Source organism: Rhodopseudomonas sp. NSM (genome assembly GCF_052445935.1).
GTDB lineage: Bacteria > Pseudomonadota > Alphaproteobacteria > Rhizobiales > Xanthobacteraceae > Rhodopseudomonas.
This window is the reverse complement of the sequence record NZ_JBQTCH010000004.1, coordinates 1-55,339: the sequence shown is the minus strand read 5'-3', so window position 1 is coordinate 55,339 and position 55,339 is coordinate 1. Positions and strand designations below refer to the sequence as shown.

The following is a 55,339-nucleotide window of genomic DNA, read 5'->3' as shown; positions in this document are numbered from 1 at the left end:
TCGGCGTCACCATGACCGAAATCATCAAGGCGGAACGCGGCTGATCGAGAGCCCGCGCGCGGCGCGGCAGGACACGGGATTACAGGAGCAAACCATGCGGCTTCTCATCGTTGGTACCCTGAAGGGCCAACTTACCACCGCGACCAAGATCGCGATCGACAACGGCGCGGCGGTCACCCACGCCGACGACAACGAGCAGGCGATGCGGGTGCTGCGCGGCGGCAGGGGCGCCGATCTGCTGCTGGTCGACGTCGCGATCGATATCCGCGACCTGGTGATGCGGCTGGAGGCCGAGCACATTCACGTGCCGATCGTCGCCTGCGGCATCGCCAACGACGCCCGCGCCGCGGTCGCCGCGATTCACGCCGGCGCCAAGGAGTACATCCCGCTGCCGCCGGATCCGGAGCTGATCGCGGCGGTGCTGGCCGCGGTCGCCAACGATTCCCGCGAACTGGTGTATCGCGACGAGTCGATGGCCAAGGTGGTGAAGCTGGCGCAGCAGATCGCCGGCTCGGACGCCTCGGTGATGATCACCGGCGAGAGCGGCACCGGCAAGGAAGTGCTGGCGCGCTACGTCCACACCAGATCGCATCGGGCGAAAAAGCCGTTCATCAGTATCAATTGCGCGGCGATCCCCGAGCATCTGCTGGAATCCGAATTGTTCGGCCACGAGAAGGGTGCCTTCACCGGCGCGGTGGCGCGCCGCATCGGCAAGTTCGAGGAAGCGACCGGCGGCACGCTGCTGCTCGACGAAATCTCCGAGATGGACGTGCGGCTGCAATCGAAGCTGCTGCGCGCGATCCAGGAGCGGGTGATCGACCGCGTCGGCGGCAGCCGCCCGGTGCCGGTCGACATCCGGATCCTCGCCACCTCGAACCGCAATCTGGCGGACGCGGTGCGCGCCGGCACCTTCCGCGAGGATCTGCTGTTCCGGCTCAACGTCGTGAACCTGAAGATTCCGCCGCTGCGCGAGCGGCCGGCCGACATCCTCGAACTCGCCCAGCACTTCGCCCGCAAATATGCCGACGCCAATGGCGTGCCGGTGCGGCCGATCTCGGCCGAGGCGCGGCGCGTGCTGACGACCAACCGCTGGCAGGGCAACGTCCGCGAGTTGGAAAACACCATTCATCGTTCGGTGCTGATGGCGTCGGGCGACGAGATCGGCGCCGATGCGATTCTGACGCCGGAGGGCGACCGGCTCGATCAGAGCAAGACGCCGCCGGCGGTGGCGCACGCCACCTTCGCGGCCGAGCAGGTCACCCGCGCGCTGGTCGGCCGCACCGTCGCCGACGTCGAGCGCGACCTGATCCTGGAAACGCTGAAGCACTGTCTCGGCAACCGCACCCACGCCGCCAACATCCTCGGCATCTCGATTCGCACGCTGCGCAACAAGCTCAACGAATACGCCGACGGCGGCCTGCCGATCCCGGCGGTGGGCAGCGGTGAGACCAGGGCGTTCGCGTCGATGGGGTAAATCACCAGATCGGCGTCATTGCGAGGAGCGAAGCGACGAAGCAATCCAGCTCGGTGCATGAACTCTTCGCCTTCCGCCTTCGGCTCGCAATGAAGAGCTTGGCGACCCTCCTCCGTCATTCCGGGGCGCGAGCGAAGCTCGCGAACCCGGAATCTGCCGCGCAAACCAACGTCGAGATTCCGGGTCCGCTCACGGCGTGAGCGCCCCGGAATGACGGTGCAGAGAGATTCACGAATATTTCGGCGCGTCCGGGTTGCGGAAGATCCTGATCGGCTCGCCGGGGGTGAGCTTCGGCGTCGTCAGCGTCGTATAGGCGTAAAGCGCCAGATACGCACAGGCGATCGCGCCGACGCCGTAGAACAGCCAGGTCGCCACACGTCGCATTTCGCCGACCCTTCATCTGCGACAGATGCCGACTCATCTCATCGCGGAAATCGAGGGCTAGCGAAAATCGATGCTGCGCAGGATGATCCCGGCCGGTTTGCCTTCGAGTTCCGCTGCCTCGAATTTGCGCTCGGCGCGCTGCTCGATGCTGGTGCGCAGCCGCATGAACTGTTCTTCGCGCTGCGCCGGCGACGTCCGCTTTGCGCCGTCGAGAAAATCCATCGCGTCGGAACTGATCGCACAGGGCACCTCGGTGTACCCATCGATCATCGAGAACAGCACCACCGAACGGTCGGTGTCGTAGCCGCGATACTCGCCGCTGGAGAATTTCATTGCGGATAATCCCTGGGTTGGGCCGACACTGCGCCGCCTGTTACGGCAGGTCGGCGCCGGCGTCGGCCTGGCGCGCGTCGCGCACCGCTTCCGGGTCGATCACGACCATTTCGAATGCGTTCTGATGCGGAGGCGCGCAAGGCAAAGTGATCATCGTCGCGACGCGGCGGAACACCGGAAACGACAGGCCCTCGATCAGCTCTTCGTCAGTGACGACATCATAGGTGCCGCCCGGTAGTTCGCGATCGATGCCGCGGAGCCGGAACGGTTGATGAAAGACGATCGATTCGCGGCGCGTTCGCGTGGTCATGGATGGCTTCTTCCTGACCTGCATCACCGACATCGCGGCGCGATCATTGATGATATTGCGCCTTTTCACCCGCAATAGCCACTGAATTCTCGGTCGCTCCGAACGGCCCCGCTCACGACATCTTGCTTTTTCCGGCGTCGACCGCCATTTAGAGACGAGCAGCCGGCGATCACTTCCGATCAAGCCCCACGGCGCGATTGCGGAGAACCAACGTCATGAAACTGCGTGTCGGCTACGAGATGATCTACGACTTTCCCCAGCCGACGCCGATGCTGATCGTGCTGGGAACCCATTTCACCCGCGCGTCCGACGTGATCGTGCCGGACTATCTGACGGTCGATCCCTCGGTGCCGATCACGCCCTATCGCGACATGTTCGGCAATTGGTGCAGCCGCCTCGTTGCGCCCGCGGGCCGGGTGCGGTTCGCCGCGGACGGCATCGTGCGCGATCTCGGCGTGCCCGACCCGGTGGTGCCGTCGGCGATCCAGCACGCCGTCGAGGATCTGCCCGCGGAGACGATCGTCTATCTGCTCGGCAGCCGCTATTGCGAGACCGATCTGTTGTCGGACACCGCCTGGAGAATGTTCGAGACCACCACGCCGGGTTGGCCGCGCGTGCAGGCGATCTGCGATTTCGTCCACAACCACATCAAGTTCGATTATCAGCACGCCCGCGCCACCCGCACCGCTCACGAGGCGTTCGACGAAGGCCGCGGCGTGTGCCGCGACTACGCGCATCTGGCGATCGCGCTGTGCCGCTGCATGAACATTCCGGCGCGTTACTGCACCGGCTATCTCGGCGACGTCGGCACGCCGAAGCCGTGGGCTGCCGGTGATTTCGCCGGCTGGTTCGAGGCCTATCTCGGCGGCCACTGGCACACTTTCGATCCGCGCAACAACGTGCCGCGGCTGGCGCGCGTGCTGATCGCGCAGGGCCGCGACGCCGCCGACGTGCCGATCACCCAGACCTTCGGCCCCAACACGCTGGTCAGCTTCAAGGTCTGGACCGACGAGATCGTCGAGTAGCCCGCGCCGGGTTGCACTGAGCGCGCAAAACGCTAGCTTGCCGGCATCGAGTCGCCGCGAGACCGCATGACCACCTTCACCCCGCATCAGGACGACGCGCTGAAAGCCGTCGGCGCCTGGCTGAAAGCCAAGCCCGGCCGCGGCGGCACGCCGCTGGTGTTCCGGCTGTTCGGCTATGCCGGCACCGGCAAGACCACGCTGGCGCGCGAGATCGCCGAGGGCGTTTCCGGCGAGGTCAAGTTCGCGGCCTTCACCGGCAAGGCCGCGCTGGTGATGCGCAACAAGGGCTGCGACGACGCCCAGACGATCCATTCGCTGATCTATCGCACCAAGGAGAGCGGCGTCGAGCAGCCGAGCTTCGAATTGTGGGACGACGCGCCGGCTTCGAAGGCCAAGCTGATCGTGGTCGACGAATGTTCGATGGTCGACGAGGAACTCGGCCGCGATCTGATGTCGTTCGATTGCCCGCTGCTGGTGCTCGGCGACCCGGCGCAATTGCCGCCGATCCAGGGCGGCGGCTACTTCACCGATTGCGAGCCCGACGTGATGCTGACCGAGGTGCATCGCCAGGCGCAGGACGATCCGATCGTGCGGCTGTCGATGGACGTGCGCGAAGGCCGGCGCCTCGAGATCGGTCGCTACGGCGAGACCGAAGTGGTGCCGCGCGACAGCCTCGACCCCAAGCGGGTGATGGACGCCGACCAGGTGCTGGTCGGCCGCAACAACACAAGGTGCGCCTACAATGCCCGCTTCCGCCAGCGCCTCAACATCGAGGACCCGCTGCCGGTCGGCGGCGACAAGCTGGTGTGCCTGCGCAACAACCGCAAGAAGGCGCTGTTCAACGGCGGGCTGTGGAAGGTGAAATCGCGCGCGCCGTCGAAGTCGAAGATCATCACCATGCGGGTGGTGCCCGACGAGGATTTCGGCGGCCGTCTCACCAAGGTCTCGGTCCGCAACGAGTGCTTCGCCGGCGGCATCGAGGACATCTCCTGGGACCAGCGCAAACCCTATGACGAGTTCGACTACGGCTACGTGCTGACCGTGCACAAGTCGCAGGGCTCGCAATGGGACGACGTCGTGCTGTTCGACGAGAGCTTCGCCTTCCAGGACAGCCGCGCCCGCTGGCTCTACACCGGCATCACCCGCGCCGCGAAGCGGCTGAGCGTGGTGGTGTAGCTCCCAGAATCTCAAAAGCCGTCATTCCGGGGCGCGCCGTCAGGCGCGAACCCGGAATCTGACACGCAGACAACCTCTGGATTCCGGGTTCGCGCTATGCGCGCCCCGGAATGACGGTGCCGGAAAGCTATCCCGCCGGCCGGGCCACGAAGGTCATGCGCCAGGGATTGTGGCCGATATTGACGTCGGCGCGGATCGCCGAGAACCCCGACGCAGTGAGCTTGCCGAGCATCTCGGCTTCGCTGTAGCGCTGCAGGCCGATCCTGGTGCGGAGTTGGCGGTAGTCGGATAGCGCGGTCCGCGCCAGCCCGACCAGGGCATCCCGCAGAAAGCCGTGCCGGGCCGCGAACCGCAGCAGCGCGGTCACGTCGCGGCCCATCCCGACTTCCGGCTGCAGGATGTCGCCGAGCACCAGTCTGCCCGAGCGGCGCAACAGGCGGCGGATCAGCGCCAGTGCATGGTCGAGTGCGGCCGGCGTCATGTATTGCGCCACCGAATTCATCACCACGAGGTCGACCGAGCCGTTCGGCAGCGCCTCCAGATCGTCGAGCGAGCGGACCTTGATGTTGGGGTGGTGAACGAACCGGGCACTCAGCCGCCCGCGGACGCCGGGCGCCGGCTCGGCGAGGATCAGCGTGCCGCATCTCTCGGCGACCTTCGGCGCGGACAGCGCCTCGCCGCAGGAATAATCCAGCACGACCGCGTCCGGGGCGCCGATATAGCCGACGATGTCCGTCGCGATCTCGTCGAAATGCACGTCGCGATGGAGCTTGCTGACATAGATCGTATGCGTCGAGTCGTAATAATCGATCCAGTCGTCCATCGATGCCTCGAAAATCGGCAGGGTTCGGGATCGGCCTTCCGCGGCTGCGGTGCCGATATCCGGCGAGCGGGCGCGCCTCGGATTCGTTCCATCACTGGAACACGGCGGAATTTGGCGCGTTGAAGCAAGGTCTATCGCGTTTCGCGGGGCGGACCAACGAATACGGTCCAAACATCCAAGAAATCGCCGTTGCGATCTGCTTGGATGGGTCCGGATTTAGCCGATCGCCCCAGCCTGACCGATCTTTAGCCCTCCCGGGCACCATCCCACTCGACAGGACAACCGCCGTGACCAAAGCCAAATCCGCTTCCATCGCTCCCGACCTCGACACCCCGACCGACCTGCCGCAGCAGTCCGTCGACAAGATCTCCGCCGCGCTCAACACGCTGCTGGCGGATGCCTTCGCGCTGTATCTCAAGACCAAGAATTTCCACTGGCACATCAGCGGCCGGCATTTCCGCGACTATCACCTGATGCTCGACGAGCAGTCCGACCAGATCTTCGCCACCACCGACGAGTTGGCCGAGCGCGTGCGCAAGGTCGGCGGCGTCACGCTGCGCTCGATCGGCCACATCGCCAAGCTGCAGACCATTCAGGACAACAACGAGGACTATGTCCCCCCGCGCGAGATGCTGCGCGAGCTGATGAACGATAACAAGAAGATGGCGGCTGCGATGCGCAAGGCGCACAAGATCGTCGACGAATGTGACGACGCCGCCAGCGCCGGCCTGCTCGAGAACTTCATCGACGAGACCGAAAGGCGCACCTGGTTCCTGTTCGAAGCCAGCCGCCAGGAAGGCGGCAACGAGGAGTGAGCCGAAGCCGAGTTGTTCATTTCGCAACGACGTCATGGCCGGCTCGTCCCGGCCATGTGCGTCTTTGATGCAGGAGTTGCACTCCCCCCCACGCACAGCGCGCTCCCTCGCCCCGCTCTTGCGGGGAGAGGGTTGGGGTGAGGGGAGGCCGCGAGTCGCTGAGTCATCAGTCGTGGTGAACCTCATTGACGCTCGGCATTGCGGAGACGCCCCCTCACCCGGATCGCTGCCGCGATCCGACCTCTCCCCGCGCGCGGGGAGAGGTGAGGCCGCCCTCTCGGCAAAGCCCAGGCAGCAGAGCTACTTCTTGGACAAGATTTCTTACTTCCGCAGGCGACTTCCTCAGTCGCCTACTTCCCCCACAGCCGCATCAGCGGACCGTCCTTGCCGGCGACCGGATCGGTCTCGGGCAGCGCCACCTGCGGGATGGTGTTCAGCGCGCGACGATAATTGTCCGGCGTCGGCCGCATGATCTGCATCTCGGGGCCGGGCGGATAGGCGCCGACGACCTGGAAATCATGCGAGGCGAACAGCCGCTTGTGGCCGGTGCCGGCGGGCAGAACGGCGACGTCGCCGGGATTCAGCTCGATCGCCTCGCCCTGGTCGCCGCCGAACAGCACCAGCGCATGCCCGCGCGCGACGCCGAGCGCCTCGTGCACCGTCGCATGATAGTGCGCGTAGTCGAAAATGCCGTTGCGCCACATCTGGCCCCAGCCGTTGCGGCCGAAAAGCGCCTCGATCGCCTGCGCAGGATCGTCGCGCGAGAGATCGATCGCGCGCTTGTAGATCAGCAGCGGCATCGGATTGTTCGGGATCAGCCCGTCATCGTCGAAATGATGGGACTGCGGTCTGATCTGGTCGCGGGCGAGCGACATGCGGTCTCCGGCTGTTGTTTGTACGCCGGAAACAACGCTACACGGCCGGGCCGGTTCCTGTCGGCAGATCGAACACGAGGCAGGTGGTGGTGGCGTGCGACAGCAACCGGCCTTTGCCGTCGGTCATCTTCGCCTCCGCGGTCGCGGCGCGGCGGCCGACATTGAACGTGCGGCCTTCGGTGCGGATCATTCCGGTGTCGGCGCTCATGCCGCGGATGAAGCTGATCTTGAATTCCAGCGTGGTGTAGCCCTGGCCCGGCTGCAGCATGCTCTGCACGGCGAGGCCCATCGCCGAATCCAGCAGCGTCGCCGCGTAGCCGCCATGCACCGAGCCGATCGGATTGTAGTGCCGCAACCCCGGCACCGAATGGATCACGACCAGCCCGGGCTCGGCGGTGCAATCGAACGGCGCGATGGTCTGCATGATCGGCGGCTGCGGCAGCCGGCCGTCGAAGATCGAACGGACGAAGTCCAGCCCCGCCATCGACGCCATCGTTTCGACCGGCGTCACGCCGTAGTCGATCGGCTGTTCCACCCCCGCATCCATGCTGTTCTCCCTGATTAGATGATCATCATCATATCAAGGTCGGGCGCCGGTTTCCAGAGGGGAGGAGAGCTCGCCTTCAATCGTGATCGCGCCGTCGGCGCCGCTGATCCGGAACGCGCCTCAGCCGAGCGCCGGCGATCGCACGAATTGCCCGCGCTGGCGCAGCGTCGCCAGCACCGCGTGCAGATCGGGCAGCACCGCCGCGCATTTCTCCCGCGTGTCCTGGTCCGGCTGCAGCAGATCGGGCACCATCAGGGTGATCGCGCCGGCGGTGAACGCCGCCGCCACGCCGACGCTGGAATCCTCCACCGCGACGCAGTTCTGCGGCGCGCTGCCGATCCGTTGCGCGGCGAGCAGATACAGGTCGGGCGCCGGCTTGCCGCGATCGACGTCGTCGCGGGTGAAGATGGTGTCGAACCGCGCGCGGATGCCGGCCAGCGTCAGATGCAGGTCGGCAGTTTTGCGCGACGACGACGTCACCACCGCCACCCTGCAGCGGGCGTCGCGCAGCGTGTCGAGCAACTCCAGCGTGCCGGCCTTCACCGGCAGGCCGTCCGCGAACCGCGCATCGCGCTTGGCGGCGAAGGCGCGATTGATGGCGGCGAGCGGCAGCGCCTCGCCGTAGCGCGCGACCAGCAGCGCCTGGCATTCCGGCCCGGGCAGGCCGATCATGCTGTGGCAGGTGGCGAGTGCATCGGGCAGGCCGCGCTCGGTCAGCACCTCGGTCAGGCTCTCGATATAGACGCGCTCGGTGTCGACCAGCGTGCCGTCCATGTCGAGCAGCACCGCTTCGATCTGCCAGTGGCTCACGATGTCACGCTCACGATGTCCCGCTCGTTTTGGCCAGTTCGCGCATGCACGCCGGGCAGAGGCAATCCACCGCATCCGATGGCATCGGCAAGCTCACCGGCTCCGCCGCACACCAGCAATCGCCGTCCATCGTACACGCGAACTCCGCCCCGCAGCCGGCGCAGATCAGCCGGCGGGGCTGGGGAGGAGAGGAGGACAGCGGCTTCATCCGGGCAGTTTAGCGCGGGGGATGCGGCAGCGTAAGGGCAATCCTCGCTCGCGTGACTTGCCGTTTCGGCCTGCCGCGCGGGCTGGCGTCCAACACCGTGCGGCCGTGCCTCGAACGGGATGAAGACACGCGCCTCGACAAGGCGCCTCGCATATCTCCGCACGAGTGTGAACCGGAAGTGTGAGCGACATCGCTCTTAGCGGGCGCTCACGGCGCTGAAAGGTCCTGCATGGCGCCGTTGCACACTCTCCCAAACCGGCTAGACTGGACGGTATTAGGAACTATTTGCGCGTGTTTTCTGATCCTATATTTCTAGGATGATTGCGATGGCCGCCAAGCCGATTAGCGAACTGTCCTACGATAAGAAACCTCCGCTCGCGGAGCTGCCGCTCTACCCGACGATGACGAGCTGGTTCCGCCCGCAGCTGCTGCTGAAATTGCTGTGGCGGGTGATCGTCGCGGATCTGTTCGGCCAATATGCCGACCGTCGCCTGCTCGAAGCCGCGCTGGATACGCAGGAGGTTGATCTCGCGGGCCGCGACGACCTGTCAGATCACATGGTGCCGGACGGCGACGGCGCGGTGTGGATCGATTTCGTCGCCGATCTGGGCGACGGTTTCGACGCCACCTTCGCGATCGCCTCGCTGCTGGCGCGGCCGCATCTGCAGCTCGGCGATCTGCAATTGCCGCGCGGCTCCGTGCTGGTGATGGGCGGCGACGAGGTCTATCCCACCGCGACGCGCGAGGAATACAACGCCAAGACCAAGGCGCCGTACCACTTCGCTGCGCCGAAGCCGGATTCCAAGCTGAAAGTCCATCGGCCGAAGCTTCTAGCGATCCCCGGCAACCACGACTGGTACGACGGTCTCGTCAATTTTCTCGCCTTCTTCTGCCGCGAGAAGGCGACGTCGTTCGGCGTCTGGCAGACAGTGCAGCGCCGCAGCTATTTCGGCATGAAGCTGACCGACAACGTTTGGATCTGGGGGATCGACATCGCCCTGGTCTCCGATATGGACCAGCCGCAGGCGGACTATTTCGTCAGCATCGCCAAAGCGATGCCGCAGAACGCCAACGTCATTCTGTGCAGCGCCGAGCCAGGCTGGTACGGCGCCGAAGACAAAACCGCCTCGTACCGGACCCTGAGCTATGCCGCGTGGATCGCCCAGAACGCCGGAAAATCGATCAAAATTCCGGTGGTCCTTTCCGGCGACACCCACCATTACAGCCGCTATTCCAGCGCTTACGGAACGCAATACATCACCTCGGGCGGTGGCGGCGCGTTTCTGCACGGCACCCACCAGTTGCACGACGTCATCGAGGCGAACTGGTTGAAATATGATGAGATTAAGCTGAAGCTCGAGGCGTGCTATCCGGACAAGGACGAAAGCAAGCGGCTGTTGCGCGGCGATCTGAAGTTCCCGCTACTCAATTCCGGCTTTTCATTCTTCATCGGCTGCGTCTATGCGGTGCTGGGTTTCACACTCAGCATGCTGTGGCGCGGTGATGTCGTCGTCATCGAGGCCCTGATCCTGATCGGCGGGTTCACGGCCTATGTGCGTTATCAGGAGAAGCACAATCCGACTTGGGCGATCTGGGGCTGGTCATTGCTCCATGCCGCCTGCCAGTACGCGGCGATGGTAGGCCTGACCTGGCTGTTCGCCACCTATGCCCCGTTCTCGCCTTGGCACAGCGTAGCGCCGTGGTGGGCGTGGCTGAGCGTGGTGGTCGTCCTAATGAGCGTCGTCGGCGGCGCGGTCGCCGGTTTTCTCTACGGCCTCAATCTGCTGCTCACCTGCCGCTACGCAGATTTTAACCACAACGATGCATTCAGCGCGATGCGGCTGGATTGCTACCGCAACTTCCTCCGCATCCGGCTGCTCGGCGATCAGGTCACGGTCTATCCGATCGGGCTTGACCGGGTGCCGACACGCGCCGACTGGATCGACAACCCGCAATCCGCGATCGATCCGATGGTGCCGTATTTCATCGCGCAGCACGGCCTCGATCCGCACTTGATCGAGTCGCCGATTGTCATCGGCGGATTTGATACGTCGTCCGCCGCCACCGTCAAGCAGCCGACGTAATGGTAACCTCCGCGAGGCGCGCCGATAGAGCATGGGTGTCGTGGGCGGGTAGAAGTGAGGTGAACCGATGGGCGATGAAGACATTCGTGCTGATCAAATAGATCTGAAACGCGAGCAACTGGAACTGGACCGCTATCGGGCTAGGTTGGATTTTTGGAAGTTCGTGCTGGGAAGTGTTTTCGTGGCGATTGCAATTGCGGCCATTCCGCCGGGCTTTCAACTTGCCACCGCGTTCCTTGAAGCCGTGAGGCTCGACAAGGAGCGCATGGCCAAGCAGCAGGAGTTTCGCGACAATTACGTGAAGGACTTTTTGAGCAATGCCCTCGATCAGGATATCGAATTGCGTATCCGCCTGGCAAAGTATTTTTCCTACGTGGCGGGCGACACAGCTCAGCAGGGGTGGTCAAAATACCATGCGGAGCTCCAGAGCCAGAGAAACGAGATTCGGCAGCAAATCAACCAATTGGAGGAGAAATGGCTTGCCGCGGTGAAGGCCAAGCCGCTGCATGATGAAGAGATAGAGCGTCTCGAACGAAACCTGAGGTGGCTCTACAAGGAGGTTGGCTATCACGAGAGGGATCGAAGTGTCATCGCCAATCCCCGCGCCGCGGTCGTGACATTGCCGTCTCCGCCAAACAAAGACGTCACTGCGACGAACTACCAAGTATTCGTTCAGTTTGCAGGGGTCATTGCTCGAGACGACGTTAGGTCTATGATGCGCAGACTAAGGGAGAGCGGGTGGAATGTGCAGGGTGTCGAGCAGGGTGGGGAAAGGACGGCGGCGGCGGCGAACGTTCAAGAAATTCGGTACCACGACAAAGCCGATGAGGTGGCCGCAAATCAGCTTGCGCAAGCAGTGCAGCTGTTCAGCTTGACCACTCGGCCTATTATCCCCCGGCTCAACCCGTTGGTCTCTACCGGATCACTTGAGATTTGGATCAGCCGATAGAGTGCTGGGGATGCCGATTGCCGTCATCGCCCCTTCGTAATTGCGTCGATCTCCGCCATCTCCTCGGCGGAAAGCTGCCAGCTCGCGGCCTTGACGTTCTGCTCGATCTGTTCCGGCGTGGTGGCGCCGGCGATGACGCTGGAGACTTGCGGGCGGCAGGCGAGCCAGGAGAAGGCGAGGTCGAGCAGCGTGTGGCCGCGCTGTTCCGCGAAGGCCTTGAGCTGGTCGACGATGTCGATATTGCGGTCGGTGAAATAGCGGTCGCGGATCGCCGGCATCTTGGCGAAACGGGTGTCGGACGCGATCGCAGCGCCGCGCTGATACTTGCCGGTCAGCAGGCCGCTTGCCAGCGGGAAGAACGGCAGCAGGCCGAGATTGTACGACTGCGCCGCCGGCAGCAGATCCTTCTCGATGTCGCGCACCACGAGGCTGTATTCGTCCTGGCACGACACGAAGCGATGGGTGCCGAGCGCGCGGGCGACGTATTCGGCCTCGGCGATGCGCCACGCCGGGAAGTTCGAGTTGCCGATATAACGCACCTTGCCGGCGCGGATCAGGTCGTCGAGCGCGCGCAGCGTCTCGTCGATCGGCGTCAGCTCGTCGTAATCGTGCTGCTGATACAGGTCGATCCAGTCGGTCTTCAGCCGCGTCAGGCTGGCCTCGACGGCGGCGACGATGTAGCGCCGAGATGCGCCCTGCCTGGTGCCGTCGGCCGCCATCGGCTTGGCGAATTTGGTCGCCAGCACGATGTCCTTGCGGCGGTCGCCGAGCACATTGCCGAGCACGGTCTCGGAGCCGCCCTGGCCGGCATAGATGTCGGCGGTGTCGAACAGCGTGACGCCGAGATCGATCGCCTTGTGGATCACCTTGCGCGAGGTGTCGGGATCGGTGCGCTGGCCGAAATTGTTGCAGCCGAGGCCGACGACGGAGACGCGCAGCCCGCTGCCGCCGAGATTACGAAGTTGCATGATGGGTCCTGTGCGAAACGCCGAAGCGCGCATTGTGCCGCGCGCGCCGCGCGGCGGCAAGGCGGCCGGGCTCACATCGGCGATGCTGCGTCAGGCCGGCTCGGGCTGGGCTTCCGGCCGCGCGACGGGCGCAGCAGTCGGACGCGGCGCGATCGGATCGCGGATGCCGGCGCGGCGTGCGGCCTCGCACATCCGCCGCACCGATTGCTCGGCGTCGCGCGTGATCGCCTTGCGATCGGTCGCCGAGGCCGCGATCGGCTCGCCCCAGCTCACGGTGACGTCGATTGCGCCGCTCGAAAGCAGGCCGATGAAATGCGGGATCAGATCGGCGTCGCCGTACCACGCCACGCGCTCGCGCAATTCGCGGCCGATCGGCAGGCCGCCGAACCCCGTATAGGTCACCGCCATCGGCTGCACGCCGATCGCGGCCCGCGCCTCGTCGGCGAGCGCATGATGCACCGCGCCGACCAGCGCGGAGCGGAACGGCAGCACGCGGCTGCCGTCGCTCGAGGTGCCCTCTGCGAACAACACCACGGCGTCGCCATCGGCGAGCCGCGCGCCGATCTCGGCGGTGGCTTCGCCGGTGCGATGCCGCGCCTGGCGGTCGATGAAGATGGTGCGCTGGAGCTTCGCCAGAAAGCCGAACAGCGGCCAGCCCGCGACTTCGCTTTTTGCGACGAATGTCACCGGCGCCAGCGCCGAGATCACGCAAATGTCGAGCCAGGAGACGTGGTTGGCCAGAATCAGCACCGGACCGTGGCCGTCGCGACGGCCGACTTCGCGGATCCGGACGCCGATCAGCCTGCACAAGATCCGGTGATACAACCGCGGGATGGTGCGCTGGATGCGCCACCCGTTGCGGAGCGCCAGAAGTTGCAGCGGCAGCAGCGCCAGCGTCAGCGGCACCACGCAGGCAATCACAACAGCGACTCGGATCATGGCAATATCACCCGTTCAAAAAAGGTGCGGCCCCGGTCAGACGCGGCGACTGACAGGGACCGCTGGGACGCTGATCGGCGACGGGGGGCCTCGATCAAACGCGAGGGCAAACTATCGGTACATTGTTACATAGAGGTGACGTATCAAGGACAAACGCGAGTCTTCGCCGACGTCATCTGCTGCGCCCGGCGTCGCTCGTGCCACCCCGTACGGTCACGCGTCATCGCGTTTGCGTGATGTCGCGGGAACCGCTCCCTGGTCATGCTGTTACCACTTGGTTTTTCGAAAGGCTCTCCATGCCCCCAAGCTTCATCTCGCCTTATCTGCTGCCGATCCTGCTGCTGATCGGCTCCAACATCTTCATGACCTTCGCCTGGTACGGGCATCTCAAGCACAAGACCGTCGCGCTGCCATTGGTGATCATGGTGAGCTGGGGCATCGCGCTGTTCGAATACTGGCTGGCGGTGCCGGCCAATCGCTGGGGCAGCGCGGTGTATTCGGCGGCCCAGCTCAAGACCATGCAGGAGGTGATCACGCTGGTGGTATTCGCCGGCTTCTCGGCGTTGTATCTCAAGGAGCCGCTGTCGTGGAATCATGCGCTCGGCTTCGCCTTCATCGCGCTCGGCGCTTACTTCATCTTCCACAAATGGAGTTGAGATAGTTCGTCCGTCCACCGCCCGGCGGCGCTGGCAGATCGCGCCCGGTTTGCGGTCGGCTTCGGAGTTGCTGCGCTGCGTGGTGGCTCTGCGACATTATCACCGCGATCCCGCGGCTTTGGACGTTGACGAGCCGGTTTGCGACGTGGTCTGATACCGGCAAAACAACAGACTGAGGGAGAAGCGCGTGCCAAGCTCGATCAACACATCGAATCGACGCAGCATTTTGAAGGGCGCGCTTGCCGCCGCCGCGGCTCCGGCGTTGATCGGGCAGGCGCTCGCGCAGGAGAAGGTCACCTGGAAGGTCCAGGCGCACTGGCCGAAAGCGTCAGGGTCGTTCAACGACAGTCTCGGCGTGCTCGCCAAGCAGCTCGCGGAGCGCACCGACGGTCGCTTCACGATGGAGCTGTTCGGCGCCGGCGAGATCGCCAAGGACCGCGAAATCTACAATGTCGTTCGGCGCGGTGTCGTGCCGATGGGAACGATCTCTCCCGCCTATATTCTCGGCGAAGCCCAGGCGATGGGGCTGCTCTACGGCGTGCCCGGGACGCTGCGTGAGAGCTGGGAGATGATGCATCTGACCAAGAACCTCGGCATCGAGAAAATGGTCAACGAGGAATTGCGCCCCAAGGGCGTGTTGATCCTGGCCGAGAAGGCCTATCCAACCGAACTCGTCCTGAAGCGAAAGATCGGCTCGGCCGCCGATCTCGGATCGCTGAAGGTCCGTTCGGCCGGCACGATGCTGGAATATCTCGCCGCCGCGGGAGCATCACCCCAACAGGTCGCCGGTCCGGAGATCTATCAGGCGATCTCGACCGGCGTGGTGGATGGTGCGCATTGGGGCGCCGCGGTCGGAGCGCTGTCGATGAAGTTCTGGGAGGTGGCGCCGTTCCACATGAAGCCGGCGCTCGGCTTCAACAACGACGCCTACATCATCAACACGGCCGCGCTGGACAAGTTACCCGCCGACCTTCGGCTGCAACTGCTGTCACTGATCGAGGAGCGCTACTTTCTCCGTTCGGTGGAATATATGCATCAGGAAGCCGTCGCGCTGAACACCGGCAAGGCCAAGATGAACGTCGAGGTCGTGCGATTTTCCGACGACGTGGTCAGTCGATTCACCGAGGCCTCGAAGACGATCTTGCAGAAGGAAACAGCAAAGGGCGCGATTGCGGCGAAGGGTGGCGATGCCATGACGAAGCTGATGTCCGACCTCGGCTACGTTTGAGGCCGGCTCTGCTGTCGCGCCGATGAGGCCAGCCAACCATATCGCCGAAGCGGCTTTTATGCCGGGTTCCGGCGTCCTTGCGTCCGGTTCGACTCGGCGGATCGTCTCCGCCGGTCGGGCCGTTCGGCTGCGTGGAGCGTGGAAGTGACGGAATGCTGAAGCTCGCCTGGGCGATCACCCGCCTGAACGTCTGGGTCGCCCGAATCGCCGCGTGGCTGATCGTCCCGATCTTTGTGCTGCTGATGGCCGACGTGATCATGCGCTACCTGGTCGGCAGCGCCGCGATCTGGACTGCCGAATTCGCGCAACTGATTTTCGGCGTCTATGCGGTGGTCGCCGGCGGTTACCTGCTCTCGGAGCGGGCGCATGTCAGCGTCGACATTTTCTACGGCAAGTTCTCCCGGGTGCAGAAGGCGAAAGTCGATCTCGCGACCTCGGTGCTGTTCTTCCTGTTCGTCGGCGTGCTGATCTGGCAGAGCGCCGACATGGCGTGGGAGTCCGTGGCCAAGATGGAGTCCAGCTACAGCATCTGGAATCCGTACATCTGGCCGGTCAAGCTCGCCATTCCCATCGCCGGCATTCTGCTGCTGCTGCAGGGCCTGGTGCGCGTCGCCTCCGACATCCGCACCGCGGCCGGCTACGAGAACGACCCCGAAACGTTCGGCAAGCAGGCCGGCGACGATCCCTCTCACTGAACGGACGTTCTCGTGTCTGTCGAACTCCTGACCCTGCTGTTCTTCGGTTCGTTGCTGTTCTTCCTGTTCATCGGCACGCCGCTGGCGTTCACGCTCGGCGGCATCTCCGTCGTGTTCCTGTATTTCACCATGGGGCCGGTCGGCTTCTACATCGTCGCGTCCAAATTCTGGGATTCGATGACCAGCTTCACGCTGATCGCGATCCCGATGTACGTCTACATGGCGATGCTGCTCGAGAAATCGGGCGTGGCGCAGGATCTGTACCGGATGATGCATGTCTGGTTCGGCGCGATGCGCGGCGGGCTGGCGATCGGCACCGTGCTGATCTGCGCGATCTTCGCGGCGATGAGCGGGATCAGCGGCGCCGCGGTCGTCACCATGGGCGCCATCGCATTGCCGCGGATGCTGGAGCGCGGCTACGACAAGCGGCTCGCGCTCGGCGCGATCAATGCCGGAGGCGGCTGGGGCGTGCTGATCCCGCCGTCGATCCTGATGGTGCTCTACGCGCTCCTGACCGAAGTGTCGGTCGGCCGTCTGTTCGCATCCGGCATCGGTCCGGGAATTCTGCTCGTCGTGCTGGTGACGATCTACATCACCGTCCGCGCCTGGCTGCAGCCGTCGCTGGCGCCGGCGCTGCCGGTCGAGGAACGCGGCGACTGGGGGCTGAAATTCGCCTCGCTGAAGGCCGTGGTGCTGCCGCTGCTGATCGTGGTGTTGGTGCTCGGCGCGATCTTCGGCGGTTTTGCGACGCCGACCGAAGCTGCGGCGCTCGGCGTGCTCGGTGCGCTGGTGGCCTCCGCGGTGCATCGCAAGCTGTCGCTGGAGGTGCTGACCGACGCCGCGATGCAGACGCTGCGCCTCACCGCGCTGATCATGTGGATTCTGTTCGCCGCGCACGCGTTCTCGACGGCCTACACCACGCTCGGCGCCAACGAACTGATGAACCATATGATGACGCTGATTCCGGGCGGCGAATGGGGCGCGCTGGCCTTCATCCTGCTCGTGCTGCTGCTGCTCGGCATGGTGCTGGATCCCGTCGGCATCATGCTGATCACGCTGCCGGTGTTCATCCCCGTGGTGCAGCTCTACGGCTGGGACCCGGTGTGGTTCGGCGTCGTCTTCATCATCATGATGGAGATCGGCTACATGACGCCTCCGTTCGGCTTCAACCTGTTCTACCTCAAGGCGGTGGCGCCGCCCGAGGTCAGCATGGCCGACATCTACTGGTCAGTCGTGCCCTATGTGCTGGTGACGCTCTTCGGCGTGCTGATCCTGATCATCTTCCCGCAGATCGCGCTGTTCTTCCCGAACCTGTTCTTCGGCGTTGCGCGGTAGCGGCGAAGCCGCCCGCTCAATCGCCGGCCGGCGTCACGCGCAGGATGCGGCCGGCGACGTTGTCGGTCAGCAGCCACAGCGCGCCGTCGGGCCCCTGGCGGACGTCGCGGATGCGCTCGTTCAGCGCCTGCAGCAGGCGTTCCTCGCCGGTGACCTTGTCGCCGGCGAGCGACAGCCGCACCAGCATCTTGCCGGACAGCGCCCCGGTGAACAGGCTGCCGGCCCATTTCGGAAACAGCTTGGCACTGTAGAACGCCATGCCGGAGGGCGCGATCGACGGCACCCAATATTTGACCGGCTGCTCCATGCCGGGCTTCGCGGTCGCCTCGTGGATCTTGGCGCCGCTGTAGTCGATGCCGAAGCCGATCACCGGCCAGCCGTAATTCTTGCCGGGCTGGATGACGTTGACCTCGTCGCCACCGCGCGGGCCGTGCTCGATCTCCCACAATGCGCCGTTGGCCGGGTTGAAGGCGAGCGACTGCGCGTTGCGGTGGCCGTAGCTCCAGATCTCCGGCTTGGCGCCGGCGCGGCCGACGAACGGGTTGTCGGCCGGCACGCTGCCGTCGGCCGCGATGCGGATGATCTTGCCGAGGTGGTTGCCGAGACTCTGCGCCTGGTCGCGAAAACTGAAATGATCGCCGAGCGTGACGAACAGATGCCCGTCTGCGCCTTGCGCGATCCGGCAGCCATAGTGATTGCCCGACGACAGCGGGCCGTCCTGGCGGAAGATCACGGTCACGCCGTCAAGTCGCGGCGCGTCGCCGTCGATCAGCGCCGCGCGTGCGACCGCGGTGCGGCCTCCGCTCCGACCTGTCTGACCGGCGCGCTCGGCGTAGCAGAAATAGATCGTCCGGTTGGCGGCGAAATTCGCGTCGGTGATGACGTCGAGCAGGCCGCCCTGACCGGCCGACCAGACCTCGGGCACGCCCTGCAGCGGCGGCGACAGCGCGCCCTGCGCGGACACCAGCCGCATCCGTCCCGGCCGCTCGGTCACCAGCACGCGGCCCCCGGGCAGGAACGCCAGTGCCCACGGACTCTCGAGATTCTGCGCGAAGGTCTTCACCGCCAGAGGGCCCGCGGACGAACCGAAGGAGGTCGGCTGGCCGCTGCTCTTGGTTGCGATCAGGAACGAGGCGATGATCACCGTCGCCGCGGTCAGTGTGCCGGAAACCCAGACCAGGAGCGTCTTCATCGCAAGGCCTCCAAGCTTCTGCCGGAGCAAAATGCCGTCAACGGCGGCGCGGCCGTGTCGGCGGAGCGTTCGATCGATATGGGAGTTCAGTTCGCAAACGGCATCGCCATGCTCGATTGGGTCGATGCGACCGCGAGCGTCAGGATGACGCTGAGCAAAATCAATGCGACTGCCAGCGATGCCGCGACACCGCGGATCAGCCGGGTTGAACCATCCGGCGTGTGCCGCTGGAAGAAGCCGGCCTCATGGCCGGGCGACCAAGTCATGACCAATTCCTCGCATGCGCCGGCGAATCGCGGGCGCGAGCGGAATATCCCTGCAATCGCAGGCATTTATGGGGCGTTCAAAGGCCGATCGTGGCGGAATGACGGCAAAATCGGCACAAAAGTACCAGCTTTCAGGCCTCGGCGGCGAAATCGACGTGGTCGTGCGGCGCCGAATCCGGGGTCCAGTCCATGGTGATGAAGCCCGGCGTCTGCTCGACCCGTCGCAGCCAGGCATTGACCGCCGGGAAGGTCGAAAGGTCGAAATCGCACTGGTCGGCAACGTGGGTGTAGCCGTACAGCGCGATGTCGGCGATGGTGAGTTGACCCGCGGCGACGAAGTCGTGGGTCCTGAGGTGGTTTTCCATCACCTGCAGCGCGGCGTAGCCGCGCTCCAGCCAGTCCTCGAGTGCGTGGGTCTGGAGGTCGCGGCCGCCCTTCACCAGGCAAAGCCAGAAGTAAGCCGATCCGATATTCGGCTCCAGCGCGTGCTGCTCGAAGAACATCCATTGCAGCGCTTCCGCGCGGTCCATCCGCGTATCCGGCGCCAGCGAGGTGCCGACGGCGAGATACCACAGGATCGCGTTGGATTCGGCCAGATAGCGGCCTTGCGCGACTTCCAGCAGCGGCACCTGTCCGCTCGGATTCTTGGCGAGGAATTCCGGCGTGCGACTCTCGCCGCGCAGGATATCGACTTCGATCGCGCGATAGGGCGCACCCAGAAACGCCAGCGCAAGCCGCGCCTTGTAGCTGTTGCCGGATCGCTGCATCGAATAGAGCTTGTACATCGCGGTCGTTTCGCTCGCCTGTGGTCCGGGCATCTGCCGACCCGAACGCGGCTAAACAATGATGCCGACCGGCAGGCGTCGCAAGCCCCAAGCAATGGAAAGGGTCGAAATCCTTCGCCGCAGTGCAACCGCGCAGAAAAATGATCTGCAATTGAAGCGACCTCGCGCGATTGCGATCGCCGCCATTCTGCGGATCGCCATGCAGCATCGGCGCGCGTGCGGCTGCCGCGCGCATGACTCGCAACAGAACAGCACGGCTGGTCCTCGCGCCGCCGCTCAGCTCGGCAATCCTCCGTTCCGGCGGTCGCGCGGCTCCGCCCGGCGAGCCGTCGCGGCGGAGATTTGATCCGAAAAGCCGCGCCGTTCTCAGCAATGATCTTGCGATGCAGCGTGCCGGCGCTTAGTGTGGGGCATCCCCGTCACAAACCGAAGAGTCGCGCCTTCCGCCGGCTCACGACGGCTGCAAGGAGAAGACGATGTCGTTCCTGTCCGCCTCGCTCGATCGTGTGAAGCCGTCCGCGACAATCGCGGTCACGGACAAGGCACGTGAGCTGAAAGCCGCGGGCCGCAACGTCATCGGGCTCGGCTCCGGCGAGCCGGATTTCGACACCCCGGCCAACATCAAGCTGGCGGCGATCCACGCCATCGAGGCGGGCAAGACCAAGTACACCGCGGTCGACGGCATTCCCGAGCTGAAGCAGGCGATCATCGACAAGTTTCAGCGCGAGAACGGCCTGACCTACAAGCCGAACCAGATCATCGTCGGCACCGGCGGCAAGCAGGTGCTGTACAACGCGCTGATGGCGACCATCAATCCCGGCGACGAGGTGATCATCCCGGCGCCGTACTGGGTCAGCTATCCGGAGATGGTGGCGCTCGCCGGCGGCGAGTCGGTGCCGGTGGTGTGTCCGGCGGAGTCCGGCTTCAAGCTGCAGCCCGCGGCGCTGGAAGCGGCGATCACGCCGAAGACCAAGTGGATCATCCTCAATTCGCCGTCGAACCCGACCGGCGCCGCCTACACCCGCGAGGAGCTGAAGGCGCTGACCGACGTGCTGCTCAAGCATCCGCACGTCTGGGTGATGACCGACGACATGTACGAGCACCTCGTCTACGACGATTTCGACTTCACCACGCCGGCGCAGATCGAGCCGCTTCTGTTCGATCGCACGCTGACGGTGAACGGCGTGTCGAAATCCTATTGCATGACCGGATGGCGGATCGGCTATGCGGGCGGCCCCGCCGAGCTGATCAAGGCGATGGCGACGATCCAGTCGCAGTCGACCTCGAACCCGTCGTCGATCGCGCAATGGGCGGCGGTGGAAGCGCTCAACGGCCCGCAGGAATTCATCGCCGCCCACAACAAGGTGTTCAAGGAACGCCGCGATCTCGTGGTGTCGATGCTGAATCAGGCGACCGGTATCGATTGCCCGCGGCCTGAAGGCGCGTTCTACGTCTATCCGTCCTGTGCCGGCACCATCGGCAAAACCGCACCGTCGGGCAAGACGATCGAGACCGATCAGGATTTCGTCACCGAGTTGCTCGAAGCCGAGGGCGTCGCGGTCGTGCAGGGCTCGGCGTTCGGGCTCGGCCCGGCGTTCCGGATTTCCTATGCGACGAAAACCTCGGACCTCGAAGACGCCTGCAAGCGGATCCAGCGCTTCTGCGGGAATCTGCGCTGAGGGCCCGGCCGGCCGTTCATTAAAGATCGGCAAGGTTGGCTAGATTTATTTCAACGTCGTGGAAGCGCCTTTTTTTGGACAAGACGCTTCCTTCTTGTCGCCTCCGCAATCCCAATCCTGAAATGCGGAGTTTTTTTCAATGTCCATCTCTAGACTGTTCGGTGTCACTGCGGTCGCACTGGTTGCTTCATTCGCGACCGCGAGCGCGCAGGAGCGGCTGCAGGTCGGCGTGCTCGAATGCGCCGGTGGCCCGAACGTCGGCTACGTCGTCGGCTCGACCACCGAACTCGAATGCGTGTTCAAGAGCGGCGGCCGCCGCCCCGAGCCCTATGTCGCCCGCCTGCAGCGCATCGGGCTCGATCTCGGCTTCACCCAGAACACCGGAATCGCCTGGGCGGTCTATGCGCCGACCCGTCGGCTCGGCCGCGGAGATCTGTCGGGCAGCTATGGCGGCGTCGGCGCCAACGCGTCGTTCGGCGTCGGCATGGGCGGCAACCTGCTGGTCGGCGGTTCGGCGAATTCGTACGCGCTGCAGCCGCTCAGCCTGCAGGGCCAGACCGGTCTGAACGCCACGGCCGGCATCGTCGACGTCCAGCTCCGCCCGGCCGATCTGCCGCCGCAGCGGAAGTACCGCAAGCACAAGCGTCACCATCGCAGCCACCGCTGATCGCGTCAGCGCATCGTCGTCGTGACGGAAGGGCCCGCGTTGCGGGCCCTTTGTTTTGGCGCCTTCGGTCTGCGGCGACGCCGCGGGTGTCATTGAAGATTCGTCGATGCTGTGACTAGATGGCGAGGCCGTTCGGTTGCGTTGCGTGCGGGGCTGCTCCGCGCCGGTGGCATGACGCCCATCCACATCACGACATCTGAATCAAATCGTCTGTATCATCGCCCTGTCTGCATCACATCGTTGAAACGGAGACTTCTCATGCGCCGCTTTTCGCTTCTGCTCGGTATCGCCGCTTCGCTGGCCATCAGCGCTGCCCATGCGCAGGATGGGCGCGTGCGCATCGGCGTGCTGGAATGTCGCGGCGGCGCCAGCACCGGCTTCATCGTCGGTTCGGTGACCAATCTCGGCTGCGTGTTGCGCGCCGAAGGCCGCCCCGACACGCCCTATGTCGCCGTCATCCGCAAGGTCGGCCTCGATCTTGGTATCACTCAGGAGACCGCGCTCGCCTGGGGTGTGTTCGCGCCGGTCGAGCGCTTCGGCCCCGGCGATCTCGCCGGCAACTACGCCGGCGCGCAGGGTTCCGCATCGGTCGGCGTCGGCCTCGGCGCCAATGTCCTGGTCGGCGGTTCGGCCAATTCGATCGCGCTGCAGCCGCTCAGCCTGCAGGGCCAGACCGGCCTCAACGTGGCGGTCGGCCTGCAGGAGCTGGAGCTGCGGCCCGGCCGCTAACTAACCGCGCGCTGCGGCGCAATGCGCGCCTCGCAGCATTGAATTGCGCTGTCCTTGATCCTGCTCAAGGGCACCCTGCAAGCTTCGTAATTTTTCGCGCTTGCCAAGCGGCGAGGCTGCTGAAAGCATTGCCTCGCCGACCCAATCACGGGCCGAGCTCCAGAGAAGGAGGCGGCGATGGGACAAGATCCCCGCGGTCCCCGGTGCATCGCACTGGTGGGCCCATTCCAAAGCGGAAAAACCACACTGCTCGAAGCGATCCTCGCGCGCACCGGCGCCGTGCCACGCACAGGGTCCGTCGACGCAGGCACCTCGTACGGCGACTCCAGTCCCGAGGCGCGCCAGCACAAGATGGGGCTGAGCCTCACCGCCGTCACCACCCAGTTCATGGGCGAGACCTACACCTTCCTCGATTGTCCCGGCTCGGTCGAATTCGCGCACGACATGCGCGCCGCGCTGCCCGCCGTCGATGCCGCCGTCGTGGTGTGCGAAGCCGACGAGCGCAAGCTGCCGCAGCTGCAGCTGATCCTGCGCGAGCTCGAAGACCTCGGGATTCCGCGCTTCCTGTTTCTCAACAAGATCGATCGCGCCAGCAAGCGCATTCGCGAAGTGCTCGACAGCCTGCAGCCGGCCTCGCGGATTCCGCTGGTGCTGCGCCAGATCCCGATCTGGAACGGCGAACTGATCGCCGGCTATGTCGATCTCGCGCTGGAGCGCGCCTTCGTCTATCGCGAACACAAGCCCTCCGAAGTGATCGCGCTGGAAGGCGGCGATCTCGCCCGCGAGAAGGAAGCCCGCTTCTCGATGCTCGAGAAGCTCGCCGATCACGACGACGCGCTGATGGAGCAGTTGCTCGAAGACATTCCGCCGCCGCGCGACGCGGTGTTCGACGATCTCGCGCGCGAATTGCGCGAAGGCGTGATCTGCCCGGTGCTGCTCGGCTCGGCGCTGCGCGAGAACGGCGTGATGCGGCTGCTGAAGGCGCTGCGCCACGAAGCCCCGGACGTCACCGAGACCGCGTCGCGGCTCGGCGTCGCCGCGTCCAAGGAGGCGGTCGGCTACGTGCTGAAGACCACGCATCTGCAGCATGGCGGCAAGCTGTCGCTGGCGCGGGTGTTCGCCGGCACGCTGGCCGACGGCGACACCGTGCACGCATCGTCGGGCGAAGCCGCACGGGTGTCGGGCATCCACACCGCCAATGGCGGGCCGGACAGCAAGCGCTCGTCGGCGGTGGCCGGCGACGTCGTCGCGCTCGGCAAGCTCGATGCGATCAGGACCGGCGACACCTTCGGCAACGGCAAGGCCGCGCCGTCGGCGCTGATCGAAATCACCGCTGCGCCGCCGGTGCTGGCGATGGCGCTCTCAGCCGGCGACCGCAAGGACGACGTCAAGCTCGGCCAGTCGCTGCAAAGGTTGTCCGAGGAAGATCCGTCGCTCACCGTGATCCACGATCCGCAGACCCACGACATCGTGCTGTGGGGCCAGGGCGAGATGCATCTGCGCGTCGCGCTGGAGCGGCTGCATGATCGCTACGGCGTCAGCGTGAAGTCGCATCCGCCGGCGATCGGCTATCGCGAGACCATCCGCAAGGCGGTCACGCAGCGCGGCCGACACAAGAAGCAGTCCGGCGGCCACGGCCAGTTCGGCGACGTGGTGCTGGAGGTGAAGCCGCTGCCGCGCGGCGAGGGCTTCGCCTTCGCCGAGACCGTGGTCGGCGGCGCGGTGCCTCGCAACTACATCGGCGCGGTCGAGGAGGGCGCGGCCGACGGTCTGCGCGCGGGCCCGCTCGGCTTCCCGGTGGTCGACGTCCATGTGACGCTGACCGACGGATCGTATCACAGCGTCGATTCCTCGGATCAGGCGTTCCGCACTGCGGCGCGGATCGGCGTCACCGAGGCGTTGCCGCAGTGCCAGCCGGTGCTGCTGGAGCCGATCCACAGCGTCGAGATCGTCTGCCCGACCGACGCCACCGCCAAGGTCAACGCCATTCTGTCCGGGCGCCGCGGCCAGATTCTCGGCTTCGACACCCGCGAGGGCTGGCCGGGCTGGGACGTGGTGCGCGCCACCATGCCGGAAGCCGAGATCGGCGATCTGATCGTCGAACTGCGCTCCGCCACCGCCGGCGCGGGCAGTTTCACCCGCAGCTTCGACCACATGGCCGAAGTTAGCGGCCGCACCGCCGACCAGATCATCGCGGCGCACCGGCAAGTCGCGGCGTAATCTAGGAAAGCGTTTGCTAACCTCTCCCCGCAATGCGGGGAGAGGTCGGAAATCGCGCATAGCGCGAATTCCGGGTGAGGGGCATGGCTGCACCGCCTCATCCGCGGCCACTCGGGCCGTGCTGATTCTGCCGCGCACCGATTTCCCTGTCGCTGGGCGCGAAAGCCGTGCCAGGCCCTCACCCCGACCCTCTCCCCGCAATAGGGCGGGGGAGAGGGAGCGTCGCGGCCGCTTGCCCTCCCATCGCGCGTTCACAGCCGAGCGAGATGATGTTCCAAGCATCATTGAAGCCGTTTTATATTTGCGGTAGCCGATAGGGCGGACCTCAAACCGGAATGCTCGCTTGATCACCTCGTCCCAGATGCGCGCGGCGCGCGCGCTGCTCGGCATCGACCAGCGCACGCTGGCGAAGCTCGCCGGCGTCTCGGTGCCGACCATCCAGCGGATGGAGGCCAGCGACGGTAACGTCCGCGGCATCGTCGAGTCGCTGACGCGGGTGGTCGATGCGTTGAACCGCGCCGGCGTCGAACTGATCGGCGAAAACGCCCGCAGCGACGACGGCGGACGTGGGGTGCGGCTGAAGCAGGCGACGCCGCAGCAGAGCGAGAGGGGCGAGCCGTGACGCATCCGGTGCCGAAGGGCGATACTCACATCGCGGCCTGCCTGATCGGCTGGCCGGCGGCGCATTCGCGCTCGCCGCTGATCCATCACTACTGGCTGCGCAAGCTCGGCATCCCCGGCGGCTATTCGATCGAATCGGTGCCGCCGGAAGGCTTCGCCGAATTCGTGCTGAACCTGAGACAGCACGGCTACAGCGGCGCCAATGTCACGATCCCGCACAAGGAGCGCGCGCTGCAATTGACGCAGCCGGACGATCGCGCCCGCGCGGTCGGCGCGGCCAACACGCTGTACTACGACGGCGACGTGCTGCGCTCGACCAACACCGACGTCGAGGGCTTCATCGCCAATCTCGACGCCAGCGCGCCCGGCTGGGACCACGCACCGCATGCCGTTGTGCTCGGTGCCGGCGGCTCGTCGCGTGCGGTGCTGTTCGGCCTGCTGGAGCGCGGCATCGCGCGCATCGCGCTGGCCAACCGCTCGATCGAACGCGCGCGGGCACTGGCCGATCTGTTCGGCGAGCGCGTGGTGCCGATCGCCTGGACCGATGCGCCGGCGGCGCTGCCGGGCGCCGGGCTTCTGGTCAACACCACCTCGCTCGGCATGAAGGGGCAGCCCTCGCTCGATCTCGATCTCGAACCGTTGCCGGCGGATGCTACGGTCGCCGATCTGGTCTACGTGCCGCTCGAAACCGAGCTGCTGGCCGAGGCCCGCGGCCGCGGCCTGCGCACCGCCGACGGCCTCGGCATGCTGCTGCATCAGGCGGTGCGTGGGTTCGAATTGTGGTTCGGCGCGCGGCCGCACGTCACTGCCGAGCTGCGCGAACTCGTCGAGGCGGATCTGCTCGCGCATACGTGAAGGTAATAGACCGGCGTTCCCGACGTAGTCCCTGGTGGGGCCAATTGGAGAACGTGCCGATGTCGTCATTGTCCATGTCGCTATGCCGCCAGCTCGCTGGAGTTGCGCTGATCGCCTTTTCGCTCACCGCCGCCCATGCGCAGCAGTCACCAACGCCCACCAAGGTTCGCGGCGAGATCGAGAGTGTCTCCGGCGATAGTCTCGCGGTGAAGTCGCGCAGCGGCCAGGACGTCAAGCTGCAGCTTGCGCCCGACATCAAGGTCGCCGGCATCGCGCCGACCAAGCTGAGCGAGGTCAAGCCCGGCGCATTCATCGGCGCCACCACCGTGCCGGGTCCCAACGGCGCGCACAACGCGGTCGAGATCCACGTCTTCCCCGAGGCGATGCGCGGCACCGGCGAGGGCTCGCGCGCATGGGATCTCGGGCCGAACAGCACCATGACCAACGCCACCGTCGATCAGTCGGTCACAAGTAACGACGGCAGCACGGTGCGGGTGAAGTACAAAGGCGGCGAGAAGGTCATCACCGTGACGCCGAAAACCCAGGTCGTGACCTACGGCCCGGCCGACAGATCCGACCTCAAGCCCGGCGCCCAGATCATCGCCTTCGGCAAGACGCTGCCCGACGGCTCGTTCCAGACCAGCCGCATCGCGGTCGGCCGCGACGGCATCACGCCGCCGATGTAGAACGCTTTCAACACGCACACCGTCATGGTGAGGAGGCGCGAAGCGCCGTCTCGAACCATGCGCCGCCGGCCCTGCGTCGCCTCTGGATTGCTTCGCTTCGCTCGCAATGACGGGGATAGGGCGGTGATTTGGCGGCCTGCATTTCCGGTCAGGCCCTCAGGTCGAGATGAAACGCTCTAATTGTCCCTGCGCCCCGGTCGCGGCCGGTAGCGCGGCAGCGACCAGCCGCGCTGGAGCGCTGCGGCCCGCACGAGGAAGCCGATCGCAAATCCCACGCCCGTGCTGATTTCGCGCGAGGCTCCGGTCATCATCAGGACGACGAATGCGGACGCGCCGACCAGCGCCGCCGAAACATAGATCTCGCGCCTGAGGATCACCGGGATCTCGCCGCCGAGCAGATCGCGGATGATGCCGCCGAACGTGGCCGTCACCACGCCCATGGCGACGGCCACGATTCCGTTGGCGCCGGCCAGCGCCGCCGTCTCGGCGCCGGTGACGGCGAACAGCGCGAGACCGACCGCGTCCAGCCAGAGCAGCGCCTTGTAGCGGGAACGAGGAATGTGGGCGGTGAAGAACACCACGGCGGAGACCGCCACGCAGGTCACCAGATAGGCCGGCTCCTGCACCCAGAACACCGGCAGACCGAGCAGCACGTCGCGCAACGTACCGCCGCCGATGCCCGTCGCCGTGCCGAGCAGCGCGAAGCCGACGATGTCCATCTCCTTGCGCGACGCCACCAGCGCCCCCGAGACCGTGAAGGCGACCACGCCGAGCCAGTCCAGCATCGTCGTGACCGTCTCGAACATCAGGAGCTCTCCTCGGCAACGTCTGTCGAGCCATTCTTCGTCATGGCCGGGCTTGTCCCGGACATCCACGTCTTTCTCGCGACGTCCGCTCAAGGCGTGGATGGCCGGGACGAGGCCGGCCATGACGTTGCGACAATCTAGCGGCCCTCGAAGCGGGCCTCGCGCTTCTCCATGAAGGCCGCGATGCCTTCCTTCATGTCCTGCGTCTTGAACAGCGGCAGCAGTTGCAAATACACGTGATGGACGTGGTCGGGGAAGGTCTCGTTGAGGCCGATCCGCATCATCCGCTTGGCGGCCTGCACCGCCAGCGGCGCGTTGCCGGCGATCTCCTTGGCCACCGCGCGGGCGCGGCCCATCAGTTCGGCATCGGGCACCACTTCGTTGGCGAGGCCCCAGTCGAGGCTTTCGCGCGCGGAGAGCGTGCGGCCGGTGAAGATCAACTCCGCCGCCTTCGCCCAGCCGATCATCCGCGGCAGAAACCATGTCCCACCCGACTCCGGGACGACGCCGCGCTTAACGAACGCCGCGGCGAGCTTGGCCGACTCCGCCATGATGCGGATGTCGCAGCCGAGCGCGGTGTCCATGCCGTAGCCGGCGGCGCCGCCGTTCACCGCGCAGATCGTCGGCTTGTCCATCGCCTGCAGCACGGTCGGCGGGGTGCTGCGCAGATCCAGCGTGGTCGGCGACGACGCCGAACTGAGCCCTTCGTCGCCGCGCTCCTTGCGCAGATCGAGCCCGGCGCAGAACGCGCGGCCATTGCCGGTGAGGATTACGCAGCGCACCTCGGCGTCTTCATTGGCCTTGATCAGCAACGCGGCCAGCGTGTTCAGCATCGGCCCGGAGATGGTGTTCATCCGCTCCGGTGCGTTCAGCGTGATGGTGGCGATGTGATCCTCGACGGCATAGAGCACTTCGCTCGTCGCGGCGTGCGGCGCGCCTTGGGTCTCGGTCATGATGTCCTCCTTGTTGTTTGTTGTTAGTTATCTGCCGCCTCGTCATTGCGAGGAGGCACCCGGATCGGCGCTCCGCGCCGTCCGGGCACAGGCTCCGCGACGAAGCAATCCAGCTCCGTGCACGGAACTCTGGATTGCTTCGCCTTCGGCTCGCAATGACGAATGGCGAGCGCTGTGTTTGCTGCCGACTATTCCGCCAGCACCTTCTCGTCGATCTGGTTGATCGAATTGACGCCGCACAGGCCCATGGTGGTCGACAGCTCCTTGCCGATGATGTCGATCGCCTTGGCGACGCCGGGTCCGCCGAACGCGCCGAGGCCGTAGATGTAGGCGCGGCCGATCATGCAGCTGCGCGCGCCGAGCGCCAGCGCCCGCATCACGTCCTGGCCGGAGCGGATGCCGCCGTCGAACATCACTTCGATATGCGAGCCGACGGTGTGGACGATCTCCGGCAGCACCTCGATCGACGACGGCGCGCCGTCGAGCTGGCGGCCGCCATGGTTCGACACCACCAGCGCCTCGGCGCCGACCTTCACGGCCTCGCGGGCGTCCTCGACGTCGAGGATGCCCTTGATGATCAGCTTGCCCGGCCAGATCGAACGGATCCAGTCGATGTCCTTCCAGTTCAGCGAGGCGTCGAATTGCGACGCCACCCAGGCCGACACCGATTCCAGATCCTTCGAGCCGGGCAGATGCCCGGCGATGTTGCCGAAATTGCGCTGCTTGGCGCCGAGGATGCCCTTCACCCAGCCGGGCTTGGTGGCGATGTCGAGCAGGTTCTTCGGCCGGAAGATCTCCGGCGGCACCGTCATGCCGTTCTTGATGTCCTGATGCCGCTGGCCGATCACCTGCAGGTCGACGGTCAGCACCAGCGCGCTGCATTTGGCCGCGATCGCGCGCTCGATCAGCGCCTTGACGAAGCCGCGGTCCTTCATGACGTAGAGCTGAAACCAGAACGGCTTGTCGACATTCGCCGCGACGTCCTCGATCGAGCAGATCGACATCGTCGACAGCGTGTAGGGGATGCCGGCGGCCTGGGCCGCGCGGCAGGCGTGGATCTCGCCGTCGCCATATTGCATGCCGGTGGAGCCGACCGGCGCCAGGATCAGCGGCATCGCCGACTTTTCGCCGATGATGGTTGTGGAGAGATCGCGCTTCGAAATGTCGACCAGGATGCGCTGCCGGAATTTGATCCGCTTCAGGTCGTCGACATTGGCACGGAGTGTTTCCTCGGCATAGGAGCCGTGGTCGACATAGTCGAAGAACATCTTCGGCACCCGCCGCCTGTGAATCTGGCGGAGGTCCTCGATGCAGGTGATGTATTTCATGAACGTTGCCGCCCCTGGTCGGTTTTGCGCGTCGCGTCCTCTAGCACGCCGGCGCGGCCTGCAACATGGCTCGGGACGCGGTGGCGGCCCGCCCGGGGAACAGCGCTGGTTCCCGCGCGTTCTTCGCAGGACACCCACAGAATGGAGCAGGAGCACATCATGGCCGCCACCAAGACCGTCGAGAAAACAGTCGAGACGACTGTCGAAGAGAAGACCGCCGGCACCCCGGTGAAGCATTCCAGGGAAGAGAAGAGCGAGCGCGACGACGAGCTGAACGAGGCGCTGGAGGAGTCGTTTCCGGGTTCCGACCCGCTCAGCGTGACCCAGCCGGCGCCGTCCGAGCCGGACGGCGACAGCAAGCGCAAGCGCTGACGCAGCCCTCCGGGCTGTGCCCGTTTGGCGCTTAAACGTACGTTATCAACAAGTTGCGCCGCTGGCTCCCGTCGGCGGCGCGTAATCTTTCTTTATATTTTTTGAAGGGCCCCCCATTAGAATGGCCGTATAAGCGGTTTGGCCATGGCGGCGCGGACCGGATTTCTGGTCGGCAACACGCCCGATCGTGGCGCAGGCGGGGGAAATTCTCATGAGCCGCAGATATTTCGGAACCGACGGCATCCGTGGCCGTGCCAACGGTCTGATCACGCCGGAACTGGCGTTGAAGGTCGGGCAGGCTGCCGGGCTGGTGTTTCAGCGCGGCGATCATCGCCACCGGGTGGTGATCGGCAAGGATACACGGCTGTCCGGCTATATGATCGAAAACGCGATGGTGGCCGGCTTCACCTCGGTCGGCATGGACGTGCTGCTGGTCGGCCCGATGCCGACGCCGGCGGTGGCGATGCTGACCAAATCGATGCGCGCCGATCTCGGCGTGATGATTTCCGCGTCGCACAATATGTTCGAGGACAACGGCATCAAGCTGTTCGGTCCGCTCGGCTTCAAGCTCTCGGACGACGTCGAGAAGCAGATCGAGCAACTGCTCGACGAGCCGATGGACAAGAAGCTGTCGGAGAGCGCCAGCCTCGGCCGCGCCCGCCGCATCGACGGCGTCCACGACCGCTACATCGAATTCGCCAAGCGCACGCTGCCGCGCGACCTCTCGCTCGACGGGCTGCGCGTCGTGGTCGATTGCGCCAATGGCGCCGCCTACAAGGTGGTGCCCGAGGCGCTGTGGGAACTCGGCGCCGACGTGATCTCGATCGGGGTCGAGCCGGACGGCTTCAACATCAACAAGGAATGCGGCTCGACCTCGCCGGAAGCGCTGTGCCGCAAAGTCCGCGAGATGCGCGCCGACATCGGCATCGCGCTCGACGGCGACGCCGACCGCGTCATCATGGTCGATGAGCGCGGCCACGTCATCGACGGCGATCAGTTGCTGGCGGTGATCGCGCAGAGCTGGAAGGAAGACGGCCGGCTCGCCAAGCCGGGTATCGTCGCCACCGTGATGTCCAATCTCGGCCTCGAGCGCTTCCTCGCCGCCGAGGGCATCGAACTGATCCGGACCTCGGTCGGCGACCGCTACGTGCTCGAGGCGATGCTGCGGGACGGCTACAATGTCGGCGGCGAAGCGTCGGGCCACATCATCCTGTCGGACTACGCGACCACCGGCGACGGCTTCGTTGCTGCACTGCAGGTGCTCGCCGTGGTGCAGAAGCTGGGTCGCCCGGTGTCGGAGGTCTGTCACCGCTTCGACCCGCTGCCGCAGATCCTCAAGAACGTCCGCTATCGCGCCGGCAGGCCGCTCGACGACGCCCATGTTCAGGCGGCGATCAGCGACGCCGAGAAGCGGCTCAACGGCCATGGCCGGCTGCTGATCCGCCCCTCCGGCACCGAGCCGGTGATCCGGGTGATGGGCGAGGGCGAGGATCGCATCATGGTCGAGGAAGTGGTCGATACCATCGTCGACGCTCTCGGCAATGCCTCGGCCGCAGCCGCGTAGTGATTGCAGTGCGGGACGCGTAGTCCGGCGCATCGGGCCGCAACGCAGCCATCGCGAATTGCGGCTTCCGCCGGCGTCCCCGGCGCTCTAGTTTCATCGCGGCCGGCACGATTGCCGGCCGTCTTTCGTTGTCGGCGGCCCGGCTCGTGTCCCTGGCGCCGCGAACATCCCGGGAAACACCACCGTGAACAAGCCTGTTGCCGTCGATGTGGATGTGGCCGCGCCGGTCACGACGCCGGATCTGGCGTTGCCCGAGACCACCGCGCCCGCGCCGCCGCCCGCCGGGCCGGCCTATGTGGTGCTCGGCGGCATCAGCTTCTCGCATTTCCTCAACGACACCATGCAGTCGCTGATTCCGTCGGTGTATCCGATCCTGAAGGCGAACTACGCGCTCGATTTCGGCCAGATCGGACTGATCACGCTGGCGTTCCAGTTCACCGCCTCGCTGCTGCAGCCGGTGGTCGGCCACATGACCGACAAGAAGGCGCAGCCGTTCTCGCTGGCGATCGGCATGGGCTCGACCTTTTTCGGCCTGCTGCTGCTCAGCGTGGCGCACTCCTACACGGTGATCCTGATCGCCGCGGCGATGATCGGGCTCGGCTCGGCGGTGTTTCACCCGGAATCGGCGCGGATCGCGCGGCTCGCCTCCGGCGGGCGCTACGGCATGGCGCAATCGGTGTTCCAGGTCGGCGGCAATGTCGGCACCGCGCTCGGTCCGGTGCTGGCGGCGCTGATCGTGGTGCCGTTCGGGCAGGGCTCGATCGGCTGGTTCTCGTCGATCGCCTTCGTCGCCATCATCGTGCTGTGGCGGATCGGCCTGTGGTACAAGCCGCAGGTCGCCGCCAAGAAGAAAATGGTGGTGAAGGCGCACCCCGATGCGCCCGGCCGGCGACGGGTGATGGTCGCACTCGTCGTGCTGGTGGCGCTGCTGTTCTCCAAGCAGCTCTATATGTCGAGCCTGTCGAGCTACTACACCTTCTATCTGATCGAGAAGTTCCAGGTCTCGACCCAGACCGCGCAGATGTTCCTGTTCATCTTCCTCGCCGCCACCGCGGCCGGGGTGTTCTTCGGCGGCCCGCTCGGCGACCGCTTCGGCCGCCGCTACGTGATCTGGTTCTCGATTCTGGGCACGCTGCCGTTCACGCTGGCGCTTCCCTATGTCGGGCTCACCGGCAGCGCGGTGCTCACCGTGTTCATCGGCTTCATCCTGGCGTCGGCGACGCCGGCGATCATCGTGTTCGCGCAGGAACTGATGCCGCACCGCTTCGGCATGATCTCGGGGCTGTTCTTCGGCTTCGCCTTCGGCATCGGCGGCCTCGGCGCCGCGGCGCTGGGCGAGGTCGCCGATCTGCGCGGCATCGATTTCGTCTATCAGGTCTGCTCGTTCCTGCCGGCGCTCGGCCTGCTCGCGGTGCTGCTGCCGAAGATGCCGCGCCACGCCCATTGATGCGCGGCGCGGCGCGCCGGCCATCGCCTCTCCCCGCGCGCGGGGAGAGGTCGACGCGCATCGCAAGATGCGCGGCGGGTGAGGGGGCGCCTCATCGCTACTGAGCCCAGCGACTCGTTGCTTGCCCCTCACCCCAACCCTCTCCCCGCGAAGAGCGGGGCGAGGGAGCCCGCCTCGTTTGGCTGTTCCGCTTTCGGCTCGAACCGCGCGCGAAGAGAAGCGCAGCCTTCGCCTCTCCGCGGTGGCCCGGCCGCAGGCCGGTCATCGTCAAGGATTTGTTAGTGAGTATGACCGCGCGAGCCTGTCGCGCGGCGGACGCTTAGTTCCAAAAGCGATCGTCGTCACCAATTATCAACCTTAAGAATTAGGGTTAAGTCCGGCTTAAGGATTTGCTGGCATCGTCGGTCCATAGGTTTCCGGGTGTGGGGCCTCAGTAATTATCATTGGACCAGAGGACGAAGCCAATGCGTAGCGTGAAGATGATTTTGGCCGCCGGAGCGGCTTCGATGGTTTGCTCGGCGGCCGTGGCGGCGGACATGCCGATCGCGCCGCCGCCGGCCTATGCGCCGCCGCCGGTCGAAGATTTCGGCGGCTGGTACCTGCGCGGCGACATCGGCTTCAGCAATCAGCAGGTCAAGGATCTGCGCTACGGGCGCGAATCGGCCTATTCGCAGCTGACCTCGTTCGATCAGCAGACGTCGTTCGACGCGGCGGGCATCTACGGCGTCGGCGTCGGCTATCAGTTCAACAACTGGTTCCGTGCCGACCTGGTCGGCCAGTACCGCGGCAATTCCAACTTCAAGGGCACCGATCGCTTCACCGGAACCGCCAGCGGCGTTCCGTACAGCGGCATCGACAATTACGGCGCCAGCAAATCCGAATGGCTGGTGATGGCCAACGGCTATGTCGACCTCGGCACCTGGTGGTGCGTCACGCCGTTCATCGGCGCCGGCGTCGGCGCCGCGCGGGTGACGATGGCGAACTTCACCGACACCGGGGTCAACAACATCCCGTTCTCGACGGTGAGCTACGCCAGCGCGCCGACCGCGTCGAAGTGGAATCTGGCCTGGGCGCTGCACACCGGTCTGGCCTACAAGGTCAATCCCAACCTGACCCTCGAACTGGCCTACAGCTACCTCAATCTCGGCGACGGCTACACCGGCGCGCTCGCGACTTTCGACGGCCTGACCACGAACAACAGCTTCAAGTTCAAGGATATCACCTCGCACGACGTCAAGGTCGGCGTGCGCTGGAATCTCGACGCCGCCCCGACCTACTACGCGCCGCCGCCGCTGATGCGGAAGGGCTGATCGCCCGGGTTGAAGTAGTTCCTATCCGAAGAGGCCTGAACGGCGCGGGAGATTCCCGCGCCGTTTTGTTTTGCGGATCGGCCGCCGCGACAACGATTGATTAAGGTTAACAGCGGATGATCGTCGCGTGATTTGGGGTTCAAGGAGCGTGGTGATGCGTCGAGTTCTGATTGCGGCGATTGCGATGACGGCGGCGGCGCAGGGCGCCCTGGCAGCCGACATGCCGGAGTTCGGCCCCCTGCGCGGCGCGATGGTCGACACGCCCCGCGGCGTGGTCAACTGGCAGGGGTTCTATGTCGGCGGTCAGGCCGGATACGGCACCTCCGACATGGATTTCACCAATGCGACACAGGGCGTTGCGTCCAGCCTGCTTGTGAACACCGCAGTCGAGAGTGTTCTTGGGGTGTCGTCGTGGCCGGTGCTCGGCAAGTCTTCGTCACATGGCCAGGGTTGGGGCGGCTTCGCGGGCTATAACGCGCAATGGGACGATGTCGTGCTCGGCATCGAAGCCAACTACATGCACGGTAGTTTCGGCGGCTCGATGTCCGGATCGATGGCCCGGCAGATCGCCTCCAACGGAGTGAACTACGGCGCGATCTACGGCGCCAACGCCAGCATCAACGTCCACGATGTCGGGTCGGCGCGGCTCCGCGCCGGCTGGGCGGTCGGCAGTTTTCTGCCCTACGCGTTCGGCGGCGTGGCGCTCGGGCAGGCGGATATCGTCCAATCGGCTACAATCATCGGTACGGATGCCGGTGGCACGTGGGTGCTCAGCGGAAGCAAGGTCCAGAACGGCCATTTCATCTACGGCTATTCCGGCGGCCTCGGCGTCGACATGATGCTGTATCGCGGCTTGTTCGTGCGCGCTGAGTGGGAGTACCAGAAGTTCGCCGCGCCGATCAACACCTCGGTCTCTACCGTTCGCGCCGGCGTCGGCTACAAATTCTGATCGCGCCCTGATTGACGAGACGGCCGGCCGCTGGTCGACTGCGCCCGCGACGGGGGCGCAGCAGACGATGAGAATCTACGGTGATCTCAATTCCGGCAATTGCCTGAAGGTGAAGTGGGTCTGCGACGCGTTGTCGTTGCCCTTTCAATGGGTCGCCGTCGATACGCTGAAGGGCGAGACCCGAACGGCGGAGTTCCTCGCGCTCAATCCGGCCGGGCAGGTCCCTGTCGTGGTGCTCGACGACGGCCGGCCGCTGGCGCAATCCAACGCCATCATCCGCTATCTCGCGCGCGACAGCGATCTCATGCCGCGCGACCCCTATCTCGCCGCAAGGATGGACGAGTGGCTGTTCTGGGAGCAGTACAGCCACGAGCCGTATATCGCGGTCTGCCGCTATCAGATGTTGTATCTCGGCAAGCCGGCCTTCGCGCGCGACCCGGCCAAGGTGGAGCGCGGCCATGCCGCGCTCGCGCTGATGGATCGCCATCTCGCCGGATCGCCGTTTCTGGTCGGCGATAAGTGCTCGCTCGCCGACGTCGCGCTGCTGGCCTATACGCGCCTCGCCCCCGAGGGTGGTTTCGCGCTCGGTGACTATCCCGCGGTGCAACGGTGGATCGCCGCGAGCGAGTTCGCGCTCGGTCTCGCGCCGGCGGGCGATGCGGCGCCGTCGTGAGCCCGGCGACGCTGCGATCACCATCCGCCCGTGCGACGGGACGATGCGGGTGCAATCACGGCGATACTTGCCGTGATGATCTCCGCCAGGGTCGCGAGCGGATCATGAGCGGCCTCTCCGAAACCCGCGACGCGGCGTTGCCGAGCCGCTGCACGCCGCGGGCTGCGCAGGCCGCCGGATGGGCATCCGAAGCCGGATTTGTCCGTAATCTCCCTGAGCCCGGACATCCTTGACTTTCGCCGGCAAACGACTATCCCCAGCGGCGGGACACCTCCCCCCAACGGGAGGCTAGCTATCTGGAAGGATAGAACATGACGACGAAGCCCGCATCGCGGCCCGCTACCCCCAATTTCTCCTCCGGCCCCTGCGCCAAGCGCCCCGGATGGACCCCCGAAAATCTCAAGGACGCTCCGCTCGGCCGCTCGCATCGCGCGAAGGTCGGCAAGGCCAAGCTCAAGCTCGCGATCGATCTGACGCGCGACGTGCTCGAAGTGCCGGCGGACTACAAGATCGGCATCGTGCCGGCATCCGACACCGGTGCCGTCGAGATGGCGCTGTGGTCGCTGCTCGGGCCGCGTCCGGTCACCACGATCGCCTGGGAATCGTTCGGCGACGGCTGGGTCGGCGACGTCACCAAGGAGCTCAAGCTCCCGAACGTCACCAAGCTCAAGGCCGGCTACGGCGAAATTCCCGACCTGTCGAAGGTCGATTGCAACACCGATGTCGTCTTCACCTGGAACGGCACCACCTCGGGCGTCCGCGTCCCGAACGCCGACTGGATCGCGGCCGACCGTGAAGGCCTGACGATCTGCGACGCCACCTCTGCCGCCTTCGCGCAGCCGCTGGATTGGGCCAAGCTCGATGTCGTCACCTTCTCCTGGCAGAAGGCGCTCGGCGGCGAAGCCGCCCACGGCATGCTGATCCTCTCGCCGCGCGCCGTCGCCCGGCTCGAGAGCTACACGCCGCCGTGGCCGATGCCGAAGATCTTCCGCCTCGCCAAGGGCGGCAAGCTGATCGAGGGCATCTTCCAGGGCGAGACCATCAATACCCCGTCGATGCTGTGCGTCGAGGACTACATCGACGCGCTGAACTGGTCGAAGTCGGTCGGCGGCCTCAAGGGCCTGATCGCCCGCGCCGACGCCAACACCAAGGCGATCAGCGACTGGGCGGCGAAGACCCCGTGGGTCGACTTCCTCGCCGCCGATCCGGCGATCCGCTCCAACACCTCGGTCTGCCTCAAGGTGGTCGATCCCGCGATCACCGCTCTGTCGCCCGAGGTCCAGGCGGATTTCGCCAAGAAGCTGGTCGCAGTCGTCGAGAAAGAAGGCGCCGGCTACGATCTCGGCGCTTATCGCGATGCCCCTCCCGGCCTGCGGATCTGGTGCGGCGCCACGGTGGAAGCCGCCGACGTCGCGACGCTGACGCAGTGGCTCGACTACGCGTTCGAGACCACCAAGGCCGGCCTCGCCAAGGCGGCCTGATGCTTCTCTAACCTCTCCCCGCAATGCGGGGAGAGGTCGGATCGCTCTTGCGATCCGGGTGAGGGGCCAGGCACTGCGCTCAACTTCACTGCGCTCAACTCACCGTTTGCATATGCGGGGACTCAGTAGCCCCTCACCCCAGCCCTCTCCCCGCAAGAGCGGGGCGAGGGAGCAGGCCGCATTCGTTGATTCGCACCGAACTACACCCGTTTCCAATTCAGCAGGATCACACCCCATGACCGCACCCAAAGTCCTCATTTCCGATGCCCTGTCGGAAGCCGCCGTGCAGATCTTCAAGGATCGCGGCATCGACGTCGATTTCCAGCCGGCTCTCGGCAAGGACAAAGAGAAGCTCGCCGAGATCATCGGCAATTACGACGGCCTGGCGATCCGCTCGGCCACCAAGGCGACCGCGAAGATCCTCGAAAAGGCGACCCGGCTGAAGGTGATCGGCCGCGCCGGCATCGGCGTCGACAACGTCGAGATTCCGGCCGCGACCGCCAAGGGCGTGATCGTGATGAACACGCCGTTCGGCAATTCGATCACCACCGCCGAGCACGCCATCACCATGATGCTGGCGCTGGCCCGCGAGATCCCGGCGGCCGACGCCTCGACCCAGGCCGGCAAGTGGGAGAAGAACCGCTTCATGGGCGTCGAGATCACCGCCAAGACGCTCGGCGTGATCGGCTGCGGCAACATCGGCTCGATCGCCGCCGACCGCGCCCTCGGCCTGAAGATGAAGGTGATCGCGTTCGATCCGTTCCTGTCGCCGGAGCGCGCCAAGGACATCGGCGTCGAGAAGGTCGAGCTCGAGGAGCTGTTCAAGCGTGCCGATTTCATCACGCTGCACACCCCGCTCACCGACAAGACCAGGAACATCATCGACGCGGCTGCGATCGCCAAGATGAAGAAGGGCGTCCGCATCATCAACTGCGCCCGCGGCGGTCTGGTCGACGAGCAGGCGCTCGCCGAGGCGCTGAAGTCCGGCCAGGTCGCCGGCGCCGCCTTCGACGTGTTCTCCGAGGAGCCGGCGACCAGCAACGTGCTGTTCGGCCTGCCCAACGTGATCTGCACCCCGCATCTCGGCGCCTCGACGACCGAGGCGCAGGAGAACGTCGCGCTGCAGGTCGCCGAGCAGATGAGCGACTACCTGCTCAACGGCGCGATCACCAACGCCGTCAATTTCCCGTCGATCACCGCGGAAGAGGCGCCGAAGCTGAAGCCGTTCATCGAACTGGCCGAAAAGCTCGGCTCGTTCGCCGGCCAGCTCACCGAGACCGGCATCACCAAGGTCACCATCACCTACGAGGGTGAGGTCGCCGAGATGAAGATCAAGGCGCTGACCTCGGCGGTGCTGAGCGGCCTGCTGCGGCCGATGCTGGGCGACATCAACGTCGTCTCCGCGCCGGTGATCGCCAAGGAGCGCGGCATGGTGGTGGACGAGGTCGTCCGCGCCGCCGAGAGCGACTACGAGAGCCTGATCACCCTGACCGTCACCACGGAGCGGCAGGAGCGCTCGGTGTCCGGCACCGTCTATGCCGACGGCAAGCCGCGGCTGGTCGACATCAAGGGCATCCGGGTCGACGCCGAGTTCGGCAAGTCGATGATCTACGTCACCAACGAGGACAAGCCGGGCTTCATCGGCAAGTTCGCGAGCCTGCTCGGCGACGCCAAGATCAACATCGCCACCTTCAACCTCGGCCGTCACAGCCAGGGCGGCGACGCCATCGCGCTGGTCGAGATCGATGGCCCGGCGCCCGCCGATGTGATCGCCAAGGTGCAGGCGCTGCCGCAGGTGAAGCAGGCCAAGGCGCTGGCATTCTAAGAGGCGCTGGCCATCTGAGAGGCGCTGGCGGTCCAGGACTTTCGCCGCATCGATCGGTTACACACGACGAAATCCCTCCCTCGCGGGAGGGATTTCTGTTTGGGACAGGTGTGGGGGAATCCACGATCTGTCCAAAGTAACAAAATGCAAATTTTCTTCTGATACCGTCCCGCAACCTCAACCGTGCGCCCGCGCGGTGAGCCTGGTGTGTGGAGACGATCCGTGAAATTCAGCAACCTTCGTATTACGCCCAAGATCGGCATCCTGGTCGGTGTCGCTCTGCTCGGCCTGTGCGCGGCCGGTGCCTATGCCGGCGTGATGATGCGCAAGGAATTGCTCGACGCGCGGATCGAACAGGCGAAGTCGATCGCCGAATCGGCGCGCAGCATGGCGATCGGGCTGCAGAAGCAGATCGATGCCGGCGAACTCACCCGCGATGCCGCGCTCGCTGAATTCACCCGCCGGGCCAACACTCTCACCTACGACAACGGCAACGGCTATCTGTTCGCCTACACCAATGACGGTGTGACTCTGGCGTCGCCGGACAAGAAGGCGCTCGGCACCAATCGGCTCGAGACGCCGACCGGCGATCGCTATCTGGTTCGCGAACTGCGTGACGGCGTCAAGGCCAAGGGCGACGTGCTGCTCACTTACGAATTCCGCAAGCCGGGCTCGGAGGAGCTGATCCGCAAGATCTCCTATGCGGTCGCGATCCCCGGCTGGAACGCCTTCGTCGGCACCGGCGCCTATGTCGACGACATCGACGCCAAGGTGAAGCCGGTGGTCTGGATGCTGGGTCTGGGCATCCTGTGCATCGGCGCGATTTCGTCGCTGATCGCCTGGCTGATCGGCCGCAGCATCACCAAGCCGCTCGGCGAACTCGGCGCGCGGATGAAGTCGCTCGCCTCCGGTGAACTCGAGGCGCCGATCCCCGGGATCGCGCGCGGCGACGAGGTCGGCGAGATGGCGACCACCGTTCAGGTGTTCAAGGACAATGCGCTGCGGATTCGCGGGCTCGAACAGCAGGAGGCCGAAGTCAAGCAGCGCGCCGCGGCCGAACGCGCGGCGCTGATGCAGCAGATCGCCGACGATTTCGAGCGCAGTGTCAACGGCGTGGTGCGCAGCGTGGCGGGCGCGACCGCCGAGCTGCAGACGACGGCGCAGTCGATGACGACGACCGCCTCGGACGCCAGCTCGCGCGCCGCCGCGGTCGGCTCCGCCTCGGATACGGCGTCGAGCATGGTCGGCACCGTCGCGTCGGCGTCGGAAGAGCTGTCGGCGTCGGTGGCCGAAATCTCCCGCCAGGTGCAGCAGTCGCGCGAGATCGCCAACAAGGCGGTCGGCGACGCCGAGCGCACCAACGAGACCGTCAAGCTGCTGTCGATCGGCGCCGAGAAGATCGGCGAGGTGGTGCAGCTGATTCATTCGATCGCCTCGCAGACCAATCTCCTGGCGCTGAATGCCACCATCGAGGCGGCGCGCGCCGGCGAATCCGGCCGCGGATTCGCGGTGGTCGCCTCCGAGGTGAAGGCGCTGGCGAGCCAGACGGCGAAGGCCACCGAGGAGATTTCGTCCCAGGTCTCGGCGATGCAATCCTCGACCGCCACCGCGGTGGAGTCGATCAATCACATCACCTCGACGATCGGCGAGATGAACAATATCACCATGGCGATCTCCTCCGCGGTGGAGCAGCAGGGCTCGGCGACGCGCGAGATCGCCCGCAATATCCAGTCGGTCGCGGCCGGCTCGAGCGAGATCACCGAGCACATCGGCGGCGTCAATGCGGCGGCGTCGGCCACCGGAAGCGCCGCTGCGCAGGTGCTGTCACACGCCCGCGGCCTCGACGGCCAGTCCGGCGCGCTGCAATCCGCGGTCGACGATTTCCTCCACAAGATCCGCGCGGCTTGACGCCGCCAAGCGTGCGCTCAGGCGATCGCGCACGACTCTCGGGAAGCTTCAGTGCGCCGCGACACCGCGGCGCATTTTTGCTTCGTGCGGAGGGTCCGGGGCGGTGCCGGTTGGTTTGAACCTCCCGCCCTTCCTCCGCGACTACCTTTTGCTGGGGGCGTGCGCCCGCGCGGTGAAACGAGAACCGACCGCATGCCCATTTTGTTGCAAGGCACCGTCGCCTTCGAACCCGAATTCGTCGGCAATCTGGCGCTGTTGACCCGCACGCTGATCGCGCGCGGGCTCGATCCCGATTGCTATGTGATTGCCAAGGATATTTCCAAGGATGTTGACAGGGATCTGGACAAGGATCTGGACAAGGATCTCGCGCTCGCCCCGGCGCTGCGGTTCGTCGGCCTGGTTGCCTATGACTACGCGGTGGACACCGGCGGGACGCGGTTCGTCGTGACGGAAGTCGGCGATGCGCGCTTCCTCGAAGCGTTCCTGCGCCACATCGGCGATCCCGACGGGGCCGCGCCGGCGCTGATCCAGGGCGGCATGTTCTCGCGACTGACGCGATGGATGTCGCCGCAGATCTGAGCGTCGCAGATCCGAACGCCGCGGGCGCCACGCGGCAGTGAAGCTCTCTTCTCGCAAGAGAGGGGGCCTTTCGTCGGACCTGTCCGGCGAAAGGCGGGGGAGGGGTTGCGTCCCAGGAGTCGCAACCCCTCGCCCGACGTCGTTGGCGACTTACTTCGCCTTCAGAAAATCGGCGACTTCCAGCAGCACGAATTCGTTGTCGTCGGCCTTGTTGGGATCGCGGCTCGACGAGAACGGCAGGTTGTTGTCGTTGCCGACGATGATGTGGCGGTCGTCGACCTTGTCGACGTTCTCGATGGTGAAGAACGGGAACGCCAGCGCGCCGTCGGTCAGGGGCTTCTTCGCCTTCTTGTCCGGATCGCGGATCTTCAGCAGCTCGATATAGCCGACCTTGCGCACCGGCATGCCGGCGTTGGCGTCGGTCAGCTCGATCTTCACGATCCGCTTGAATTTCGGCAGGTCCGGGAAGCAGTCGGTGCCGCGGGTGCCGGCGGCGCAGGCCTTGTCGGGCGTGCCTTCGCCGTCGTCGCGCTCGATGATCAGGCCGTGGGTGGCGTCGATCATGTTGAAGTCGCCGATGGCGTGGCCGTTCTGCTCGAACACGTAGTACCAGAACCGGCCGGTGAATTTTTCGGCGGCGACGTCGAATTCGAGAATTCGCGCGGCTTCCTTGCCGTCGACCTTCTCGATGTCCTTCTTGGCGGGATCGAACAGCGCGCCTTCGAACAGCGGATACAGATACTTGCCGTCCTTCGACGCCGCGAAGCCTTCAAAGCCCTTGGTGCGGCGCAGGTTGACATTGGTGTAACCGCCGACGATCGCGCCCGGCGACTGCACCGCCCAATGGTCCGGCGAGCGCACCGGCTTGCCGTCCGCCATGGTCTCGAACACCGCCAGCACCTTGCCGGTCATATCGGCCTTGATGATGTAGGGGCCGAACTCCTCGCCGATCCAGAAATGGTCGCCGATGACCTGAAAGCCCTCGGTGTCGAAATCGGCGCCGGTCAGATAGCGCTTGTCGGTGCTCTCGTGGAGAATCCGGAACGGGATCTTCTTGTCGGGATCGTGCAGGAACACGGTCTCCTGCCGCTCGATCTTGCCGCTGGTCCAGTCGATCTTGTGGCGGTTCAGATACAGCATCGAGTCGGCGGAATTGTAGCGCGAGCCGGAGCCGTTGTCGGTCAGCACCCAGAAGCTGCCATCGGGCATGGTCTTGATGCCGGAATGGCCCTGCAGCGGCTGGCCCTTGAACGGCAGCGACACGCCGGTCGGGCGCTCCTTGGATTTGCCCATCACGGTGCCGACGGCGTCGACCCGCTTGCCGGTGGTGTACTTGCCGGCGTTTTTCAGATCGGCGGGCGCATCCGCCGGCGCGTCGATGAACGATTCCGCGGGCAGCACGGCGTGACCCGCCAGCGTGGCCGTGAACTCGCCTTCTGATTGCGCCAGCGCGGCGGACGACGCCAGCGCCAGAATCGTGACGGAACCAAGCATCAGTTTTCGCATGGCGAGCCTCCTGTGTTTGAGCCGGACTTGTGGCGGGTCCGGATCACAGGCCGCTGACGGTTCGATGAAACCGCGGTGACGGTCGATGCGGCGAACCGCCGGCGAGCGGGCCGTTGCTCGCAAAGTGTGATGTTACGCCGTCATCGCCGCGCGGCGATGAACACGCCGGCGACCACCATCGCGTAGCCCGCGAGGTGAAACAGTTCCGGCTTCTCGCCGAGCAGCACGATCGCCATCACCGAGCCGAACACCGGCATCAGATGCAGGAACGGCGCGGAGCGGTTCGGCCCGATCAGCGCGACGCCGCGGTTGAAGCACAGATAGGCCAGCGCCGACGGGAAGATCACCACATAGGCCAGCGCCGACGCGGTGAGCCAGTCGGCGCTCGGTCGGACGCCGGCGGCATACTCGGCCAGCGCGAACGGCAGCAGCAACAGCGCGCCGCCGCCGGTGGTGACCACGAGCAGCGACAGCGGATGCGTCACCGGCCGCTTCGGCATCATCGCCGAATACAGCCCGAAGGCGCACAGCGCGCCCGCGACCATCAGGTCGCCGCGGTTGAGGTCGATCCCGGCCAAAGCCAGCAGGTCGCCGCGCAGGATGATGGTGAGCACGCCGAGCAGCGACAGCGCGATGCCGATCGTCTGCATCCAGGTCAGCCGCACCCCGAACAGCAGCAGCGACCACAGCGCCACGAACAGCGGCCCCGACGATTGCATCAGCAGCGCGTTCAGCGCCTGGGTGAATTGCAGGCCCCAATAGGCCAGTGCGTTGTTGATCGCAAAGCCGGTCGCCGACAGCACGATCATCAGGACCCAATGCGCCCGCAGCCTGCGCCAGTCGCGCCGCAGATGCGGCCAGGCGAACGGCAGCAGCAGCAGCATCGCGCCGACCCAGCGCACGCACGACAACGTCACCGGCGGCACGTGCCCGGCGACGGCGCGCGCCAGCACGATGTTGCCCGCCCAGAACAGCGAGGTCAGGCTGAGCAGCAGGTGAGGCTGGTTGGCGAGCCAGCCGAAGGCCGTGCGGAAGAAAGAGATCAAGCGGAGCGATCTGTTCGAGTGAGGCGCAGCCATGCCCGAAAAACGCAGCCCGGCAAAGAGCCGCGGCGGAATGCAGGGCATGCATGGGCACCCGGCGCGCGCATGAGCCGCTCTCGCCCGTCATTCCGGGGCGCGCGCAGCGCGAACCCGGAATCCCGCGCTGTTCATCGTCCGGCCGCGCGGACCGCCGTCAGATTCCGGGTTCGCGAGCTTCGCTGGCGCCCCGGAATGACGGGGCGCGGCGCTATTTCTGCGGGCCCGACAGCCGGATGTCGCGTTCGGCGCGGAACACGTTGCTGTAGAGGCTGGCGATCCATTGCTGGCCGCCGGCGGTGGCGTTGAGGTAGCGGATCGCGGTCTGGACGTGCGGCGCGACGCTGTTCCAGTAGAACTGCGGATACAGATTGATCAGGTCGGCCGGCGAGCCGTAGCCAAGCTGGCGGTTCAGGCCGGCTTCCTCGAACTCGTAGTACAGCGCATTGGCCTTGCGGATATAGGCCGGGTCTCCGAGCTGGCCGATCAGATCGGCGGCGCGCAGCAGCGCCGCATCTTCCCCGCATTGTTCGCCGTCGGCCGGCATCTGCGGCGGGAATCGCGTGCCCTCGATCGCGCAGGCGATCCGCCCGGCGTCGAGTTCTGCGATGCCGCCGATCCGCTGCATCACGAACAGCTTCGAGCGGTCGACATGCCACGGCAGCATCGAGGCGTCCGAGGCGCCGCGCGGCAGCGTCGTCTTGCGGCCGCCGGCGTCGATCACATAGCCGTCCTCGCCGTCGTCTTCGAACAGGCCGCGGACATAACCGATGTCGTGGGTGAGGCAGCCGATGATCAGATGCGCGTAGTCCTGCGCCGGCACATGCGTATACAGCGCGCGGCCGCGCAGGATGTGGTGGCCGGCCAGCGTCACCAGCATGGTGTGCTCGACATTGTGATACAGCGCGTCGCTGTTGCCGATGCACTCCAGTGTCATCCGCGCCACCGACGGAACGATCTCGGCGAGATGCGCCTCGGACGCGCCGTAGCGCTTGCGCATGTACTTGCCGAGGAAGCCGCCGAGCGCGTCGGCGGCGAGTTCCGGAACCGTCATCATGATTGTCGCCCACTGCAGCCGGCGTATTGTTTCACGATCGCTGCGGGCCGGCAATCGCGGCGATGCCGCAGTCGGGTGCAGCGTCAGAAATCGCTACCGCCTCGCCGCCGATCGCGGCATGGTTGCCGGCAACACGCTTGTCGGCGACAAGGGCCGGCAGCCGGAAGACGGCAAGGGAGCGACAATGGGAATCGAGCAATTGAACGTCGAGGGTCTGAAGGAACTGGATCGCGAGGACCGCGGGCCGGTGGTGATGGTCAATCTGATGCGGTTCAACGAGAGTGCGCCGGACGGCAGCGGCTCCGGCTGGGACGCCTATCTGCGCTACAGCGTACTGACCGTGCCGATGATCAAGGCGCGCGGCGGCACGCTGCTGTGGACCGGCAACGCCAAAGCGGTCGCGTTCGGCCGCGACGACGGCCGACATTGGGACTATCTGGCGTTGGTGTATTATCCGTCGATCGAGGCGTTCCTCGAGATGATGAATTCACCCGAATACGAACTCCAGTGCGATCCGCTCCGCCGCGCCGCCTGCGCCGATCATCTGATCATCTGCACCCGCGAAGCCTACAGCAAGTTCGGCATCGCCGCGCCGCGACAGGAAAATCTGTAATCGCGTTCGCGCGGCCTCACGCCGCCGCCGTCTTCCGCGCCGCGATGATCACGCCGGTCAGCACCAGCGCGTAGCCGACGGTGTGATAGAGATGCGGCCGTTCGCCGAGGAACAGGATCGCCATCGCCGAGCCGAACACAGGGATCAGATGGAAGAACGGCGCCGAGCGGTTGGCGCCGATCAGCCTGACGCCGCGATTGTAGCAGAGATAAGCGAGGATCGACGGGAAGATCACCACATAGGCCAGCGACGCCACATTGGCGAGGTCGATCGCCGGCGCCGGCCGCGCCGTCAGCTCCCAGACCAGCAGCGGGATCAGGAACAGCGCGCCGCACCCGAAGCTGAAGGCGAGGAACGACAGCGCGTGCATCGGCGGCCGCCGCTGCGTCAGCGCGGTGTAGAGGCCGAACACCGCCAGCGCGCCGAAGAACATCAGGTCGCCGCGGTTGAGATCGATCGCCGCCAGTTGCGCGATGTCGCCGTGCAGGATGATCACCACGACGCCGAGCATCGACGTCATGATGCCGAGCGCCTGCATCAGCGTCAGCCGGATGCCCAGCACGATCAGCGCCCAGATCGCGACGAACAGCGGCGCGGTCGATTGCAGCAGCAGGACGTTGATCGCCGTGGTGTATTGCAGCGCGGTATATTGCAGCGTGTTGAAGATCGAGATCCCGGCGATCGACAGCACGATCATCAGCCCGAGATGCCGGCGGATCACGCCCCAGTCCGCGATCAGATGCCGGGCCGCGAACGGCAGCACGATCGCGAACGCGCAGGCCCAGCGCAGGAACGACAGCGTGACCGGCGGAAAATGCCCGGCGGCTGCGCGGCCGACGATGGAGTTGCCGGCCCAGAACAGCGAGGTCAGGCTGAGCAGAAGATAAGGCTGGTCGGCGAGGCGTGCGAAGGGGTGGGGAGCGCGGGTCACATCTGTCTGCTTTGCTTAAAGGGGAGGCGACTTGTGCCCAAAATTTCCCCCGCCGCAAGTCCGCCCGCCGGATGGATGCCATGCGGGCGTCGTGTTCCCCGCTGCGTTGCGCCGGCGCCCGGCGCAGCCGCGCTGCAGCAACCGCCGTGCGATCAGGCCTGCTCGGTCTTCTTCAGCTTGCCGATGCCGAGGATGTCGAGCATCGCCTTCTCGTAGAAGGTGTCGCTCTCGCCGCGGCTCATCTTGCGCAGAAAGTACTTCTCGAACGCGATCTTGGCGTTGTGCACCCAGGCGCCGGACGACGACCAGTTGACGTTGCGCGGCGGCAGTTGCGGCTGCGCCACGAAGGCGACGCCGGAATCGCCGAAATCGGCGAGGCAGACCGCATTCCAGGTCGCCTGATGGGTCGGCTCCTGGCCGTCGAGCAACTGACGGATATTGTGCGCGGTCGCCGTCACCATGGATTCGATCATGAAGCCGGTCTTCGGCACGCCGCACGCCACCGGGGTCGGCCCCATCGGCGGGATCGCGACGCAGACGCCGATCCCGAACACGTTGCGATATTTCGGATTGCGCTGATGCTCGTCGATCAGCACGAAGCCGCGCGGATTCACCAGCCCGTCGATGCCGCGCAGCGGCGCGATGCCGCGGAAGCCGGGGATCAGCATCGAATAGCCGAACGGCAGCTCCGTCGTCTTCTTCACCGAGCCGTCGTCGGCGATCTCTTCCACCGTCATCTTGCCGGGTTCGACCCTGGCGACGCGGGTATTGGTCATGAACTTGATGTGATGCTGGCGCATCTCGCTTTCGAGCAGCGTCTTGGTGTCGCCGACGCCGTCGAGGCCGAGATGGCCGATATAGGGCTCCGGCGTGATGAAGGTCATCGGCACCCGGTCGCGGATCTTGCGGCGGCGCAGCTCGGTGTCGAGGATGAAGGTGTATTCGTAGGCCGGGCCGAAGCAGGACGCGCCCTGCACCGCGCCGGTGACGATCGGCCCGGGGTTCTTGCAGAACTGTTCGAATTTCTCGGATGCCTCGATGGCGTGATCGACGTGGCAGACCGACGAGGTGTAGCCGTCGGGGCCGAGCCCCTCGATCTCGTCGAAGGCGAGTTCGGGGCCGGTGGCGATCACCAGGAAATCGTAGTCGACGACGCTGCCGTCGGCGAGCTCGACGCGGTTGTTGTCGGGATCGACCTTGGTGGCCGGCACCGGCCGGTAGTCGATGCCACGGCGCTGGAACACAGGCGCGAGATCGACCTCGATCGCGTCGCGCGTCCGCCATTTCACCGCGACCCACGGGTTCGACGGCACGAAGTGGTAGATCGGATCCCTGGTGACGACGGTGATGGTGTCGTCGCGGCCGAGCAGGTCCTTCATCTCGTAGGCCATCACGACGCCGCCGAGGCCGGCGCCCAGAATCAGAACATGTGCCATCGAACCGTCTCCTTCCGGCCGCCGGCAGCGGGATGCCGAGGCGATGTGGTTTCCTCAGGTCCGGCGCGTTGTCGCCGATGCTTGTCGCGCGACGTCGCCGGTCGCGCGTAATATCTTCATACATTCGTATATTCGAATTATGTCAGATATTGCCGAGGCTGCAACCGTTATTTCGATGCGCGCCGGGTGTGCGCTGCAGCAACGGGCCCCCTGCATCCGGGCGAATCTCTACGCCGCGGTGATCTCGGGGCTGTTGTCGAGCACGGCGAGGGTGGTGTCGCCGATCTGGCGCAGATCGCTGGTGAAGCGCGCCGCCAGCGCCTGCATCGGGGCGTTGGACTTCAGGCACTGCATCTCGATCCGCAGCACGCCGCGCCGGCGCGCGTCGTCGATCATCGCCGCCATCAGCAGCCCGCCGATGCCCCGGCAGCGCCAGTCGTTCTCGACGCTGAAGGCGGCTTCGGCGCCGTGCTGCGCGCGGTCGGTTTCGAGCAGTTCGCAGGCGCCACGCACCTCGTCGTCCTCGACATAGCCGACCACCGCGCGGCCGTCGGACAACGCCGCGCCGGCATGGAACAGCACGTGGAAGTCGGAGACCTCCTCGAAGAACCGCATCCGCCGCGCCGCCGGATCGAGCCGCACAAGGTGATTGCAGTAGCGGTCGGTGTCGGCAGGTGCGAGTGCGCGAACCTGCCCGCGCGGGGCGACCGTTGCCATCATGATGAGGTCCTCTGGCGAAGCAGCGGGAATCATAGACCCCGGGCGACGCGATGCAAACCGGGTAACGCGGTCGCGGCCGAAAACGCCGCAAGTGACAAGTAGCAATTTACCGGCGGATACGCGGTCGCAGTGTCAGTCCGCCGCGATCGGTTTCGCCACCGCACCGAGCGCCTTCACCGCCTCGCGCGGATCGATCTCGATCTGCAGTCCGCGCTGGCCGCCATTGAGATACACGGTGACTTCAGTGAGCGCCGCTTCGTCGATCGCCACCGGCACGCGCTTCTTCTGGCCGAACGGCGAGATGCCGCCGACATGATAGCCGGTCAGCCGCTCGGCGTCGGCGGGCTTCATCATCCTGGCGCTCTTGCCGCCGAGCGCGCTGGCGAGCTTCTTCATGCTGACCTCGCGATCGGAGGCGATCACCGCGCAGACCGGTCTGCCGTCGAGTTCGGCCATCAGCGATTTCAGCATCCGCCGCGGCTCGACGCCGAGCGCGGCGGCGGCCGCGAGCCCGATCGAGTCGGCGTCGGGATCGTAGTCGTAACTATGCAGCCTGAACGCGACGCCGAGCTTCTCCAGCGTCTGCGTCGCGCGGGTGGATTTGGACATGATGGGGCTCGGACGACTAACAGCAGGGGCGCCGGAGAAAGTCCGCGCGCGCCCGCCTATTTTGTCATTGCGAGCGCAGCGAAGCAATCCAGCGCCGCGTGCAGGCCCCGCGCCCGTCATTCCGGGGCACGCGCGGTAGCGCGTGAACCCGGAATCTCGATGTGCAGGGCACGGCAGCCGAGACACCATCGCGAGATTCCGGGTTCGCTCGCTGGCGCGAGCGCCCCGGAATGACGTGCCTGTGGTTACAACGCGCGCGGCGGGCGGACGCCTGCTACTCCACATCCCATTCCGGCGAGAACGCCGGTTTGACGAAGCGCTGGTCCTTCGGGAGCTTGGCGATCAGCGCGCGATCGTCCTGGTCGAGCCTGATCTTCAGCGCGTCCAGATTGCTGCGCTGGCTGGCCTCGCTGCGCGCCTTGGGAATCGCCATCACGCAGTCCTGCTCGAGCAGCCAGGCCAGCGCGATCTGGGCGGCGGTGGCGTCGTGCTTGTCGGCGATTTGCTGCAGCTCCGGCATGGCGGCGAGCCGGCCCTGCGCCAGCGGCGCATAGGCGGTCAGCGGCACGCTTTTGCCCTGCATAAAGGGCAGCAGCGTCTTCTGGCCCAGCAGCACGTGATACTCGACCTGGTTGCAGGCGATCGGCGCCTTGATCTCCTCGATCGCCTGTTTCAGCAATGCGACCGGGAAATTGCAGACCCCGATGGCGCGGGCGCCGCCCTCGTCCCTGATCCGCATCAGCGTTTCCAGCGCGCTCGCGAGGTTCATGTCGGGCGCCGGCCAATGGATCAGATAGAAGTCGACATAGTCGGTCTTCAGCCTGGTGAGGCTGGTCTCGAACGCCTTGCGGATGGCGTCGGGGGCGAGGTTCTGCCACCACACTTTGGTGGTGAGGTGGATCTGGTCGCGCGGCACGTCGGTGTCTTCGAGCGCGTCGCCGACGGCGTCCTCGTTGGCGTACATCTCCGCGGTGTCGATGTGGCGATAGCCCATCGCCAGCGCGCTCAGCACTGCCTCGTGGCAGTCCTTGCCCTGCAGCTTGAAGGTGCCGAGCCCGAGCCGGGGCACGTTCAGGCCCTGCGTCTGGATTGTCTGCATGTTGATTCCTGCAATTTGCCTTGGGAACCGCACGTCGTGCCGTTCAGATGGCGGCGGAGGGGGAAAGTCAAGGCGGTGGGCGGGCGGACTTCCCCGGCGGCCCGCGTCGTCCCGGCGGTCGCAAGGCGTCGTCCGGGCCTGGACCTAGGATTTCTACGAGCTGCGACGCAGTCGGGTTCCATGTTAATCACAGCTGCGCGTATTCGTTCCGAATGCTCGTCAATTGATCGTAGAAGTTGAATTAGTTCCCGTATTCGCGTTATTCCGGAACCGTGATTGTTCGCTGCTTCTCCGGCAGCGCCTGCACGTTCCTGTTTTGTTTTGTTTCTGAGTCAATGGATTTCTCCGGCGGTCGCACAATTCGCACCGCCGATGTCGCTGCAAGAATTGCAGGAGCGGCCATTGGTTTACGGCGACCGAAAGCAGCCACGCGTCCATTTCGAGAAAGCAATCACCACCGTCCTGATCGGGATCGACGGGACCTGGCGCCGGGAATGCGCGATCGCCGATATCTCGGCGAGCGGCGCCAGGCTCATCCTGAAAAGCTCGCTGGCTGGGCTGAATTTCAGGGAGTTCTTTCTCGTGCTGACCCCCTCGGGCTCGGTCTACCGGCGCTGCGAACTGATCAGAGTCGATGGCCTGACGATCGGCGTGCGCTTTGTCGGCGCTGAGAAGTCCGCCGGCCCACGGCGCTCGCCGCCGGGCGGCGGCTGAACGCGCCGTCGGGGCAGGTGTCTGATGCCGGTTCACGTCATTGCTGAAACTCCCCAGAAGATATCGACGATGCGCCTTATGCTGCCGCCGCAGATCGATGCCAGCTTCGCGCTGCTCGGCGAGCCTGTTGACCTCGCATTGCTGCCGGACGCTCTCATTGTTGCCGTCGACATCCGGGTGGTCCGCAATATCTCCGCGCTGAAGGACGTCATGCGCAGGCTCGGCGCCGTTCGCAAACGCATCTTCCTGATCGACGGCGTGTCGCATCTGCTGTCCGCGCAGGCCTACGCGCTGGGGGCGACGCGCGTGCTTCACAATCCGGTTTCTGCGCGGCAGCTCGCCGGCCACCTCGTCGATCAGGTCGTGCTGAGCGCGTCGTCGAACTCGGCCGTAAGCGACGCGACGCGCAGCGCAGCGGACGGCGCGGCCGCGATCGCGTCGATGTTCGTCGCCGCGGCGAGTGGCGGTCCGGTCGACATGGGAATCGTCGACACCGCAAGCCGGATCGCGGACAGCGTGATCGATCACGGGCTGACGAACTGGCTGACGATCGTGCGCCGGCATCACGAAGGCACCTTCCAGCATTGCCTGCTGGTGACCGGCGTCGTGGTGGATTTCGGGCAGTGTCTCGGGGTCTCGAGCGCGGATATCCGACGGCTGTCGATCGCGGCGATGTTTCACGACATCGGCAAGGCCAGCATCCCGCGCGAGGTGCTCGACAAGCCCGGCAAGCTCGACCCGGAAGAGCGCACGCTGATCGAGACGCATGCCGCCGCCGGACATCAGATCCTGCAGAAGACGCCGGGCGTGTCTCCCGAAGTCCTCGACGCCGTCCGCCATCACCACGAATATCTCGACGGCAGCGGCTACCCCGATGGCCTGTCTGGCGCGGGCGTCTCGGATCTGGTCCGGCTGCTGACGATCTCCGACATCTTCACGGCCCTGATCGAGGACCGCCGTTACAAGCCGCCGATGGCGCGCGACGAGGCCTACGACGTGCTGCTGAAAATGCGCGGCAAGCTCGAGGCGCCGCTGGTCGCCGCGTTCCGCCAGGTTGCCTTCGGCCACTGAGGCTGTCCGCGTTTCAACATCATGCTTCGGCGCGGGTCTCGCCCGCCGGACGACCCGTCGCTCCATGGTCGCCGAATTTCCGGGTATTTCAATGATTTGGAGCGGGCCACGGAGCGGTGGAAACGGCCCGTATCGCTTGCGTCGCAAGCCCGAGTCCGTTATCCGGTTGATCGCCTCGCATGCGAGCGGCCACGGCCGTGTTTTGGCTTGGCGCTCAGGACGATCCGCCCAGCCGCCGACAGGCGCTCGACGATCGTGCTTCATCCGGTGAGTTGCATAGGAACTGCTCGAAAATGGCCAATGTCGTCGTGGTCGGCGCCCAGTGGGGCGACGAGGGGAAGGGCAAGATCGTCGATTGGCTGTCGGAGCAGGCGGACATCGTCGCCCGCTTCCAGGGCGGGCACAATGCCGGCCATACGCTGGTGATCAACGGCGAGACCTACAAGCTGGCGCTGCTGCCGTCCGGCGTGCTGCGGCCGTCGAAGCTCGCCGTGATCGGCAATGGCGTGGTGTTCGATCCGCAGGCGTTTCTCGACGAGGTCGAGCGGCTGACCAGGCAGGGCGTCGCGATCTCGCCGGAGAATCTGCGCGTCGCCGAGAACGTCACGCTGATCCTGCCGCTGCATCGCGAACTCGATGCGCTGCGCGAGAACGCCAGCAAGGCGACCTCGATCGGCACCACCCAGCGCGGCATCGGCCCGGCCTATGAAGACAAGGTCGGCCGCCGCGCGATCCGGCTGATGGACCTCGCCGACATCGACACGCTGCCGCACAAGATCGAGCGGCTGCTGACGCATCACAACGCGCTGCGCCGCGGTCTCGGCCTCGCCGAATTCGAGGCGGACACGATCCTGAAAGAGCTGACCGCGCTGGCGCCGAAGCTGCTGCCCTACGCCGAGACGGTGTGGCGGCTGCTCGACATCAAGCGCCGCGAAGGCAAGCGCATCCTGTTCGAGGGCGCCCAGGGCGCGCTGCTCGACGTCGACCACGGCACCTATCCCTACGTCACCTCGTCGAACACGGTGGCGGCGCAGGCCGCGACCGGCACCGGCATGGGGCCGGGTTCGGTCGGCTACGTGCTCGGCATCTGCAAGGCGTACACCACGCGGGTCGGTCAGGGGCCGTTCCCGACCGAGCTGACCAACGAGATCGGCGAAGAGATCGGCCGTCGCGGCAAGGAATTCGGCGTCAACACCGGGCGCAAGCGGCGCTGCGGCTGGTTCGACGCGGTGCTGGTGCGGCAGACGGTGCGGACCTGCGGCATTCACGGCCTGGCGCTGACCAAGCTCGACATTCTCGATGGCTTCGAACAGATCGAGGTCTGCGTCGGCTACCGGCTCGACGGCAAGGAGATCGATCATCTGCCAGCCGGCGAGGGCGCGCAGGCGCGCGTCGAGCCGATCTGGGAGACCATCGAGGGCTGGAAGGAACCGACCGCCAATGCCCGGTCGTGGGCCGATCTGCCGGCGCAGGCGATCAAATATGTTCGCCGCATCGAGGAGCTGGTCGGCTGCCCGGTGGCGCTGTTGTCCACCAGTCCCGAACGCGAGGACACGATTCTGGTACAGAATCCCTTCGAGGCTTAATAGGATGTTACCGAAAGGCATCGAAACTTGAGTCAAGATGGCTGATTACTATCCGCTGATCGCACGCGCCATATCCGGCCTGGACCCCAGTGCTCCGGGCGAGCAGCGCCGTGCGATCTACGAGCGGGCGCGCTCGGCCCTGATCACGCAGCTGCGCGGCGTGCAGCCGCCGCTGACCGAATCCGAAATCACCCGCGAGCGGCTGGCGCTCGAGGAGGCGGTGCGCAAGGTCGAGTCCGAGGCCGCGCAGCGCGCCCGCGACGCCGCCCGCGCCGAACTGAAGACCCGCCGTCCCGCCGGCGAGGCCGCGCGCCCCGGCGATTCGCTGCGGGCGTCGAGCCGTCCGGCGCCCCGCCCCGGCGATCCGCCGCCGCAGGTCAGCCGCGCGC

56 protein-coding genes and 1 pseudogene (1 of these 57 cut by a window edge) are annotated in these 55,339 nt (G+C 65.7%); 34 read left to right on the top strand and 23 right to left on the bottom strand.

What is annotated here, in order from left to right:
* Window positions 1-44, top strand: partial view of a flagellar motor switch protein FliN gene (gene fliN, locus ACTZWT_RS12235; protein WP_444769961.1) — the final stretch only. 307 nt of this gene lie to the left of the window's left edge; the window shows 44 of its 351 coding nt (coding positions 308-351); its start codon lies beyond the left edge, outside the window; the stop codon is at window positions 42-44.
* A 50-nt stretch (window positions 45-94) separates the two neighbouring features.
* A complete protein-coding gene (flbD, locus tag ACTZWT_RS12230) occupies window positions 95-1,474 on the top strand; it encodes a sigma-54-dependent transcriptional regulator FlbD (protein WP_444769960.1) in 1,380 nt (459 codons plus the stop codon).
* 228 nt (window positions 1,475-1,702) lie between these two features.
* On the opposite strand, the gene ACTZWT_RS12225 is transcribed toward flbD, so the two are convergent.
* The 3 genes from ACTZWT_RS12225 to ACTZWT_RS12215 are packed head-to-tail and all read right to left on the bottom strand — an operon-like array spanning window position 1,703 to window position 2,501.
* Window positions 1,703-1,858 carry a hypothetical protein gene (locus ACTZWT_RS12225; RefSeq protein ID WP_444769959.1) on the bottom strand — a complete coding sequence of 52 codons (156 nt, stop codon included), beginning with the start codon at window positions 1,856-1,858 and terminating at the stop codon, window positions 1,703-1,705.
* Between the two features lie 57 nt (window positions 1,859-1,915).
* Window positions 1,916-2,191 (bottom strand): DUF1488 domain-containing protein, encoded by a 276-nt coding sequence (locus ACTZWT_RS12220; protein ID WP_444769958.1) that lies wholly within the window; start codon window positions 2,189-2,191, stop codon window positions 1,916-1,918.
* 40 nt (window positions 2,192-2,231) lie between these two features.
* Window positions 2,232-2,501, bottom strand: coding sequence for a hypothetical protein (locus ACTZWT_RS12215; protein ID WP_444770293.1), 270 nt, complete (start codon window positions 2,499-2,501; stop codon window positions 2,232-2,234).
* A 215-nt stretch (window positions 2,502-2,716) separates the two neighbouring features.
* Here ACTZWT_RS12215 and ACTZWT_RS12210 point away from each other — a divergent pair, with 215 nt between their 5' ends.
* Window positions 2,717-3,526: a transglutaminase-like domain-containing protein gene (locus tag ACTZWT_RS12210; protein WP_444769957.1), complete on the top strand. Its 810-nt coding sequence runs from the start codon at window positions 2,717-2,719 to the stop codon at window positions 3,524-3,526.
* Between the two features lie 66 nt (window positions 3,527-3,592).
* Window positions 3,593-4,702 (top strand): ATP-dependent DNA helicase, encoded by a 1,110-nt coding sequence (locus tag ACTZWT_RS12205; RefSeq protein ID WP_444769956.1) that lies wholly within the window; start codon window positions 3,593-3,595, stop codon window positions 4,700-4,702.
* Between the two features lie 127 nt (window positions 4,703-4,829).
* Here the strand turns inward: ACTZWT_RS12205 and ACTZWT_RS12200 are convergent, their stop codons facing one another.
* Window positions 4,830-5,525, bottom strand: coding sequence for a class I SAM-dependent methyltransferase (locus tag ACTZWT_RS12200; RefSeq protein ID WP_444769955.1), 696 nt, complete (start codon window positions 5,523-5,525; stop codon window positions 4,830-4,832).
* Window positions 5,526-5,812: 287 nt separating this feature from the next.
* Between ACTZWT_RS12200 and ACTZWT_RS12195 the strand changes: the two genes are divergently transcribed.
* Window positions 5,813-6,340, top strand: coding sequence for a Dps family protein (locus ACTZWT_RS12195; protein WP_444769954.1), 528 nt, complete (start codon window positions 5,813-5,815; stop codon window positions 6,338-6,340).
* Window positions 6,341-6,690: 350 nt separating this feature from the next.
* Here ACTZWT_RS12195 and ACTZWT_RS12190 read toward each other — a convergent pair whose 3' ends face one another.
* The 3 genes from ACTZWT_RS12190 to ACTZWT_RS12180 all read right to left on the bottom strand — a co-directional run bounded on the left by ACTZWT_RS12190 (window position 6,691) and on the right by ACTZWT_RS12180 (window position 8,572).
* Window positions 6,691-7,215 carry a hypothetical protein gene (locus ACTZWT_RS12190; protein ID WP_444769953.1) on the bottom strand — a complete coding sequence of 175 codons (525 nt, stop codon included), beginning with the start codon at window positions 7,213-7,215 and terminating at the stop codon, window positions 6,691-6,693.
* A 37-nt stretch (window positions 7,216-7,252) separates the two neighbouring features.
* Complete coding sequence (locus tag ACTZWT_RS12185) at window positions 7,253-7,762, bottom strand: PaaI family thioesterase (protein WP_444769952.1); 510 nt, start codon at window positions 7,760-7,762, stop codon at window positions 7,253-7,255.
* Between the two features lie 120 nt (window positions 7,763-7,882).
* Complete coding sequence (locus ACTZWT_RS12180; protein ID WP_444769951.1) at window positions 7,883-8,572, bottom strand: HAD family hydrolase; 690 nt, start codon at window positions 8,570-8,572, stop codon at window positions 7,883-7,885.
* A gap of 534 nt (window positions 8,573-9,106) precedes the next feature.
* On the opposite strand from ACTZWT_RS12180, the gene ACTZWT_RS12175 reads away from it, so the two are divergent.
* Together ACTZWT_RS12175 and ACTZWT_RS12170 are read left to right on the top strand one after the other, a co-directional pair.
* On the top strand, window positions 9,107-10,864 hold the full coding sequence (locus ACTZWT_RS12175; RefSeq protein ID WP_444769950.1) for a metallophosphoesterase: 1,758 nt from the start codon (window positions 9,107-9,109) through the stop codon (window positions 10,862-10,864).
* A gap of 67 nt (window positions 10,865-10,931) precedes the next feature.
* On the top strand, window positions 10,932-11,813 hold the full coding sequence (locus ACTZWT_RS12170; RefSeq protein WP_444769949.1) for a hypothetical protein: 882 nt from the start codon (window positions 10,932-10,934) through the stop codon (window positions 11,811-11,813).
* Between the two features lie 23 nt (window positions 11,814-11,836).
* Here the strand turns inward: ACTZWT_RS12170 and ACTZWT_RS12165 are convergent, their stop codons facing one another.
* Entirely contained in the window at window positions 11,837-12,781 is a 945-nt protein-coding gene (locus ACTZWT_RS12165; RefSeq protein WP_444769948.1) for an aldo/keto reductase, read from the bottom strand.
* A gap of 90 nt (window positions 12,782-12,871) precedes the next feature.
* Window positions 12,872-13,720, bottom strand: a complete 849-nt coding sequence (gene olsA, locus ACTZWT_RS12160; protein WP_444769947.1) for a lyso-ornithine lipid O-acyltransferase — start codon at window positions 13,718-13,720, stop codon at window positions 12,872-12,874.
* Between the two features lie 296 nt (window positions 13,721-14,016).
* Between olsA and ACTZWT_RS12155 the strand changes: the two genes are divergently transcribed.
* From ACTZWT_RS12155 to ACTZWT_RS12140, 4 genes are all read left to right on the top strand, one after another.
* Window positions 14,017-14,376 (top strand): DMT family protein, encoded by a 360-nt coding sequence (locus tag ACTZWT_RS12155; RefSeq protein WP_444769946.1) that lies wholly within the window; start codon window positions 14,017-14,019, stop codon window positions 14,374-14,376.
* Window positions 14,377-14,563: 187 nt separating this feature from the next.
* Window positions 14,564-15,604 carry a TRAP transporter substrate-binding protein DctP gene (dctP, locus tag ACTZWT_RS12150; RefSeq protein ID WP_444769945.1) on the top strand — a complete coding sequence of 347 codons (1,041 nt, stop codon included), beginning with the start codon at window positions 14,564-14,566 and terminating at the stop codon, window positions 15,602-15,604.
* A gap of 152 nt (window positions 15,605-15,756) precedes the next feature.
* Window positions 15,757-16,299, top strand: coding sequence for a TRAP transporter small permease subunit (locus tag ACTZWT_RS12145; RefSeq protein ID WP_444769944.1), 543 nt, complete (start codon window positions 15,757-15,759; stop codon window positions 16,297-16,299).
* A gap of 12 nt (window positions 16,300-16,311) precedes the next feature.
* Window positions 16,312-17,634 (top strand): TRAP transporter large permease, encoded by a 1,323-nt coding sequence (locus ACTZWT_RS12140; protein WP_444769943.1) that lies wholly within the window; start codon window positions 16,312-16,314, stop codon window positions 17,632-17,634.
* Window positions 17,635-17,650: 16 nt separating this feature from the next.
* Here ACTZWT_RS12140 and ACTZWT_RS12135 read toward each other — a convergent pair whose 3' ends face one another.
* The 3 genes from ACTZWT_RS12135 to ACTZWT_RS12125 form a co-directional block, all read right to left on the bottom strand.
* Complete coding sequence (locus ACTZWT_RS12135; RefSeq protein WP_444769942.1) at window positions 17,651-18,826, bottom strand: PQQ-dependent sugar dehydrogenase; 1,176 nt, start codon at window positions 18,824-18,826, stop codon at window positions 17,651-17,653.
* 86 nt (window positions 18,827-18,912) lie between these two features.
* Complete coding sequence (locus ACTZWT_RS12130; protein ID WP_444769941.1) at window positions 18,913-19,158, bottom strand: hypothetical protein; 246 nt, start codon at window positions 19,156-19,158, stop codon at window positions 18,913-18,915.
* 65 nt (window positions 19,159-19,223) lie between these two features.
* A complete protein-coding gene (locus ACTZWT_RS12125) occupies window positions 19,224-19,877 on the bottom strand; it encodes a glutathione S-transferase family protein (RefSeq protein ID WP_041798020.1) in 654 nt (217 codons plus the stop codon).
* Between the two features lie 58 nt (window positions 19,878-19,935).
* Here ACTZWT_RS12125 and ACTZWT_RS12120 point away from each other — a divergent pair, with 58 nt between their 5' ends.
* The 8 genes from ACTZWT_RS12120 to ACTZWT_RS12085 all read left to right on the top strand — a co-directional run bounded on the left by ACTZWT_RS12120 (window position 19,936) and on the right by ACTZWT_RS12085 (window position 27,334).
* Window positions 19,936-20,223: a hypothetical protein gene (locus ACTZWT_RS12120; RefSeq protein ID WP_444769940.1), complete on the top strand. Its 288-nt coding sequence runs from the start codon at window positions 19,936-19,938 to the stop codon at window positions 20,221-20,223.
* A gap of 130 nt (window positions 20,224-20,353) precedes the next feature.
* Entirely contained in the window at window positions 20,354-21,556 is a 1,203-nt protein-coding gene (locus ACTZWT_RS12115; RefSeq protein ID WP_444769939.1) for a pyridoxal phosphate-dependent aminotransferase, read from the top strand.
* A gap of 139 nt (window positions 21,557-21,695) precedes the next feature.
* A complete protein-coding gene (locus tag ACTZWT_RS12110) occupies window positions 21,696-22,223 on the top strand; it encodes a DUF992 domain-containing protein (RefSeq protein WP_444769938.1) in 528 nt (175 codons plus the stop codon).
* 258 nt (window positions 22,224-22,481) lie between these two features.
* Complete coding sequence (locus ACTZWT_RS12105; RefSeq protein WP_444769937.1) at window positions 22,482-22,952, top strand: DUF992 domain-containing protein; 471 nt, start codon at window positions 22,482-22,484, stop codon at window positions 22,950-22,952.
* A gap of 177 nt (window positions 22,953-23,129) precedes the next feature.
* Window positions 23,130-25,172: an elongation factor G gene (locus ACTZWT_RS12100; RefSeq protein WP_444769936.1), complete on the top strand. Its 2,043-nt coding sequence runs from the start codon at window positions 23,130-23,132 to the stop codon at window positions 25,170-25,172.
* Between the two features lie 343 nt (window positions 25,173-25,515).
* On the top strand, window positions 25,516-25,794 hold the full coding sequence (locus ACTZWT_RS12095; protein ID WP_444769935.1) for a helix-turn-helix domain-containing protein: 279 nt from the start codon (window positions 25,516-25,518) through the stop codon (window positions 25,792-25,794).
* A gap of 8 nt (window positions 25,795-25,802) precedes the next feature.
* Entirely contained in the window at window positions 25,803-26,648 is an 846-nt protein-coding gene (locus tag ACTZWT_RS12090; RefSeq protein WP_444770292.1) for a shikimate dehydrogenase, read from the top strand.
* 59 nt (window positions 26,649-26,707) lie between these two features.
* Window positions 26,708-27,334, top strand: coding sequence for a hypothetical protein (locus tag ACTZWT_RS12085; protein ID WP_444769934.1), 627 nt, complete (start codon window positions 26,708-26,710; stop codon window positions 27,332-27,334).
* Window positions 27,335-27,510: 176 nt separating this feature from the next.
* Here ACTZWT_RS12085 and ACTZWT_RS12080 read toward each other — a convergent pair whose 3' ends face one another.
* The 3 genes from ACTZWT_RS12080 to ACTZWT_RS12070 form a co-directional block, all read right to left on the bottom strand.
* Window positions 27,511-28,140: a trimeric intracellular cation channel family protein gene (locus tag ACTZWT_RS12080; protein ID WP_444769933.1), complete on the bottom strand. Its 630-nt coding sequence runs from the start codon at window positions 28,138-28,140 to the stop codon at window positions 27,511-27,513.
* Between the two features lie 137 nt (window positions 28,141-28,277).
* The gene (locus ACTZWT_RS12075; protein WP_444769932.1) at window positions 28,278-29,093 is read right to left on the bottom strand and encodes an enoyl-CoA hydratase/isomerase family protein; all 816 of its coding nucleotides are present in this window, start codon (window positions 29,091-29,093) and stop codon (window positions 28,278-28,280) included.
* 188 nt (window positions 29,094-29,281) lie between these two features.
* The gene (locus ACTZWT_RS12070; protein ID WP_444769931.1) at window positions 29,282-30,421 is read right to left on the bottom strand and encodes an alpha-hydroxy acid oxidase; all 1,140 of its coding nucleotides are present in this window, start codon (window positions 30,419-30,421) and stop codon (window positions 29,282-29,284) included.
* 159 nt (window positions 30,422-30,580) lie between these two features.
* Between ACTZWT_RS12070 and ACTZWT_RS12065 the strand changes: the two genes are divergently transcribed.
* From ACTZWT_RS12065 to ACTZWT_RS12020, 10 genes are all read left to right on the top strand, one after another.
* On the top strand, window positions 30,581-30,793 hold the full coding sequence (locus ACTZWT_RS12065) for a hypothetical protein (RefSeq protein ID WP_444769930.1): 213 nt from the start codon (window positions 30,581-30,583) through the stop codon (window positions 30,791-30,793).
* Window positions 30,794-31,004: 211 nt separating this feature from the next.
* Complete coding sequence (gene glmM / locus ACTZWT_RS12060) at window positions 31,005-32,357, top strand: phosphoglucosamine mutase (protein ID WP_444769929.1); 1,353 nt, start codon at window positions 31,005-31,007, stop codon at window positions 32,355-32,357.
* Between the two features lie 184 nt (window positions 32,358-32,541).
* Window positions 32,542-33,804, top strand: coding sequence for an MFS transporter (locus ACTZWT_RS12055; RefSeq protein ID WP_444769928.1), 1,263 nt, complete (start codon window positions 32,542-32,544; stop codon window positions 33,802-33,804).
* Window positions 33,805-34,310: 506 nt separating this feature from the next.
* Window positions 34,311-35,114, top strand: coding sequence for an outer membrane protein (locus tag ACTZWT_RS12050; protein ID WP_444769927.1), 804 nt, complete (start codon window positions 34,311-34,313; stop codon window positions 35,112-35,114).
* Window positions 35,115-35,268: 154 nt separating this feature from the next.
* Window positions 35,269-36,063 (top strand): outer membrane protein, encoded by a 795-nt coding sequence (locus tag ACTZWT_RS12045; protein WP_444769926.1) that lies wholly within the window; start codon window positions 35,269-35,271, stop codon window positions 36,061-36,063.
* 67 nt (window positions 36,064-36,130) lie between these two features.
* Entirely contained in the window at window positions 36,131-36,736 is a 606-nt protein-coding gene (locus ACTZWT_RS12040) for a glutathione S-transferase family protein (protein ID WP_444769925.1), read from the top strand.
* A 311-nt stretch (window positions 36,737-37,047) separates the two neighbouring features.
* Complete coding sequence (locus ACTZWT_RS12035) at window positions 37,048-38,217, top strand: phosphoserine transaminase (RefSeq protein WP_444769924.1); 1,170 nt, start codon at window positions 37,048-37,050, stop codon at window positions 38,215-38,217.
* 235 nt (window positions 38,218-38,452) lie between these two features.
* Complete coding sequence (serA, locus tag ACTZWT_RS12030) at window positions 38,453-40,042, top strand: phosphoglycerate dehydrogenase (RefSeq protein WP_444769923.1); 1,590 nt, start codon at window positions 38,453-38,455, stop codon at window positions 40,040-40,042.
* Between the two features lie 222 nt (window positions 40,043-40,264).
* Window positions 40,265-41,950, top strand: a complete 1,686-nt coding sequence (locus ACTZWT_RS12025) for a methyl-accepting chemotaxis protein (protein ID WP_444769922.1) — start codon at window positions 40,265-40,267, stop codon at window positions 41,948-41,950.
* A 51-nt stretch (window positions 41,951-42,001) separates the two neighbouring features.
* A complete protein-coding gene (locus tag ACTZWT_RS12020) occupies window positions 42,002-42,529 on the top strand; it encodes a hypothetical protein (RefSeq protein ID WP_444769921.1) in 528 nt (175 codons plus the stop codon).
* Window positions 42,530-42,679: 150 nt separating this feature from the next.
* Here the strand turns inward: ACTZWT_RS12020 and ACTZWT_RS12015 are convergent, their stop codons facing one another.
* From ACTZWT_RS12015 to ACTZWT_RS12005, 3 genes are all read right to left on the bottom strand, one after another.
* Window positions 42,680-44,035, bottom strand: a complete 1,356-nt coding sequence (locus ACTZWT_RS12015; RefSeq protein WP_444769920.1) for an esterase-like activity of phytase family protein — start codon at window positions 44,033-44,035, stop codon at window positions 42,680-42,682.
* Window positions 44,036-44,175: 140 nt separating this feature from the next.
* Complete coding sequence (locus tag ACTZWT_RS12010; RefSeq protein ID WP_444769919.1) at window positions 44,176-45,114, bottom strand: DMT family transporter; 939 nt, start codon at window positions 45,112-45,114, stop codon at window positions 44,176-44,178.
* 211 nt (window positions 45,115-45,325) lie between these two features.
* Complete coding sequence (locus ACTZWT_RS12005) at window positions 45,326-46,171, bottom strand: metal-dependent phosphohydrolase (RefSeq protein ID WP_444769918.1); 846 nt, start codon at window positions 46,169-46,171, stop codon at window positions 45,326-45,328.
* Between the two features lie 184 nt (window positions 46,172-46,355).
* Between ACTZWT_RS12005 and ACTZWT_RS12000 the strand changes: the two genes are divergently transcribed.
* Window positions 46,356-46,784 (top strand): DUF1330 domain-containing protein, encoded by a 429-nt coding sequence (locus ACTZWT_RS12000; RefSeq protein ID WP_444770291.1) that lies wholly within the window; start codon window positions 46,356-46,358, stop codon window positions 46,782-46,784.
* A 16-nt stretch (window positions 46,785-46,800) separates the two neighbouring features.
* Here the strand turns inward: ACTZWT_RS12000 and ACTZWT_RS11995 are convergent, their stop codons facing one another.
* The 5 genes from ACTZWT_RS11995 to ACTZWT_RS11975 form a co-directional block, all read right to left on the bottom strand.
* On the bottom strand, window positions 46,801-47,715 hold the full coding sequence (locus tag ACTZWT_RS11995) for a DMT family transporter (RefSeq protein ID WP_444769917.1): 915 nt from the start codon (window positions 47,713-47,715) through the stop codon (window positions 46,801-46,803).
* 152 nt (window positions 47,716-47,867) lie between these two features.
* Complete coding sequence (locus ACTZWT_RS11990; RefSeq protein WP_444769916.1) at window positions 47,868-49,151, bottom strand: NAD(P)/FAD-dependent oxidoreductase; 1,284 nt, start codon at window positions 49,149-49,151, stop codon at window positions 47,868-47,870.
* A gap of 228 nt (window positions 49,152-49,379) precedes the next feature.
* A complete protein-coding gene (locus ACTZWT_RS11985) occupies window positions 49,380-49,871 on the bottom strand; it encodes a GNAT family N-acetyltransferase (RefSeq protein ID WP_444769915.1) in 492 nt (163 codons plus the stop codon).
* A 132-nt stretch (window positions 49,872-50,003) separates the two neighbouring features.
* Window positions 50,004-50,480 carry a Cys-tRNA(Pro) deacylase gene (gene ybaK / locus ACTZWT_RS11980; RefSeq protein WP_444769914.1) on the bottom strand — a complete coding sequence of 159 codons (477 nt, stop codon included), beginning with the start codon at window positions 50,478-50,480 and terminating at the stop codon, window positions 50,004-50,006.
* 274 nt (window positions 50,481-50,754) lie between these two features.
* On the bottom strand, window positions 50,755-51,579 hold the full coding sequence (locus ACTZWT_RS11975; protein ID WP_444769913.1) for an aldo/keto reductase: 825 nt from the start codon (window positions 51,577-51,579) through the stop codon (window positions 50,755-50,757).
* A gap of 276 nt (window positions 51,580-51,855) precedes the next feature.
* On the opposite strand from ACTZWT_RS11975, the gene ACTZWT_RS11970 reads away from it, so the two are divergent.
* From ACTZWT_RS11970 to ACTZWT_RS11955, 4 genes and pseudogenes are all read left to right on the top strand, one after another.
* On the top strand, window positions 51,856-52,293 hold the full coding sequence (locus ACTZWT_RS11970) for a PilZ domain-containing protein (RefSeq protein ID WP_444769912.1): 438 nt from the start codon (window positions 51,856-51,858) through the stop codon (window positions 52,291-52,293).
* A gap of 69 nt (window positions 52,294-52,362) precedes the next feature.
* A complete protein-coding gene (locus ACTZWT_RS11965; RefSeq protein ID WP_444769911.1) occupies window positions 52,363-53,364 on the top strand; it encodes an HD-GYP domain-containing protein in 1,002 nt (333 codons plus the stop codon).
* A gap of 293 nt (window positions 53,365-53,657) precedes the next feature.
* The gene (locus ACTZWT_RS11960; protein ID WP_444769910.1) at window positions 53,658-54,950 is read left to right on the top strand and encodes an adenylosuccinate synthase; all 1,293 of its coding nucleotides are present in this window, start codon (window positions 53,658-53,660) and stop codon (window positions 54,948-54,950) included.
* A 37-nt stretch (window positions 54,951-54,987) separates the two neighbouring features.
* Window positions 54,988-55,339, top strand: a pseudogene (locus ACTZWT_RS11955) (hypothetical protein); the annotation flags it as partial.

What these genes read in the sequence shown, in the direction of transcription:
- ACTZWT_RS11985 (WP_444769915.1), bottom strand. Translation starts at nt 49,871, where the DNA reads ATGATGGCAACGGTCGCCCCGCGCGGGCAGGTTCGCGCACTCGCACCT.
- ACTZWT_RS11990 (WP_444769916.1), bottom strand. Translation starts at nt 49,151, where the DNA reads ATGGCACATGTTCTGATTCTGGGCGCCGGCCTCGGCGGCGTCGTGATG.
- ACTZWT_RS12085 (WP_444769934.1), top strand. Translation starts at nt 26,708, where the DNA reads ATGTCGTCATTGTCCATGTCGCTATGCCGCCAGCTCGCTGGAGTTGCG.
- ACTZWT_RS12035 (WP_444769924.1), top strand. Translation starts at nt 37,048, where the DNA reads ATGACGACGAAGCCCGCATCGCGGCCCGCTACCCCCAATTTCTCCTCC.
- ACTZWT_RS12185 (WP_444769952.1), bottom strand. Translation starts at nt 7,762, where the DNA reads ATGGATGCGGGGGTGGAACAGCCGATCGACTACGGCGTGACGCCGGTC.
- ACTZWT_RS12110 (WP_444769938.1), top strand. Translation starts at nt 21,696, where the DNA reads ATGTCCATCTCTAGACTGTTCGGTGTCACTGCGGTCGCACTGGTTGCT.
- ACTZWT_RS12155 (WP_444769946.1), top strand. Translation starts at nt 14,017, where the DNA reads ATGCCCCCAAGCTTCATCTCGCCTTATCTGCTGCCGATCCTGCTGCTG.
- flbD (WP_444769960.1), top strand. Translation starts at nt 95, where the DNA reads ATGCGGCTTCTCATCGTTGGTACCCTGAAGGGCCAACTTACCACCGCG.
- ACTZWT_RS12215 (WP_444770293.1), bottom strand. Translation starts at nt 2,501, where the DNA reads ATGACCACGCGAACGCGCCGCGAATCGATCGTCTTTCATCAACCGTTC.
- ACTZWT_RS12170 (WP_444769949.1), top strand. Translation starts at nt 10,932, where the DNA reads ATGGGCGATGAAGACATTCGTGCTGATCAAATAGATCTGAAACGCGAG.
- ACTZWT_RS12120 (WP_444769940.1), top strand. Translation starts at nt 19,936, where the DNA reads ATGATGCCGACCGGCAGGCGTCGCAAGCCCCAAGCAATGGAAAGGGTC.
- ACTZWT_RS12105 (WP_444769937.1), top strand. Translation starts at nt 22,482, where the DNA reads ATGCGCCGCTTTTCGCTTCTGCTCGGTATCGCCGCTTCGCTGGCCATC.
- ACTZWT_RS12190 (WP_444769953.1), bottom strand. Translation starts at nt 7,215, where the DNA reads ATGTCGCTCGCCCGCGACCAGATCAGACCGCAGTCCCATCATTTCGAC.
- ybaK (WP_444769914.1), bottom strand. Translation starts at nt 50,480, where the DNA reads ATGTCCAAATCCACCCGCGCGACGCAGACGCTGGAGAAGCTCGGCGTC.
- ACTZWT_RS12205 (WP_444769956.1), top strand. Translation starts at nt 3,593, where the DNA reads ATGACCACCTTCACCCCGCATCAGGACGACGCGCTGAAAGCCGTCGGC.
- ACTZWT_RS12010 (WP_444769919.1), bottom strand. Translation starts at nt 45,114, where the DNA reads ATGGCTGCGCCTCACTCGAACAGATCGCTCCGCTTGATCTCTTTCTTC.
- olsA (WP_444769947.1), bottom strand. Translation starts at nt 13,720, where the DNA reads ATGATCCGAGTCGCTGTTGTGATTGCCTGCGTGGTGCCGCTGACGCTG.
- ACTZWT_RS12080 (WP_444769933.1), bottom strand. Translation starts at nt 28,140, where the DNA reads ATGTTCGAGACGGTCACGACGATGCTGGACTGGCTCGGCGTGGTCGCC.
- ACTZWT_RS12000 (WP_444770291.1), top strand. Translation starts at nt 46,356, where the DNA reads ATGGGAATCGAGCAATTGAACGTCGAGGGTCTGAAGGAACTGGATCGC.
- ACTZWT_RS12070 (WP_444769931.1), bottom strand. Translation starts at nt 30,421, where the DNA reads ATGAAATACATCACCTGCATCGAGGACCTCCGCCAGATTCACAGGCGG.
- ACTZWT_RS12210 (WP_444769957.1), top strand. Translation starts at nt 2,717, where the DNA reads ATGAAACTGCGTGTCGGCTACGAGATGATCTACGACTTTCCCCAGCCG.
- ACTZWT_RS12045 (WP_444769926.1), top strand. Translation starts at nt 35,269, where the DNA reads ATGCGTCGAGTTCTGATTGCGGCGATTGCGATGACGGCGGCGGCGCAG.
- ACTZWT_RS12175 (WP_444769950.1), top strand. Translation starts at nt 9,107, where the DNA reads ATGGCCGCCAAGCCGATTAGCGAACTGTCCTACGATAAGAAACCTCCG.
- ACTZWT_RS12115 (WP_444769939.1), top strand. Translation starts at nt 20,354, where the DNA reads ATGTCGTTCCTGTCCGCCTCGCTCGATCGTGTGAAGCCGTCCGCGACA.
- ACTZWT_RS11960 (WP_444769910.1), top strand. Translation starts at nt 53,658, where the DNA reads ATGGCCAATGTCGTCGTGGTCGGCGCCCAGTGGGGCGACGAGGGGAAG.
- ACTZWT_RS12015 (WP_444769920.1), bottom strand. Translation starts at nt 44,035, where the DNA reads ATGCGAAAACTGATGCTTGGTTCCGTCACGATTCTGGCGCTGGCGTCG.
- ACTZWT_RS12225 (WP_444769959.1), bottom strand. Translation starts at nt 1,858, where the DNA reads ATGCGACGTGTGGCGACCTGGCTGTTCTACGGCGTCGGCGCGATCGCC.
- glmM (WP_444769929.1), top strand. Translation starts at nt 31,005, where the DNA reads ATGAGCCGCAGATATTTCGGAACCGACGGCATCCGTGGCCGTGCCAAC.
- ACTZWT_RS12130 (WP_444769941.1), bottom strand. Translation starts at nt 19,158, where the DNA reads ATGCCTGCGATTGCAGGGATATTCCGCTCGCGCCCGCGATTCGCCGGC.
- ACTZWT_RS11965 (WP_444769911.1), top strand. Translation starts at nt 52,363, where the DNA reads ATGCGCCTTATGCTGCCGCCGCAGATCGATGCCAGCTTCGCGCTGCTC.
- ACTZWT_RS12145 (WP_444769944.1), top strand. Translation starts at nt 15,757, where the DNA reads ATGCTGAAGCTCGCCTGGGCGATCACCCGCCTGAACGTCTGGGTCGCC.
- serA (WP_444769923.1), top strand. Translation starts at nt 38,453, where the DNA reads ATGACCGCACCCAAAGTCCTCATTTCCGATGCCCTGTCGGAAGCCGCC.
- ACTZWT_RS11975 (WP_444769913.1), bottom strand. Translation starts at nt 51,579, where the DNA reads ATGCAGACAATCCAGACGCAGGGCCTGAACGTGCCCCGGCTCGGGCTC.
- ACTZWT_RS12220 (WP_444769958.1), bottom strand. Translation starts at nt 2,191, where the DNA reads ATGAAATTCTCCAGCGGCGAGTATCGCGGCTACGACACCGACCGTTCG.
- ACTZWT_RS12040 (WP_444769925.1), top strand. Translation starts at nt 36,131, where the DNA reads ATGAGAATCTACGGTGATCTCAATTCCGGCAATTGCCTGAAGGTGAAG.
- ACTZWT_RS12005 (WP_444769918.1), bottom strand. Translation starts at nt 46,171, where the DNA reads ATGATGACGGTTCCGGAACTCGCCGCCGACGCGCTCGGCGGCTTCCTC.
- ACTZWT_RS12125 (WP_041798020.1), bottom strand. Translation starts at nt 19,877, where the DNA reads ATGTACAAGCTCTATTCGATGCAGCGATCCGGCAACAGCTACAAGGCG.
- ACTZWT_RS12065 (WP_444769930.1), top strand. Translation starts at nt 30,581, where the DNA reads ATGGCCGCCACCAAGACCGTCGAGAAAACAGTCGAGACGACTGTCGAA.
- ACTZWT_RS12075 (WP_444769932.1), bottom strand. Translation starts at nt 29,093, where the DNA reads ATGACCGAGACCCAAGGCGCGCCGCACGCCGCGACGAGCGAAGTGCTC.
- ACTZWT_RS12135 (WP_444769942.1), bottom strand. Translation starts at nt 18,826, where the DNA reads ATGAAGACGCTCCTGGTCTGGGTTTCCGGCACACTGACCGCGGCGACG.
- ACTZWT_RS12200 (WP_444769955.1), bottom strand. Translation starts at nt 5,525, where the DNA reads ATGGACGACTGGATCGATTATTACGACTCGACGCATACGATCTATGTC.
- ACTZWT_RS12165 (WP_444769948.1), bottom strand. Translation starts at nt 12,781, where the DNA reads ATGCAACTTCGTAATCTCGGCGGCAGCGGGCTGCGCGTCTCCGTCGTC.
- ACTZWT_RS12050 (WP_444769927.1), top strand. Translation starts at nt 34,311, where the DNA reads ATGGTTTGCTCGGCGGCCGTGGCGGCGGACATGCCGATCGCGCCGCCG.
- ACTZWT_RS12100 (WP_444769936.1), top strand. Translation starts at nt 23,130, where the DNA reads ATGGGACAAGATCCCCGCGGTCCCCGGTGCATCGCACTGGTGGGCCCA.